This window comes from Bradyrhizobium sp. USDA3010 (assembly GCF_056429065.1).
Genome location: NZ_JBWJZD010000033.1, coordinates 1 through 57,671, shown reverse-complemented (window position 1 = coordinate 57,671; position 57,671 = coordinate 1). Strand labels below are relative to the sequence as shown.

The following is a 57,671-nucleotide window of genomic DNA, read 5'->3' as shown; positions in this document are numbered from 1 at the left end:
ACCCCAATGCGGACGAGTGGCAGTATTATATCAAGGGCAAGGCGCGCATGACCGTGTTTGACACCGGTCCGAACGCGCTGACGATGGACTTCAATGCCGGCGACATCGGTTATGTCCGGCGCAACCTCGGGCACTATGTCGAGAACGTCGGCGACACCGATCTACAATTCATCGGCGTGTTCCGATCCCCGCACTACGAGGAAGTCTCCCTCTCAAACTGGCTCGCGCATACGCCGCCGAAGCTCGTGGCGCAGCATCTCAATGTCGACGACGCCACGATCGCGAGCTGGCCCGACGATGCGCCGGGTGTGATGCCGAGGCGGTAAGGCAAAGCATTTCGCACGATCGGTTGGGTGAATTCCGAACGCCTGCAAGCCATGGATTCTCCCCTATTCGCGCCTCCGGGTCGAGGCTGGCCAATATCGACGGACTTTTGGCCAGTTTCGACGGACCTCCCGCATTGTGGCCAACCGGCGTGACCTTTAACTCTGCGTCCATGGATACAGAGATCCGCAGAGAGCTCGATCGATATCGACAGCTTCGATCCCTCGATTGTGCGAAACGGCGACGCTGACGGCGCCGTGGCTTCCCGAGCCGGGCCTTCCGACGCGCTGGCCCGTCAAGGCGGTTGCTGCCGCAGCGAGAGCGTCGATAACCCACCTCAAGGCATCGCACGGCGAGCGCGACGCGCAGCGCATGTCCGTAGCAGCCACCAAATGCGCTCTGCGCAAGGCCGGCTTGCCCGTGATGCCAACCGAAACGCACATCGTGCCGCTCATGGTAGGGGATCCCGAGCTGTGCAGGCGGGCGAGCGAGCTTTTGCTCCACCAATGCGCCATCTATATCCAGCCAATCAACTGTCCGACCGTCCCCAGGCGCACCGAACGACTGCGAATTACACCGACGCCGGCACATGATGCTCGGCTGGTCGAACAGTTGGTCGACTCCATGGTCTGCGTCTGGCGGGAACTCGGTCTCCCCCTGGCAAAGCGGCACCAGCCTTCGGAGCGCCCCGGATTGACATTAGCCGCGGCCGGCTACTGAGCGAAATCATCGCAAGTACGAAGCGCCGCTCAAGACCATAACGAGGTCGCAGGCAGAAAAGCTGCAGCAGTCTATTCGCGAGGGCCTGCTCGGAAACCACCTTGCGAAGTCGTCGTCGAGTGGGGGATGCGATACGGAAATCCGTCCCTGAAAGCCGCCATCGAGCGCCTGGAGGCGAAAGGATGCGATCGAATCCCCTTCGTCCCGCTCGATCCGCAGTATTCAGCCGCCTCGAGCGCAACCGCATGCGACAAGCTCTTCGAGGTCCTTGCAGCCATGCGACATCAACCGGCGTTGCACATAGCCGCGCCTCATTTCGAAGAAGCGGCTTATATCGATGCAATCGCGGATTCAATGACCGAGGGCCTGCTTAGCGCCGCCCTCGAGCCCGACGTTATCGTAGCGTCCTTTCATGGCATGCCGCTTCGACACCCGGCTGATGCAACCACGATGCGCAGAGCGCGACGATCACCGGGATAGCACAGCCAGGCTGGTGATAACTCCAAACATTACAATCCAGGTGATGATCAGGTCTATGGGCATGTTCAAGCGTTTTCGGTTCATTCGCTCCAACGAAGGCGGCTTCAGACCTCACCTTCCATGGGTCCGGGTCACGCGGTCTCAAATGCAGGTAGGCAGCCGCATGCTGCTCGACCGCGCACAATTGCGCGAGCGGATCGCTAGAGAAGAGTTCGCCCTGATCAATGATGTCCCTCCGCGCCCCCGACCTTGCCTCTGAACACCCGATATCCGATCGCGACATACAGCACCATCAAGGGGAAGACGAAGAGGCCCTCGCCCCAGAACATGAAGGCGAGACTGGCGTGAGGCGCTGCCGCTTCGTCGATCGTGATCGAAAACGGGATCATGTAGGGCCAGAAGGACAATGCCAGCGTTCCAAACGCCGCGACGAAGATGATGGCGACGGCGGCGAACGGCCAGCGATCGTCGCGATGCAGGATGCTGCTCGCTAGCATGACCGCGGCGGCGGCTCCGACCACCGGAAATACAAACAGATAGGGCCGGTCGAGCCAGCGATGCATGATAGGGAGGTTTTCGATCAGGGCATGCGCGAAGACGACGATCAGAAACGCCAGGACGGCGAGCGCGAGCCCGGGAATTTGGCGACGAGCCGTGTCACGGACGCTCGACCGGCACTTTTGCACCAGCCAGCTGGCGCCCAGAAGAGCATAGCCTGAACACAGCCCGACGCCGCACAACAGCGAGAATGGGCTGAGCCAGCCCAGAATGCCGCCGACATAGACCCCGTCGGTGAACTTCAGGCCCTGCACCAAGGCTCCGACCGTCACGCCTTGCATGAAGCTCGCAGCGAACGACCCGCCCACGAAGCTTACGTCCCAGATCCAGCGAAACTGCCGCGCCGCCCTGTGGCGAAACTCGAAGGCAACGCCGCGCAGGATCAACCCAAGCAGCATGATGATGACCGGCAGATAGAAGGCCGACAGCAGCGTGGCATAGACAAGTGGAAACGCGCCCCAAAGGATCACGCCGGCGACGACAAGCCAGGTCTCATTGCCATCCCAGACCGGCGCGACAGTGTCGAGCATCGTATCGCGATCCGCCTCGCTGCCGGCGAAACCAAACAACATGCCGACCCCGAGATCGAACCCGTCGAGCAGCAAATAGATCAACATGCTGATGGCCAGAAGAGCAACCCAGAACAAGACCATCTCTATTCTCCCGCGCTCTGGTAACCTGGTTGAATGAACTCCGGGTCGGCGAGCGACATCGGGCGGTTTGGAGAGGCGCCGTTCGGCGGCTCGACGACGAGGCGCGTCGGACCGGTGCGCAAGAGTCGATAGATGTAGAATGTGCCAAAGGAGAAGATGAAGAGATAAATCGCTCCGAATAGCACGAGCGAGGTCAGCGCCGCCGGCGCAGTCAGGAACGGCGTTACGGCGTCCGCAGTTCGCAGCAATCCGTAGATCGTCCAGGGCTGTCGTCCCACCTCGGCAACATACCAGCCGGTCAGAATGGCGATGAACGGAAGCGGGAAGCTGAGAAAGATTGCCCAAAGCATGATTCGGTTTCGGCGCAGACGCCGTTTGATGCTCAGATAGGACCCGAACCACGCGATCGCGAGCATGATCAGCCCGCAGCCGACCATAATGCGGAAGGTCACGAACGGTATCAGCACCGGCGGGCGATCCTGCGGCGCGAAATCGGCCAATCCCACCTCCTTCGAGGTCAGGTTCGAGCTGGCGATGATGCTGCCGAGGATCGGCACCTTGATCTCGTATTTGTTGCTTTCTGTCGCCGGATCGGGAAGCCCGATCAGCACTTCGCTCGCAGGCTGCTCGTCATGCCAACGCCCCTCGATGGCCGCGAATTTTGCCGGCTGGTAGTCGTGAACGTAGTCGCCGACCAGGTGACCGAACACGAGCTGGACCGGGATTAGAAGCGCTGCGAGGAACAGTCCCATCCGCAGCATCACCCTGGTCTCGGCGTAGTGGTCGCCGCGCAACACGTACCATGCGCCGGTTGCAGCTACGCAGAATGCGCCGGTGAGATACGCCGCCAGCAGCATATGCGGAAAGCGCGACCATACGACCGAATTGAAAATGATCTTCGTCCAATCGTCCGGTACGAAGTAACCGTTCTGCAGCACATAACCGACCGGTACCTGCATCCAGCTGTTGTTGGTCATGATCCAGAAGGCGGACAAGGTGGTCCCGAGCGACACCATCGCAGTGGAGAACAGATAGAACCTTGGCGGCACTCGCTTGCGTCCGAACACGAGGACTCCGAAGAAGCTGGCCTCCAGCATGAACGCCGTGAAGGTCTCGTAGGAGAGAAGTGGACCCTGGATAGGTCCCGACATCTTCGCCAGAACGCTCCAGTTCGTCCCGAACTGGAATCCCATGACGACTCCCGAGACAACGCCCATACCGAAGGCGACGCCGAAGATCTTGAGCCAGAATTCGAACAGCGCCTGATAGACGGGACGGCCCGTTCGCATGTGCATCGCCTCGAGGACGGTCAACCAGGCCGCAAGACCGATGGTGAAGGCCGGGAAGATGATGTGAAATGAAATGGTGAAGCCGAACTGTATTCGCGATAGCAGAAGCGCCGTTGCATCCATGTGAGCTATCCTTTCCCCTCACGGGCCTCGCATAGATCCCGTCCTGGTGCAGGTAGGGGGCGCTTCACCACGGCCTTTTCCGGCGCGAATGGATTTTTGCGCATTTGCACGCGGGATCCGGCCGAAGATCCCGTATGGCGAGCGGCCTTCACGCTGCGATCGGGCAGTCGGAAAAGATGAGGCGATCGGGATGGGTAAAGATCTCATATCCATCCGCACGGGCGACCGCGATCAGCGTGATGCCTGCCTGGTCGGCCGTTTCGACTGCGAGCGAGGTCGGTGCCGAGACCGCGACGAGGACAGGGGCCCCGATCCGCGCGGTCTTCTGCACCATCTCAACCGACACGCGGCTCGTCAGGAGGATCGCGCCGCCCGCCCGAACCATGTTCTCCCGCATCAGCGCACCGGCGAGCTTGTCGAGGGCGTTGTGACGGCCGACATCCTCCCGCACCAGACCTATGCCCTTGTGCGGTTGCCAGAAGGCCGCGGCATGCACGCTCCGCGTCCTCTGATTGAGTTCTTGCAGCGGCGCGAGAGCGCTCATGGCGTTCAACAGGTCGCGTGCACGAAAGGTCGCCGTGCTCGATACCTGCCGTGGCGTGGGACAGGCCTGCTCCAGGCTTTCGATTCCGCACAATCCGCAGCCGACCGGACCGATCATGGCCCGGCGACGCGCCGAGAGTTCGTCCGCCCGGTGTCGGTCCAGCCACATCCGAACCTCCATTCCGACGTTGCTCTCCACGATCTCGATGCTGGCAATCTCGCTCCTCTGCTCGATGACGCCCTCGGTCAGGGCAAAGCCAACCCCGAAATCCTCGAGATCGGCCGGCGTAGCCATCATCACCGCGTTGGCAGATCCGCCGAAGGTGAGCGCAATCGCTCTCTCCTCGGCTACATATCTCGATGACAGCGTGGGGTTTCCACCACGCCAGAGAAGTTTCGCGCGCTGCTGTAGCGAACTATCGGCGATCATGACCGCTCCTTCCAGGTACGTACCAGTTCAGATAGCCGCGCCTCCCGAAAGACGTTTTCGTACCGCGATCGCATTTTCTTGATCGCACGGCGGCGCCTTCGGGCAATCGATCCGCGCTGCTGCGTGCGAATTCGAAAGATCATTCGGCGGTCGACGACGATATCGGAGCCAAGCCCAATCAGGCGGACCGGGCCGCGCCGATCGCCATTCCGGGCTTAATGACAGCTAACTCAATGCATGGAGCATGCGAGCATGACCAAGCCGGAACGTACGGGTGCCGGTGCACCCAGACGACCCATTCACCAGATGCTGGTGCCATTCCCGGTCGCCTACTTCGCGGCGGCATTCGCGACCGACCTGGCCTATTGGAGGACCGCCGAGGTGATGTGGTACCGGTTTTCCGTCTGGCTGATCGCGGGTGGACTGGTCATGGCCGCCCTCGTCGCGCTGGCCGCGGTGGTCGATCTCTTTCGTAACCAAAGACCGGCTTGGATCCGCGCGCTGGCCTACGCGGCCGCGGTCGCGCTGTCCATTCTCAATGTCCTTGTCCATAGCCGGGACGGCTATACCGCCGTGGTTCCCACGGGGCTAACCCTCTCTGGTGCCGTCCTGGTCGTTATGGTTTTCGCGATGTCCTCCGGCTGGACGTTGACCCATCGCTATCGCATCGGAGCAAAGGCATGACCGAAGTCACGACGAGTTTGCCGCGGGTTGCTGCCATCATGGTCGCTGTGGCCGGGTTGGGTCTGGCCGGCTGCAACAATACCGGAGGTGACCCAAGGCTCCAGATCGGCGCAAATCCGGCGCTGCCGCCGCTGCAACAGTATCTGCTGCCACCGATCCGGATTGCGACACCGGTGGGATGGGGGTCCGAGACCCCCAAGGTCCCGCAGGGGCTGCAGGTCCACGCGCTTGCCGCAGGGCTGCAGCACCCGCGATCGGTTTACGTCCTGCCGAACGGCGACGTGCTGGTCGTCGAGAGCAACGGTCCAAAGGCGCCGGTTTTCCGTCCCAAGGATCTGATCACCGGCGTGGTGCAGTGGTTCGCCGGCGCCAAGGCGAAGGACGCCAATCGCATCACGCTGCTCCGCGACACCAATGGCGACGGCATTCCCGACATGCAGACGGTGTTTCTCGATCACCTCAATTCGCCGTTCGGTGTCGCGCTGGTCGGCAACGATCTCTATGTCGCGAACACGGACGCGATCATGCGCTATCCGTATCAGGACGGACAGACCAGCATCACCGCCAAGGGCACCAGGCTGACCGATCTGCCGGGTGGCCCTATCGATCATCATTGGACCAAGAGCCTCGTGGCCAGCCCGGACGGATCCAAGCTCTACGTCGGCGTCGGGTCGAACAGCAATGTCGGAGAGAACGGCCTGCAGGCGGAGTATGAGCGCGCCGCTATCTGGGAGGTTGACCGCACTACCGGTGCCCATCGCATATTCGCAAGCGGTGTGCGCAACCCGACAGGCCTGCAGTGGGAACCAACGACCGGCAAGCTTTGGGCGATTGCCAACGAACGCGACGAGATCGGACCCGACCTGGTGCCGGACTATCTCACCTCGGTGAAGGACGGAGGCTTTTACGGCTGGCCGTATAGCTACTATGGCCGGCATCTCGATCCGCGCGTTCAACCGCAACGGCCCGATCTCGTTGCCAAAGCGACCGTGCCGGACTATGCGCTCAGCTCCCACGTGGCTCCCTTGGGATTTGTCATGTCCTCCGGCCACAATCTGTCTGCTAACTATCAGGCCGGCGCCTTCGTCGGAGAACATGGCAGCTGGGATCGAACGCCGCTTAACGGCTATAAGGTCGTTTTCGTACCCTTCAAGGACGGCAAGCCTTCCGGCCCGGCGCAGGATGTCGTCACCGGCTTCCTTGATGCGAACAACCACACCCATGGCAGACCTGTCGGCCTCGCCATGGATCGCAGTGGTGCACTGCTGATTGCCGACGACGTCGGCAACGCGGTGTGGCGCGTCTCATCGGCTGACGAATCGGCTACGCCGAAACCGGCTTCGTAGCGATCAAACCAACGTGCGGTCCAGGCGGGCGTGGAAACCGGCCTGCCTCCTCTCGCGCACTCAGGCCCTTGATCGGTGCGTGAAATAGGTCTGCTCCTGTCATCGAATTTAGTCGGATCGGCGCAGCCATCGCCTATCTCGGAATCAGGATGGAGGTTGACATGTATCTGAAAATCAAACGACGCATCGCTGTTGCGGCGCTGCTTCTTGCGATCGGCGCGTCGACTCCAGCACTCGCCTCCACGGCGGCCGCATTCCCGCAGGACTCCGGCCCAAGCAACGTGCCGGTTCAGCTAGAGCGCGGCGAGCTCGTCAGGTTGCGGTCTGGAGGACCCTTGATGACCGTGTCCTCGATCAAGGGCGACCAGGTCCACTGCGTTTGGACCGAGGATCGCGGCCAACCCGCCGATGCGACCTTCCCGGCCGACGTGCTGCAGCGAGCGGCTTTGGAATTACCCTGGAGGTGAGGATGCTGATTACCCTGGTTGCAATTCTCTGCAACGGAACTCTTTGCCTGGAAAAGGTCGTTACCAATAGCGAGCAATCCGGCATCACCATGAAGCGGTGGAGATCAAGCCGACCCCCGGGTTGGTACAGCTAAACCTGTGTTTAATTGGAATGCAGGTTGGCCGCACCCAGTCTTATCTCAAGCAGCATGGCCGCGCTTACCTCCCTGGTGCGTACGCCTGTCTGCCAAGCGGACGGTTTCACGCCCTCCTCCCCGCCTCGGCGGGAAACCGTCCGCCCCTTCGCCAGTTGGCGGAGCTGCTATTGCGAGCGCCTTCGGATTCTCTTCCTGCATCCTGCTCACCCGTCGCGGCCGGGCAAATCACGCGCGACAACCGAACGATCACGGGGTTTCTCCGCGCGCCACATCGGGCTCTCTCCGGCGTTCGGCAGCACCATCGGCTCCGCAACGCCATACGCGAGCCTTCGGCAAGCCAACTCATCGGCGGGCGCAAAGAGCTGGAGATCTTAAACCTGCGTATAATTCCTCCGACCCTTTTTGAATATCGAGCGCTTACCCGCGCACGATTGAGGCCACAATCCTTCCCGCATAGCCTCGCCATCAATCGATCACCCGCACCGAACACCGACGGCGAACGAGCCAAGGCAACCGAGATCCACGCGACACGAAGAGGAGGCACAGATGCGCAATAACTCTCAACATCGCCGTGACATCGCCACCGTGCGCTGCCCGATCTGCGATGGCAGATTTGGCCTTATGCGGCACTATTGCTGAAAGACAGCGTTTTGTTCCGAACGGTGTGTTGGCCGCTTCAAGGCGCGCCAGAATGACGATCGCAAATGGCCATCCTGGCCTTCGGCCGGCTCAAGAGCTCCCATCATTGACTCCAACTCAGGGAGAGGCGCGTGAGGTTCATCCTGGTCAATGGTCGAGTGCCCTGCACTCAGCCCATCTGCGTGATGTGCGAGAATCCGATCTCCCCAGGCTACCTGCGAGAAATCGGGACACGCCTAACCTACTGCAATCATGAATGCTACTCAGAGCATTGCAGTACCGCCATTCGGCTGCTCGAGAGCCGGGCAGTGGTATCGTGAAATTTACTCGCCAACCGGCGGCGCAAGAGGACGTCGCATGAGAGCTTGCACCATGACCCGCGACGAGCCCGGCTACGAGGAATCGGCACTTGCTGCTGTCAAGCCAGGTATCCTGCAGTCGAAGTCGGGGCATTTTCCAACTTCACGCCGGCGGCATCGGAGCTTTGCCTCGAGCCGCCAGACCGCGCCAAAACGGCGGAATGAAGGCGCGGAGATTCCGACTGATTTCGACGGCCTGTCTGTGCCGGCACGCCTTCTCATCGCGGAGATAGCCGGAGAATTGCAATCCCGTGTTGTCTCCAATGAAGCAGGCATTCGTTCGCTCCTGTCGACTGCGGTGGTGAAGCTGATTGATGCGATAGGCGCATTGCCGCAGCAAACACTACGCCCCCTCGGAACAGGCGCTCGCAACTGCCGGATCGGCATCGACGGACTTTTCGGCTCGGCGTCCGCCGCCAAATGACACCGTGCTGCGAGTTGGATCGCTTGAGCTCGACCTCCTTGACCGCACTGCGAAACGCGGCGACCGCCGGATCGATCTGAGACCGCGGGAATTTCAGTTGCTCAAGTACATGATGCAACGCAGCGATACGGTGCTTACGCGGGCGACCCTCTTGACGGAGGTTTGGAGCTACAAGTTCGTGCCGGAGACCAATCTCGTCGACGTCTACATGAGCAAGTTGCGCCGCAAGGTTGACGGTACGAATGAGGCCGCTCTCATTCGGAACGTGCGCGGCGCCGGCTTTGTACTGAGTGCAACGCCCTTTCGAGAACACTCAACAGCGACGATTTTCGAGGTTGCGACGATCTCGTTGGACGAGGCTTCGCGAATGGAGCAACGGCGGCGCAATTGTGAACGTCTACGCCGGGTGCGCGGCACAGCGCACCCAGCCACCAAGCTTGCGAGTTCGAAGAGCCTCCAAATCGGCGACAGCATCGTGCCATCGCGAAAGGCTTCAGCTTCTTGAAAGCTCAATTCCAGTTCTTCAGCAATGGCAATCCGCGAGATGAGCAAATGATTCTCCTGCCTCTTATGACCGCCTGGGTGTGGTTCCAGATCTTGACAGCGTCGGCGCTGCCCGCACCAACTTCGAAATCATGCCATGCGCATGGCTCGCGGGAAGTTCGTTGGTAGACTCTGGTCAGCTGACTGGCCGTTTGTGTCATTCGCTGCCGTGCACCAAGCAGAACCGTCGTGTGCGACGCGTTCAGATGGATGCTGGAGCCAACCGCTTCTGGCAAGCATCACGATGGTAATAAACGACGGACTTCTCGCGCTTACCGGCGGGATTTCGTCGAACGGAGGCGCTCTGCACTTTTGGACAGAACTGCGCGAGCTTTCAATCCCTGAACGAGGTGGAGTGGATAAAATGGACATCGTGCGAAATCGAAAGATTATTCTGCGAGCGGCGACGACAACGTCAGGGGCCTAGCGCGCAGCTAGGTCCGGTCGGAGCGCCTTCCCATCCGTCGATGGCTCCAACTCGCTTTCAATTGGCCTGCCCGTTCGGAACGATCGCCATGGGACTCGGTCCGTTTTCTGCCATATCGAAGAGCTCGGTGGTGCTTGGCCTGCTGTCGGCCTGCATTGTCGTTCTGACAACTGCCTTTGTGCGCCTGCCCGGAGCGCATGCCGGCGCGGCAGGTGTCTCCTCCACGCAGCCCGCGACGTATCTGCCGAGCATCAGCGATCTGATGATTGGCACGATTCAACCCAGGCACGAGCGGATATGGCGAGCCGAACAGGCCGGCGACTGGGATTTCGCCGCCTACGAGTTAGGCAATCTCCGCGGTGCGTTCGGCCGGCTCGGACGCGCGCATCCAATGGAAGAGAACACCCCGTTTGCCGACATGATCGAGTCCGTTATCAAGAAACCGCTCGAGGATCTGAAGAACGCGATCGATCGGAGAGACGACGCCGATTCTGGCAAGGCCTATGACGGGCTCAGCGAAGCCTGCAACTCCTGTCACCAGGCGCCGAATCACGGTACGATCCAGATCGGCCGACCCGCCGGCGCGCCCCAATCAGACCTGATTTTCGGGAAAGCTGGACGGTAGCACCACATCTGTCCGGAGCACCGATCATTTTTGCGGCAAGTTCGATCCATTTGGCTTGTCAGGACAAACGATCTCGATCCGCCCTCCGGGACCGGGATTGATGACCAGCCGGAAGCCATGCAGTTTGATGATGGCCGCCACCAAGCTGAGCCCGAGCCCGACACCCGGCGTGTTGCGCATCTTGTCGGAGCGATAGAATCGCCGTAGCACGGCTTCACGCTCCTGTTCGCTGATACCCGGTCCCGTGTCGGTCACACGCACGATGGCTTCCTTCTCACCCCGCAAAAGCTGCAAGCCGACCCTCCCGCCGGCCGGTGTAAACTTGATCGCATTGTCGACGAGATTCGCCACAGCCTCGAAAAGGAGATCCCGGTCACCCCAAACGTGCAGCTTGCGGTCGATATCCACGCCAAGCTCGATGCTCTTGTCCTCGGCGATTGGCTCGTAGACGTCACATACCTCTCGCAAGATTTCATGAAACGCGACATTGCCGAAACCGGCCGAGCGCCGGCTGTTCTCAATCTCCGTCAGTCGCAGGAGAGCAGTGATGATCGCGAGTGACTGATCGATCCCTCCGATCGCCTTGTCCGTGACTGTCTGAAGCTGCTCCAGGGTGGTTGCATGTGTCCGCCCGCGCTCCAGAGACAATCGGGCGCGGGTCAAGGGAGTTCGCAGATCGTGCGCGATATCGTTGCCAACGCCAGCGAGCGCATTGATCATCGTTTCCATTTCATCGAGCATGCCGTTCACGATCACGGCCAGTCTCGAGAAGGGGTCGTTGACGTTATGATGCGGGAGGCGCTCGCGGAGATCACCGGCGACGATGCGCTGGACGCGCTGATTGACCTCCTCTACCCGCCGCTGCGCGCGCACGCTCAGCCAAGCTCCGGCCAGCAAGCAAAGGCAGAGCGCCGGCAAGAGCCCAAGCGCGAGGGCCTGCCCAACGACGCTGGATATCTCGCGGGTCTCGTCGACGTTCCGCCCCATAACGAGGACTTCACCGTTTTCGAGACGTCTGCCTACCGCCCGAATCAACGGATCACCACCCGGCGATTGGCCGAATGGCGCTACCCGCGCTGCCTGCGCAGTTCCATCGACCCTGAAGTCAGGCGGCAGCGCTTTGAGGTTGCCGGCAAGCCTATTGCCGGCAGCATCGAACATTCCCGCATACTGAACGCCTCGGGAATCCTGGCCAAGATGGTCCGCGATTGCATCGGCGCGGCGATCCCGCGGCAGGGCCGCCATGAAATTGAGCTGTTGAGCGATCATGCGATCGGATCGCGCAATCAGATAGTCGTCGATCTTCCAATAGATGAAACCGAACAGCACGATCATGAACACGGCGAACGCGGCAGCCACCGCCGAGGCCCACCGGAAGGTGTTCGAGCGCATGAGTTGGAGCTGGCGCATCGATCTCGCTGGTTGTTGTTCGGGCCTCATTTCGATCGTCATACCTGCACCGGCGGCGCCTATTATTGCGCCCGCAGGATAAACCCGGAGCCGCGGACATTGTGGATCATCTGTGCTTCCCCGGGACCATCGACCTTGTGCCGCAATCGGCCCATATGCACATCGACCAGATTAGTCGTCGCCGGAACGAACTTGTAATTCCAGACCTCTTCCAGCAACATCGCGCGAGTCAGCAACTGATCACTACGCCGCATCATATATTCGAGCAGGCGAAATTCGCGCGGCAAAAGATCGATCTCCCGTTCGCCGCGCCGGGCGGTACGCTCAATCAGATCGAGCTCGAGAGGGCCGACCCGCAAGGTTGTCCCTCGGCTGTCCGTGGGACGACGGAGAAGCGCTTCTATCCTTGCTATGAGCTCCACGACTGCAAAGGGCTTCGTAAGGTAGTCATCTCCACCGCTTCGCAAGCCCCGCACCCGATCGTCGACGGCGCCGAGCGCGCTCAGCACCAGGACCGGGGTGCCAACCTGCTCCCTGCGCAATGCCTCGATAATCGTAAGCCCGTCCATGCCGGGCAGCATGCGATCGACGATCAGGACGTCGGGATGGAGCGCTCGGGCCTTGTCGAGGCCGTCAATTCCATTTGACGCCCACTCGACCTCAAACCCAAGCTCGCTCAGCTCGGCCACGATCTCCTCGGCCGTTCCGCCGTCGTCCTCGATCAGAAGAACCTTCATCATCAGCTCGATCTTAGATGTGCCAAAGTACCCGGCCGGCTGGCGCGAAATCATATGCTCGCTCGTTGGCAAAGTCATAAGCCACCGTCCAAATTGCCGGATTAGAATAGGCCCGGCCGCGCTATCCAACGACCTGGCTTAGCGCCGCCCGCTTCCGTCTAGCATCCCGCCTTGGCAAAGCACGCCAGAACCTCGGAAAAAGACATAAACCCTCGGCCGAGGCCACGCCACTAAATAGCAATTTAACGAGCTGAGCGGATCGGGGACCACCGGCCAACGCGGCTCCGCCGCCGCGCTTCCGGCAACACTGAAATCGATTTTAGACGACATCCTCCGGCCGGCTGCCTACGTTCCCGGGTACACAATTAAGAGAACGAGCCACCATGCTGGACGACGTCGACGACGAACGAAACGCGAATGGACATCCGCGGGTGGACCCGCGGATGTCCTCCAAAATTGGATTTATCGGGCTCGGCCTGATGGGTACGGCCATGGCGGCCAATCTCGCGGACGACGGGCGCAACGTATGCGCCTATGTACGCCGGCCGGAGCGCATCGGCGACCTCCAGGCGCTCGGCATCGCGGCCACGACGCGTCGATCGGACTTGTTCGACAGCGACATCGTCATCACCATGTTGCCCGACGATGCTGCCGTGCGGAATGTCTTCTTCGGACCTTTTGGGATCTCGGAGTCGTTGCGGCCCGGCGTGATCCATCTGTCGATGAGCACCATCAGCACCGAGGCCTCGACCGCGCTCCTGCTCGAGCACGCGCGTCGCGGTCAGAGCTACGTTGCAGCCCCCGTGTTCGGTAACCCCGACGCAGCCAGAGCGCGCCAGCTGGCCGTCATCATGGCAGGCGACCCGGCGTCCTGTGATCGTTGCCGACCGGTGATGGCTTCGCTCGGACGGACGTTCATCATTGGGACTGATCCCGCGCAGGCCAATCTGATCAAGCTGCTTGGCAACATGATGACGGCAACTACTCTCGAGGTGCTCGGAGAAGTCGTGACCGTGCTGCGGAAGCGTGGACAAGACCCTCAGCAGTTCGTGGACATCATGACTGGGACGATGTTCAACAGCCGCGTCCACAAGAACTATGGCAGCCGGCTCATTGCCGGCAGTTACAAGCCCGGGTTGACAATGCCGTTGGCGCTCAAGGACGTGCGCCTGGCGCTCGCCGAGGCAGAACTGGCCGGAGCTCCGATGCCATCGGTCGGTGTCGTTCGCGATCGGCTGATCACGGGCATTGCTCGCGGCCATGGCGGACTTGACTGGACGGCGCTCGGAATGGTCGCCTCGGAAGAAGCGGGACTATAGGCTCGCCGGTCCGCACGGCGTGAAAGCATCGCCGTCGAACAACTGCCTCGCTCCAGCTTCGCGCCGCGGCCGCGCGGACCACGAACTCCATTATCCTGCATTTTTCCTCATTTGCGCCGACGCGCGATTCCTCGCGCGCGTCGCGTGTTGATTCCGCTTCGCCTATTCCTGAGTCACGCCCGATTGAACGCAAGTGACCGCTTCGTGTGTTTGGCTGATCCGTGATCCGCCCCACCTGCTCGGACAGGCCACTCCTTCACCGGCCTGCTGTTTTCAACGGAGAAGCTCAATGACGAATCTCAAGCTGCTGTCGACTGGACTGATTGCCGTGGCAATGCTGGCAACGCCTGCCATGGCGCGCGAAAGCGCCCACCTTGCCCGGCGGACCGCTGTGGAAGCCAATGTTGCCGCAGCGGACGCGCCGTTCTACTCGGCTGATCACGCCTGCGTTCCGGCGCCGCGCGTCGGCGCATTCGCGACGGCGCCGTGGACCGGCAACAACGTTCCCTGCGAACCGGGCACGGGCGCGTTCTAATCGCATACCGCGGTTTCGGCTTGTTCGACCGCCCCTCTTGCGCCTTCGCGCTTGTAGATTCTCGTCGATCGGCCCACCGACAAAAGCGGGCTGGACACCGTTCCAGCCCGCTTTTTTATTGATCACTCTCACATCAACCGACCGTTTGTTTGGGCTCGACATTTCTCAACTTGCCGCGAGTGGACGTCGCTCCGGTCCTTGTGAAGCCAATTTTAGTGGGTGCGGCTGCCGCGCGTCCCTACTCTTCAAGCATCGCGAAAGCCAGGCCTTGCAGCCGCGTACCAACGCTGCGCGACCGGCGAAAATCCAAACACAGGAGATCCCGATGAAACGAATGATATTGATTTTGGCGACTGCCGCGCTTGCCTCCGCACTGGCTGTCGGCGCGGCCGATGCACGCGGCGGCGGCGGCGGTGGTGGCGGTCACGGCGGAGGTTTCGGCGGCGGCATGGGCGGTGGCGGGCACATGGGCGGCTTCGGAGGAGGCGCGCACATCGGCGGCATCGGCGGTGCAATGGGCGGCGGCGCTCATCTCGGTGGCCTTGACGGCGGGGCGCATGTGGGCGGGTTCGGTGGAGGCGTTCATCCCGGCGGCATCGCAATGCGCGGCGACGTCGGCCGAAGCGGCGGCGATCATCTCGGCCTCGGCGATGGCGGCCATCCGGATGGCGCGGGCATCCACGACCACGGCATGCACCACTACGGCAGATACTCGCGGGGCTACGGCTACTATTATGGCGATCCCAACTGCTACGACTGGTACTCCCTGCATCCCGATCAGCCGCTGCCGCTGAGTTGCGGCTAGTGTGCAGCCCTTGTCTTCGGTCCGGCTGGCTCGCCGTCCGGATCGAGGCCTTCCGAAACTCAATTCAAAGCGACGCTTTGTAGTCCAATCTGCCGGTGTCGCGTCGCCAGCGGTCATGCCTCGGGATTGGCAGGTCAATCCATACCGCGCCGCCAATGTGTCGCTCCGCTCTCGATCTCCAGAGACCGGCACGCAACACAACGTGGCATCGGTATCCGTTCGCGCGGCGATCCCGAATGTCGCCTCGAACAATCAATTGGACGCAGAGCAAAGGAACAACCAATGAACACCGTCCCGAACAACAACATGGAATTCATCGATATTCCCGGCACATCCATCCGCGCATCTCGCGTTGCACTCGGGACGTGGGCGATCGGCGGCTGGATGTGGGGCGGGACCGACGAAAGCGATGCCGTCAAGACGATCCGGGAAGCGCTCGATCGCGGAATCAATCTCATCGACACCGCGCCCGTCTATGGATTCGGTCGCTCCGAGGAGATCGTCGGAGAGGCCCTTTCCGGCGGTCGCCGCAGGATGGCGGTAATCGCCACAAAGGCGGGACTTGACTGGAAGAACGGCAAGCCGTTCCGCAACGCGCGCAAGGCACGCATTGTCGAAGAGGTCGAGAATTCGCTGAAGCGGCTCCGGACGGATGTCATCGATCTCTACCAGGTGCACTGGCCGGACCCGCGGACGCCGATTGCAGAAACCGCCGAAGCTATCGGCGCGCTGCACCGCGAGGGGAAAATTCGGGCAGTCGGCGTCAGCAACTTCAGCCCAGCCCAGATGGAGGAATTCCGCAAGGTCGCGCCGCTTCATACGGCTCAGCCGCCCTACAATCTGTTCGAACGCGCCATCGAGCAGGACGTTCTTCCCTACTGCCAAGAGAAGAATATCGCTCTCCTTGCTTATGGCTCGCTGTGCCGCGGCCTCTTGTCCGGCAGCATGACCAATTCGAGCCAATTCACCGGCGACGACCTGCGAAAGGGCGATCCGAAGTTTCGATCACCACGCTTTCCGCAATATCTTGACGCCGTCAGGCGGCTCGATCAGCTCGCGCGGGAGCGCTTTGGCAAGCGAGTCATCCATCTGGCAGTGCGCTGGGTGCTCGATCGTGGTGAATTGAACATAGCATTGTGGGGTGCCCGGCGCGCCGATCAGCTTTCGCCGATCACCGACGTGCTCGGCTGGCGGATCGATGCGGAAGCGATGGCCGAAATCGATCGCATTCTCAAGGAGACAATCAAGGATCCCATCGGTCCCGAATTCATGGCGCCTCCGGATCGGGGGGCGGTATAATGGACACACGATCCACAATCCAAATCGTAAGCCACGACCGGTTCGACGCGACGACGGCCCAAACATCGGGCTCCCGGCGCTTTGCTGCGATCGGACCGTCGCTCGGCATCAGTTCGACGATCTGGGGCGGCCTCTTCGAGGTTGAACCGGGCGCACGAACCGGAATCCACCATCATGGCGAACAAGATACGATCGCATTCGTGCTGTCAGGCCAGTGCGAAGTTCGCTGGGGCGACAAGGGTGAGTTCTGCGCACGCGCGACGGCTGGCGACTTCATTCACATTCCTGCGTTTCTTCCGCACATGGAGATCAACCCCTCCCACCTTGTTCCGTTTCGGTGGGTGGTGGTTCGCAGCACAGCTGTGCCGATCGTCGTCAACCTGCCCGACGCAATCTGGCCATAGGCCGGGCGACCTTGCCCGACATCTTTGATCTACCCAAGAGAGACGGAACAGACATGGAAGATACAAGCGCCATTTTTCCGACCATGGAGATCACCCGGCGTACCGTCATCGAAACCGGCACCACCGCGCTTCTGCTGAGCAGCCTTCCGCGGGGCATGCTTGCCGCCGAGATCGATCAGGCTGACGCCTCCCCCATGACGATCGAGCTTCGGGTCAACGGCCACCTGCACAATCTCACGCTCGACCCCCGCACAACCTTGCTGGACGCCTTGCGCGAGCGCCTGGCGTTGACCGGCTCGAAGAAGGGATGCGATCACGGCCAGTGCGGCGCCTGCACCGTTCTGGTCGAGGGGCGCCGCATCAATTCGTGCCTTGCGCTTGCGGTCATGCACGACGGCCAATCGATAACCACTGTTGAAGGACTAGCTTACGGCGAGGACCTGCATCCCATCCAGGCCGCGTTCGTCGAACACGACGGATTTCAATGCGGCTACTGCACGTCGGGCCAGATCTGCTCGGCAGTGGGCATGCTGGCCGAAAGCCGCGACGGAGTGCCGAGCTATGTGACAGAGGATCTCACCCGGCCGGCAGCAAAGCTGAGCGATGAAGAAATTCGTGAGCGGATGAGCGGCAACATCTGCCGATGTGCGGCCTACCCGAACATCGTCGCGGCGATCAAGCAGGCAATGGGAGAACAGACGTGAAGGCATTCTCCTACGAGCGCGTGCAATCCGTCACAGATGCAGCTGCTGCGGCGAGCAAGCCCGGCGTCAAGATCATCGCCGGCGGCACCAACCTGCTCGATCTCATGAAGTTGCAGGTGGAGACACCAACGACCCTGGTCGACATCAACCGTCTGCCACTCGACAAGATCGAAGAGACCTCGGAAGGCGGCTTGCGAATCGGCGCGCTGGTCCGCAACAGCGATCTCGCAGCAGATCTGCGGGTGCGGCGGCAATATGGCGTGCTGAGCCGCGCCCTGCTCGCCGGTGCGAGCGCCCAATTGCGCAACAAAGCGACCACGGCAGGCAATCTGCTCCAGCGGACGCGCTGCTACTACTTCTACGACGTCACGAAGCCCTGCAATAAGCGTGTACCCGGCTCGGGTTGTTCGGCGCTCGCGGGCTTCAACCGCATCCATGCGATCATGGGCGGCAGCGAGTCGTGCATCGCGACCCATCCATCGGATATGGCCGTTGCCATGCGCGCACTCGATGCAAGGATCGAGACGATCGATCGCGAAGGCAGATCCCGCACGATCCCGATCGCCGATTTCCACCGGCTCCCAGGCCGCACGCCGGAAATCGAGTCGGCCCTAGGATCGGGCGAGATCGTCACGGCTGTGACGCTGCCTCCGCCGCCGCCCGGCGCCCAGGTCTACCGAAAGGTGCGCGACCGCGCCTCCTACGCCTTTGCGCTGGTTTCAGTGGCCGCCATCGTCGACAGCGTGCGCGGTCGAATCCGCTCGGCGCGGCTCGCCTTCGGCGGTCTCGCCCCCAAGCCGTGGCGCATCGCCGCCGCCGAACAAGGCCTCACGAATGCAGTTGTCGGAGCCAAATCGTTCGATGCAGCCGCGGACGCGGTTCTCGAGGGCGCGCATGGAGCCGGCTCCAACGATTTCAAGATTCCGCTGACCCGCCGCACCCTGCATGCGGTGCTCGGCGACGTCACCCGCATCTGAGGGAACATCGAAATGGACATGGATACACCAGTCGGGGCGAATGCGCTGGATGCCGAGAGGATTGTCGGCAAGCCACTCGATCGTGTCGACGGACGACTGAAGGTCACCGGCGGCGCACGCTACGCCTACGAGATGCAACAGGACGCACTCTACGGGTTTGTCGTTGAAGCTTCGATCGCAAAGGGGCGGATCGCCTCGATCGAAACGGTCTCGGCCGAGCGTGCACCTGGCGTCAAACTGGTGCTCACCTATCGCAACGCTCCCAGGCAGGGCACCGGCAATCATCGAGAGGCGCATCCTGTGCTCACAGGCCCTGTCGTGTCCCGCTACGGCGAACCGGTCGCGTTCGTCGTTGCCGAAACGTTCGAGCAGGCCAGGGCCGCCGCCTTTTTGGTCAACGCGACGTACGATCGGGAGGCGGGACAATACGCCCTGCCTCATTATCTCACGCTGGCCCGCGTCCCGCACCAGCCGGACGGCGCGCCGGCCGACAGCGAAATCGGGGACTTCTCGGACGCGTACGCCAACGCTCCCGTGCAGCTCGACCTGTCCTACAGCACACCGCTGCAGAGCCACGCGATGATGGAGCCGCATGCGACACTCGCGAGGTGGGATGGCGACAAGCTGATCCTGCATACCGCGAACCAGATGCTGAATCAGGGCCGGAAGGCCATCGCCCGAACGTTGAACATCCCGGTCGGAAACGTTCGGCTGGTCAGCCCCTTCATCGGCGGCGGCTTCGGCGGCAAACTATGGGTGAACGCCGATGCCATTCTTGCCGCAATCGCAGCACGATACCTCAAGCAACCCGTCAAGGTCGCGCTTACCAGACAGCAGATCTTCCATGTGACGACGCATCGCTCGGACACCATCCAGCGTATCCGCCTCAGTACCGACCGCGGGGGCCGGATCATCGCAATCGGCCACGACGTGTTCTCCGGCAACTTTCCGTCCGAACAGGTCTACGAGGCTGCCGCGCTTCAAACCCGTTCGCTCTATGCCGGCCCCAATCGGCTGACGCGGCATCGTCTGGTGCCGCTCGACATTCCTGTTGCATCTTCCATGCGCGCCCCCGGCGAGGCAGTCGGCCTGCTCGCGCTGGAGTGCGCCATGGACGAGCTTGCGGAAAAGCTGGAGCTCGATCCGATCGAGTTGCGAGTCCGGAACGAGCCTGCCGAGGACCCCGAAGAGCATATCCCCTACTCCAGTCGCAATTTGGTTGCCTGCATGCGGGAGGGTGCACGTCGGTTTGGCTGGGACGACCGCAATTCGATCCCCGGTCAGGTGAGGGACGGACGGTGGTTGGTCGGAATGGGCATGTCCGCCGCAACCCGAGGCAATCCCCTCCGGTTCTCGAGAGCCAAGGTACGGCTCGATTCCGATGGAGTGGCTACCGTGAAGATGGCAATGACCGATATCGGCACGGGGACCTACACGATCCTGGCACAGATCGCCGCCGAGATGCTGGGATTGCCGATTGAAAGAATACGGGTCGATCTCGGCGATACGAACTTTCCGGAAGCGGCCGGCTCAGGCGGCTCGTTCGGCGCGGCGAGCTCCGGATCGGCGCTGTTCGAGGCGTGCCAGGCCTTGCGCGAGAAACTGGCAGTACGGGCCGGCATGAACCCCGATACAGCGCGTTTTGGCGACGGCCACATCGCAACGGCCGGGCGCTCTGTCGACCTCACGGAGATTGTCGGCTCCGGAATTGAAGCCGATGGCGAAATCAGCCCAGGCCGCAACAATCAGGACTTCTCTCAGCAATCCTATGGCGCCCATTTTGCGGAGGTTGGCGTTGACCGGGATACCGGAGAAGTGCGCGTGCGGCGAATGCTCGGCGTATTCGCGGCCGGTCGCGTGCTGAACGCAAAGACGGCGCGCTCGCAGGCCATTGGCGGAATGGTATTCGGCGTAGGCGCGGCCCTGCATGAGGACCTCGTGCTCGATCCTCGCTTTGGCTACTTCGTCAACCACGACCTGGCCGAGTACCACGTGCCGGTGCATGCGGATATACCGCCGGGCATAGACGCCATCTTCCTTCCGGAGCTGGACCAACGGTCCAATCCGCTGAAGAGCAAGGGAATCGGCGAGCTCGGAATTTGTGGTGCCGGGGCTGCGATCGCCAACGCGATCTACAACGCCTGCGGCGCGAGGATCAGGAACTATCCGATCACACTCGACAAGATCCTCACCAATTTGCCGAAGCAAGCCTGAGCATTTGCTGCGCGGCCATTGAGCTGCGCCGCGGTTGAGGACGAGCGGGCCCGCCTCGGCGGGTCCTTCCGCTTGTTCCCTTTGGGATTGTCGCTGTCGGAGCTCCTGCGATTTTCGTGCAAAGCCGCAAGGGCATCGGTCTGGCGATCGTCAGGTTCAGTGGACCGCTTCCCTGCAATGGAGCACACCCGTGAGATATCGCTTGATCGCCGCCTGCCTTGCCTTCCTCGCGGATGGCGGAGCGCTCGCACAGGTGACAGGAATGGCGCTTCCGACTCCCGTGGTGGGAGCAACTTCTCCGCTCGGCAGCAGTACAGCGTCCCCGATTTCACCCCTTGGGATCGGCCTTGGTGCGACTGAAGTTGCCTCGCCCGGCGTCAGCCCGGCCCCTATGGTCACCGGCAGCATCGCCGCTCCGTCCACCGGCACCGCATGCTCAACCCTCGGTCTCTCGCCGAACGGGATGTACGGCTCGACGTCGACCTATGACGGCGGCGGCATGGCGATGGCTGGATCGACATTAGGCACCGGCGGCGCAGCTGGGAACACGGCAGCATCCATAGACATGTCGTCGGGGATAGCGGCCACCTCGATGTCGACGTTCGGAATGACGCAAAGTTCCGGGATGTCGACCACATCGGGCACGCTCGATACCGCCGGCATGTCGGGCATGTGCGGGTCCGGCTCGAGCAGCATCGCCGCATCTTCGAGCCCGAGTTCGACGGCGCCGACAACGCCCGGCGGCAGTGCCAGGACCGGCATTCCTCTCGGCTCGACGGAGATTAGCAATCTCGGTGTCAGCTCCGCGGCCCTGCTTCCGACGCCGGCAGCACCGCTCGTGACAGGCAGCATCACGCCAATCGTACCGACAGCGCCGACTGTAACCGCGCCCTCCATGGCGCCCGCTTCGATCGCCTCCTCTGGATGCTCGTCCCTGGGCATGTCCGCATCCACAGGTTTACCAGGCAGCTGCTGAGCCGCTGTCTTCCGGAGCAACGTCCATGAAAATGAAGATCGCCATCTCTGCCGCCGTATTGGCCGCACTCGCCGCGGGCGCCGGCCTGCTGCACTTTACCCATCTCTACCCCATCCAGAAGGCAGCCGCTGCGCCTGTTCCGGCGCCACCCGTTCCGATCGTTGCCGGCACTGTAACCCGGCATGATGTTCCGATCTATCTGACGGGCGTCGGCACAGTGATTGCTTACAACACGGACATTGTCCGGGCCCAGATTCAAGGGCAGATCATCAGCATCAACTTTACCGAGGGTCAGCAGGTCCATGCGGGCGATCTGCTTGCACAGATCGATCCGCGGCCCTATCAGGCCTTGATCGATCAATATGCCGCCAATCTGGAACGCGATCAGGCGCAGCTCGCAAATGCGCGGGCCAATCAAGTCCGTTACAACCAGCTCGGCGACAAAGGCTGGGCGACGCCTCAGTTGATTGAAACGCAAAATGCGCAAGTCAGCCAGCTGCAGGCGGCGATCAAGGCTGACCAGGCCCTGATCGACGCTGCAAAGGTGCAGCTTAGCTTCACGCGGCTTACGTCTCCAATCAACGGGGTCGTTGGCATTCGCCAGATCGACGTGGGCAACATTATCAGTCCGTCAAGCACGAACGGCCTCTGTGTCGTGACCCAGTTAGACCCGATCTCGTTGATCTTTACCCTGCCAGAGACCGTTCTTCCGCAGATCCAGCAGCAGCAGCGGAAAGCGAACACGCCTCTTTCCGTCCTGGCCTACAACCAGGACAACACGATTCGGCTTGGCGAGGGGCAGCTCGGACTCGTCAATAACGAGATCCTGCAGACCACCGGCTCGATCCAGCTCAAGGCGAACTTTCCCAACAAGGAGCGCGGCCTCTGGCCCGGCGAACTCGTCAATGCAAGACTGCTGCTCGATACGCGGCACAACGGCCTGACGGTCCCAGCCGCCGTCGTCCAGCAAGGACCGAACGGGCCATATGCCTACGTCGTCAATCCGAACGACACGGTCTCCATCCGTCAAATCAAGGTAGCGCAGGTCAGTGACGGACAGGCGCTGATTGATTCCGGTCTCGAAGCTAACGAGCAAGTCGTGGTTGACGGACAGTACAAGCTGCATCCGGGAACGCACGTGGTCCTGCTCCATGGCAAGGCCGCCCAGGAAGCCGCTGCTCAGGACGCATTGCAGGCACCCATCCCATGAACATCTCCGCGCCCTTCATCCGGCGACCGATCGCGACCGCGTTGCTGATGATCGGATTGTTGGCTGCCGGACTTGTCGCCTATCCGTTGTTGCCGGTGGCTGCACTGCCGAACGTCAACTATCCGACGCTAACCGTCACCGCACAGATGCCCGGCGCCGACCCGCAAACGATGGCCTCTTCGGTCGCCTCGCCGCTCGAGCTCCAATTCGGGGAAATACCCGGTCTCACGCAGATGACGTCGGCGAGCGCGCTCGGCTACACCCAGGTCACGCTGCAGTTCGACTTGAACCGCCAGATCGACGGCGCCGTAAGCGATACGCTTTCGGCCATCAACGCGGCAAGCCCGTATCTGCCCACCGGCATGCCCTATCCGCCGACGATCCGGAAGGTCAATCCGGCCGACACACCGATCCTCGTGTTGGGTCTCACCTCGGACAGCCTGCCGCTTACCACAGTCGACGCGTATGCCGAGAACATCCTGCTGCAGAAGATTTCACAGATCCAGGGCGTGGGCCTTGTCGGCATCGGCGGCCAGCAGAAGGCCGCGGTGCGTGTCCAGGTCGATCCGCAGGCGCTGGCCGCACGCGGCATCAACCTGGAGGACGTTCGTACTGTCCTTGGCCAGGCCAATGTCGATTTGGCCAAGGGAACGCTCAACAGCCCACGCCAGACATATACGCTCAATACCAACGATCAGTTGTTCCATCCGGATCAATATGCCGATCTGGTCATTGCCTATCGCAACGGATCGCCGGTTCGCATTCGCGATATCGGACGCGCCGTTAGCGCCGGTGAAAACGATCTGATCGCGGGCTGGTACAACAACAAGCGCGCCATCATTCTCGCCGTGCAGCGTCAACCCGGGGCCAACGTCATCGAGACGGTCCAGCGGATCAAGGCAATGATGCCGACCCTCCAGGCGTCGATCCCAGCCGCCATCAAGATAAACGTCGTTTCAGACCGCACTCAGACGATCCGCGCTTCGGTTGCGGACGTGCAGTTCACGCTACTCCTGACAATCGCACTCGTCGTCATGGTGATCTTCATATTTCTTCGCAGCTTCTGGGCAACCATTATTCCAGCCGTCACGGTACCGCTCTCGCTGATCGGCACTTTCGCGATCCTCTACGAAATGGGCTATAGCCTCGACAATCTGTCGCTGATGGCGCTGTCCATCGCCGTCGGGTTCGTGGTCGATGACGCCGTCGTCGAGATCGAGAATATCACGCGGCACATCGAGGAGGGTTTGTCCCCGTACGATGCCGCGATGAAGGGATCCGGCGAGATCGGCTTCACGGTCATGGCGATCACGTTCTCGCTTATCGCCGTTTTCATTCCGCTCTTCCTGATGAGCGGCTATGTCGGCCTCCTGTTCCGCGAATTCGCAATTACCGTGAGCGTCGCACTGGTGCTCTCCCTGGTGATCTCCAGGACCCTGACGCCGATGATGTGCGCTTACCTGCTCAAACCCGAGAGCCATGAGCACGGCCGCCTCTACCGCTGGTCCGAGCGCGGGTTCGATCTGCTGCTCAATGCTTACGAAGCAGGTCTGAAAGTCGTGCTGCGGCATCGCTTCATCACCTTGATGGTGATGATCGCTACCATCGTGGTGACCGGATATCTCTATGTCATCATTCCCAAGGGCTTCTTCCCTCAGCAAGATACCGGCCTGATCCTGGGTCAGTCCGAAGCAGCTCAGGACATCTCGTTCCAGGCGATGGCAGAGCGCCAGCAAGCCATGCTCGATGCGGTCATGCGAGACCCTGCCGTTGCATCGGTGGGCTCGGCGGTCGGCGCCGGCGGCGGCACCTACACCGTTAACGACGGCCGCGTATTTATCCAGCTCAAGCCGGCCGATCAGCGCGACCCGATCGCCAAGGTAATCGCACGACTCCAGACCAATCTTGCCAATATCCAGGGCATCACTCTCTACATGCAGCCAGCGCAGGACATCACCGTCGGCGCGCGGCTGAACAAGACCCAGTTCCAGTACACCATGAACGATGCCGATCAGGGCGAGCTCAGCCATTGGGCGGGCCTGTTTCTCGACAAGATCAAGACGCTGCCCACGGTTGCGGACGTCACGACCGACCAGCTCAATGCCGGACCGCTGCTCGACATCACGATCAAGCGCGAGGTGGCCTCGTCCTACGGCATCCTGCCGTACACGATCGACAACACGCTCGACGACGCATTCGGTCAGCGGATCGTCTCGACGATGTACACGGCCCTGCAACAGTATCACGTCGTTCTGGAGGTCAACCCGAAGTTCCAGTATGGGCCCGAAGCGCTCAACGGCATATACGTCAAGTCGTCGAGCGGGCAGCAGGTGCCGCTTTCAACGCTGGTCGACTCGGTGGTGAAGGTCTCGCCGCTCGTCGTGAACCACCAGGGACAATTTCCCTCCGTGACGATCTCGTTCAATCTGGCGCCCGGAGCCGCAATTGGTGAGGCGGTGAGCGGCATACAATCCATCGCAAAGGAGTTGCATCCGCCGCTGTCGTTGCAGACAAGCTTCCAGGGCAACGCCCAGGCGTTCGGCGCCTCGCTGAAGAGCACGCCGATCCTGATTGCCGCGTCGCTGTTCGTGATCTATCTCATCCTCGGCGTGCTCTATGAAAGCACGATCCATCCTATCACGATTATCTCCACGCTACCCTCGGCGGGCGTCGGCGCACTTTTACTCCTGATGGCCGCTCATTTCGACCTGAGTGTGATCGCAGTGGTCGGGATCATTCTGCTCATCGGCATCGTCAAGAAAAACGGCATCATGCTTGTCGATTTCGCGATCCAGGCCGAGCAAGCCGACGGCCTTACACCGGAGCAATCGATCTACCAGGCCTGCATCAAGCGCTTTCGTCCCATCCTCATGACGACGATGGCAGCGCTTCTTGGTGCCGTGCCGATGATGATTGGTACCGGCGTCGGATCGGAGATCCGTCAACCTCTGGGCTACGCGATCGTTGGCGGTCTCGCATTGTCGCAGGTGCTCACGCTCTACACCACGCCAGTCGTCTACCTTTACCTCGATCGGCTACAGAATTGGCTGTTCGGTGCACGACGGCATCAAACAGCATCGCGCGACGTCCATCCGGAGCCTGCGGAATGAGCGAGAGCCACGCCAATCGCATTGTATTCATCAGATCTCGTGATCGGATCGATCTGAAAAATGCGTTGGTGTGCCATCGTGGCGCTCCTACCTCATAGGCAGCAAGGCGGGCCTTTCGAGCAATGCTCGATCGGTTCACCAGCAAGCAATTTGAGGAGATACTGAATGTCGCTCGATAGCTCACGCCGCTCCGCCCTTGTCAGCTTGGGCGCATTTGCAGCCGGGACCGCTGCGCTTGCAGCCCGTCCCTCGCGTGCCGCCACGACCGCGCAGATCATCCCGCCCGGCGCGCAGGAGCTCGCCGATTTGATGGGCCGGCTGCGCCGCGCGCCGCGCCGACGCGATTTCAAGATGGTGCCGATGATTCTCCGGCAATCCGCGTTCTGGGATAGCGACGCGCTCAAGGAGATCATCGCCTATCGCGGTGCCCGCAAGCAGGTGTGGGACAACACCAATCTCGCGGGTCCCTGGCTCAACTTGATGCGCAACTCGATCAATGCGCAGATCTTTTCCTTCGCACACAAGGACTTTCTGGCGGTCTCCGCCACGCATGGTACGGCGCACCTCGCGTTGTTCGACCAAGCGATGTGGGAGAAGTATGAACTCGCGACGCTGACCGGCAACGGCTTCAAGACCAACACGCTGGCAATGCCGAAGCCGGCCCCGAGTGCTTTCGCGCAGAGCGAGAATCCCGATAGCGTATTCGGACCGATCGGCGACACCATCCCGGCGCTGCAGGAGCGCGGCGCTGTCTTCCTGGCTTGCCACAACGCGATCTGGGAAGTGACGGCAAAGCTGATCAGCTCCGGCAAGAACCCGGATCATGCCTCGCACGAGGCGGTGGCTGCCGAGCTGACCAATCATCTGATCGATGACGTCGTGCTGACCCCCGGAATAGTTGCGACGATTCCGGAGCTGCAGCAGGCCGGCTTTCACTACGCCACGTGATCAAATCAAATGCGCAAAGCAGCCATCGTCACCGCACTTGCCGCCGCCCTGCTCCTTCCGTTCGTCGCACGGGCCGCGGAGCGGGTCCAAAACGATTCCATCTTTCCTCCCTGGCAACACGGCGAAAACAACGATGCCGCACAACGCGGGCTCTCGTTTACGGTTCCGGACGTAGACGATCTCGCCGATTTCCATGGCGACGTATCCAACCCGAAGCTCGTGTTGTACGTCGGCGGCAATTACTTTTTCGCTATGGCGCCACTGATCGCGGCGTTTGAGAAGCAACATCCGGAGTTCAGCGGCAGGATCTATTGGGAGACGCTTCCGCCCGGCGTCCTCGAAAAGCAGATCGAGACCGGCGGGACCGTTACCTCCGGCAACATGACCTGGACGGCGAAGCCGGATGCCTATCTTGCGGGGCTCAAGAAGGTCCAGAATCTCATCGATCGGGGCCTGTTGACAGGCCCGGCCGTTCCCTACGTGACCAATTCCCTCACGATCATGGTGCCGTCCGGCAATCCCGGCGGCGTCAAGACTCTCTCCGATCTGGCGCGGCCCGACCTCCATGTCGTGATGCCCAATCCGGAATTCGAAGGTATCGCCCGCCAGGTCGAGGCCTCATTGAGGAAGGCGGGCGGCGAGGCGCTGGCGACGACCGTGTACAAAACCAAGGTCGCCGACGGCAGTACGGTTCTGACACAGATCCATCACCGGCAGTCGCCGCTCTTCCTGATGCGGGGGCGCGCGCAGGCGGGCGTGACCTGGCAATCGGAAGCAGCCTTTCAGGAGCAGGCCGGCAATCCCATCGCCCAGGTCGACATCCCACCAGCGCAGAACACAACGGCGATCTATGCCGGCGCCGAAGTGCGGAGCGCGCCGCATCCGGAGGCGGCACAACTCTGGCTTTCCTTCGTCCGCTCGCCCGCGGCGCTCTCGATCTTCGAGCGGTACGGATTCCAGCCGTTCGCGGGCACTACATCGGCGGGCTGATCGATCAAGGAGATGCACTCATGGCCACTCTGTCCCTCACACCCGCTTCCCATATCGTGCGTTCGGTTGACAACGCCGCGGGCCTGACGGAAGCGCAGGACTTATGGCGAACGGCCTCGCTCGCCATGATGTCGGTCCGCATCATCCAGGGATTCATCTATTGGGGCGGCGGATCTCGGCGCTTCATCTATGCGCCCTCGAAGCTCAACCCGGACGCGCCCACCTGGATGGCGAACAAGTTTCAGACCGCAATGCCTGGCGCGCTGTTCGGAACCGATCACCTGATCAGTTTCATGCTGCACCACTTCTGGCTGCTCTATGCCGGCGTGATCCTGTTCAGCGCCGCTGAACTGATCGTCGGAGCGATGCTGATGGCAGGCGCCCTGACCCGAGCGGCCGCTTTGGTGTCGATGGGATTTTCCGTGCTGTTGATGGCGATGTTCGGCTGGCAGGGCGCGACCTGCATCGACGAATGGACCATGGCCGCCTGCAATCTCGCGATGGGGGCAACACTGCTGCTGGGCGGCAGCGGCGCCTATTCGATCGAAAACGTCCTGATCCGGCGCAACCCCGCGCTCACCGGGAAGCGATGGTTTCACTGGATGGCCGGAAGCGTGCCGTTACCCCTGAAGGACATCGCGTTCCGCAACCTCGCGCTCGCCGTCCTTGGCTTTGTCCTGGTGTTCGACATCGGCACCTACAGCTACTATCGCGGCTCAGTGGTGACGCCATTCCATGGCGGACCGGTCAGCCCGACGAAGCATCATCTCACCGTTAGCCATGCCAGATCGCTGGCTGATGGCTCCATTCGCTTTCACGTTTATCTCGATGCCGGCACGCCGGAAGCGCCGGAGCATGTCGTCGCAGCCGATCTGATCGACACGGGTAACGAGCCCGTCGCGCGCTACGACGCCGCCGTCCTCTCGACCTTGCCAAAGACTGCCTTCGTCAACGATTACGCCTACAACAAGTTTGCGCCTGGCCCCTTCGGGATCCGGGCATCGTTGGGAGCTGCCGCGTCGGTGACACTGCCCCCGCCGGCCTCTGCCGCCGCTCTCCAGGCAAGATCGCTCCGGCTCACGGACGTCGACGGACGCAGTTTTTCGGCGCCGCTCGGTCCGGCGGTCACGGATCAACTCCAGTGATTCAGCAGTCCACACTGGACGCCCCGTCAACTTTGAGGATGAGGCGCCGTCAAAGTACCTAGGCAGGTCCCAGAGCCGGTGATCGAGCCGAAGCAGTGAGGTCAGCTGTGCGAGACGGCAAGGCCGGCACACCCATCAACAACAGGCCTCAAGCTTGCGTTGAATTGCCTGTCCGATGCCGCCCGAAAGTGGCGACGATCGTGATCTTGCGAACCGAGGGCGAGTTTCGATCTGGCCCGGCCGAACGCAGTACTCGAAGGCAGAGTGACAGGCGCGGAAGAGGCGGGATGTGCAGCGGACCTGATCGATGGCACCCCTCTGCACGCCCGTAACCAGGCCTAGTCGCTCCGTTCGCCGGACCGGGTCAGACAGATTGCGGGAGGCGGTTACCGGCCGCCCGGCAGGTGCTCCCGCTAATCCGTAAGGGCTCCGCTAAGCCCCTGACACGCCAAGTTTCAAGGGCGCATTGGCGCTGTCGAGGAACTCAACTGTGGTGAACCACAAGTCGGTATCGCCGACGTTTTCGAGATCGTGGATCTTGTATTCACCTTTGCCATAGACGAAGTGACGCGTCTCACCGGCCGAGTAGACGGCTTCGACGATCGTCCCGTCCTCCGCATGTGACTGCGCCCGGCCCGGCGTTACCGCGGTCCAGAAGTAGTCCAGCACGTGGCGATGGAATCCGATGCGTTCACCCGGCGCAAGCCGGATTTCCCAGACGCGCACGCGCTCGGTTTCGGACAGGAGTCGCGTCCCGACCCGCCCGTTGAGCTGGTTGGTATCGAACTCCTTGCGGATGGCGTCAGGCCAGGCCACCCTTCCCGTTTCGATCGCGTCGGTGCTCATTGTTGTGCCTCCTTGGGATAAGTGATCCACGTTGCGTTACTCGACGCCGACCCCGGTCTGGGCACGGACGTGCTGCGCGCCGAACGAGGCGCGGACGGAAGCGGCCGCCGCACTGCGGTCTAGCACCGACACCGCCCATGATACGGCGAAGGCGAGAGGAACCGAGACCAGGGCCGGATTGTCGTAAGGGAATGGTGCAGGCCCGAGCTTCAACGTCGCGGTCCATACGCCCGGGCTGAGGGCGACCAGTCCCACCGATGCAAGCAGGCCGGCGAGCGACCCGCTCACGGCGCCGCGCGTCGTCAGGTCAGGCCAGACGATCGACAGAAGGATCACCGGGAAATTCGCACTCGCCGCGATCGCAAAGACCAATCCGACCATGAATGCGATGTTCTGGTTCTCGAACAAGACACCCAGACCCATCGCAATCAGGCTGATCGCAACCGCGGCAGCCTTCGAGACGAGCACTTCCTCATGCTCGCTCGCACGGCCCCTGCGGATCACGCGGGCATAGAGGTCGTGGCTCGCCGCCGAGGCTCCCGCGAGCGTCAGGCCCGATACGACAGCGAGGATCGTCGCGAACGCCACCGCCGAGATGAACCCGAGCAGCAGCGATCCGCCGACGGCATCGGCCAGGTGCAGAGCCACCATGTTGACGCCGCCAACGAGCCCGCCCGACGCATCCCGAAACTGCGGGTTGGCCGAAACAATCGCGATGGCGCCGAAGCCGAGCACGAACAACAGGCTGTAGAAGATGGAGATGAACCCGGTCGCGACCAGCACCGATGTACGCGCCTGGCGGGCATCGCTCACGGTGAAGAAGCGCATCAAGATGTGCGGCAACCCGGCCGTGCCGAAAATCAGGGCGAGCCCGAGGGAGATCGCCGATACCGGATCCTTGACAAGTCCGCCCGGCGCCATGATGGCGTCGGCCTTCGGATGCAATGTCACGGCTTCACGGAACAGCGCCTCCAGACTGAAGCCGAAGTGCCCGAGGATCAGGATCGACATCAGGACCGAGCCCGACATCAGCAGGATGGCCTTGATGATCTGCACCCAGGTCGTCGCGAGCATGCCTCCGACCGTCACATAGATCATCATCAGCACGCCGACGATGCCGACCGCGTAGATGTAGGGAAGCCCGAACAACAGCTGGATCAGCTTGCCGGCCCCCACCAATTGGGCGATCAGATAAAAGACCACGATCACGAGCGTGTTGACGCCCGCGACTGCCCTCACCGGAACTTCGGCCAACCGGTATGCCGCGACGTCGGCAAAGGTGTAGCGGCCGAGGTTGCGCAACGGCTCGGCAATCAGGAACAGGATCATCGGAAAGCCGACGAGGAAGCCGATCGCATAGATCATGCCGTCGTAGCCCGAGGTATAGACGAGTGCGGTAACGCCCAGGAATGTCGCAGCCGATGTGTAATCGCCGGCGATCGCGAGCCCGTTCTGAACACCCTTGAGACCGCCGCCGGCGGCATAGAAATCCTTGGCCGTGCTCGTACCACGCCGTGCAGCCCACCATGTGATGCCGAGACTGATCGCGACGAAGCCGAGGAACATGGCGATCGCCGTCGCGTTCAACGGTTGCCGCGTGCCTGTCGCCGATGTCAGCGCGTCAGCCGCTGCTGGCCCGGAAAGCAGGACGAAAGCAGTTACAAACAAGGCTGCGCAAGCCGGGCGTGATGTCATCGGAGATCCTCCAGAAGCAGCTGACTGAGGCTGTCGAAACGGGAATTGGCGCGCCGCACGTAGACCGCCGTTAACAGGAAGCCGAGCGCGATCAGGCCGACGCCGACCAACACGCCCCAGGTGATCACGGTGCCGCTCCACAACGGATACCCGAGCAGCCGGGGCCAGAACGCGATAGTCAGGATGTAGGTGAAGTAGGCAGCGGCCATGACGATCGACATCGCAACGCCAAGGCGTGTGCGCTCGCTCGCAAGCTGTCTGAACGTCGGATGCTGCTGGATGGTTTGCAAGTCCATGGGTGATCGTCCTCCCTCCGTTGAATTCGCCTAGGCGGCAATGCCGGTTGCCACCGCAGTCTCCGCCATCACCGCCTCGGGGCTGCGATGCCGCTCTGCCATCGCCCGTTCTTCGGCCGTGGCGATTTGCGCCTGCATGTACGCGCCGAGATGGCGGGCGCGCCGCACGACTGCGGCCCCAAACGGAAGCCGGCTCGATTCGAATTTCGCGAGCGCCGCCGGCAGATCGGCCGGAAGGGCGCGCAACGCATCGACCAGAGCCGCCGCATCCGCCGCGGCTTTCGTCACGCCCATGCCGACATGGGGCCTCGCCACGAACGCAGCATCGCCAAGGATGACGGTGCGGGATCCGAGCGCCATGCGCGGTGTCTCGAGATCCAGGATGGCCTGGATGAAGGGCTGAGACGTGAGGTGAACGACCTCGGCGAATTGCGGCGCCAGCAGCCGCTCCGCGTCCCGGCGCATCGCGGCAATCACATCGGATCGAATCCTGGTCGGCGGAATCGACAATGGCTGCCTGACACCGTCGATATCCGTCAGCAGATCCGCCAGTCCCCGGTCGGCGTCGGCCGGGCGATACCAGACGAAATTGAAGCGGCGCTCGCCGACATCCATCTCTTCGTTGGCCCCGGCAACGGGATAGCCGAGCATCTGCTCCCCGGGAGGCAGGCTGAAGGCGAACCAGTCGCACAGTTCCGCCCGCGTCCGGGCCGACAGGTCCCGCTCGTTGACGAGGCCCCGCCAGGCGACGTAACCGGCGTATTTGGGCTGGACGTTGGCCGCGAGCTGCGTCCTGACGCTCGAGAATATCCCGTCGGCGCCGACCAGCAGGTCTCCCGACGCTTCGGTGCCGTCGGAAAAGCGCGCCACCACCCGGTCGCCGAGCTCCGCAACACCCTCGAGGCTCTTGCCGTGATGGTAGTGTTGCGGCGGCAACGCTGCCTTCAACAGCCCGTAGAGGTGTCCCCAGGACGTCAGCACTTGCCGCAACCCGAGCTCGCCTGCGATACGGCCACTCCGGTCCAGCACGCGCCGCCCCGGAACGACGACCCCGACCGCCGCGGCCGCGGTATCGATGCCGGCCCGGCCCAAGACGTCGAACAATTCCGAATGCGTGACGATGCCCGCGCCTCGGCCCGCGAGCTCCGCACCGATGCGCTCATAGACGTCGACGTTCCAGCCTTCCCGCCGCAACAGCAACCCGGCGAACAGGCCGGCCATCGATCCGCCGATCACAAGTGCCTTCGGCGGCACTGCACGCTTCCAGCGATCGTCGCTCATGAGCATCCTCCTTTCGCTGATCGGTTCGCGCGAACTGACGTTTATTTATCACTTGATCAATTCATGACATGGCACTGATCCAAGTCAATAGCTATTTATCAAATGATAAACAAAAAGTGATGGCGCCGCTTCCGGTCGGCCCTGGCGGCAAATCGGTGTATGAAGGCACGAAAGTGCCCTCTAACCGACGAATCAGACGTGAAGCAGGCCAGAAGAGCGCGTCTTCCGACGCCGATCCGAGAACAGCAGAGGCTGGACCCGTCCGAGCGGGAAGCCATCATCGCGCGAGAAGCCGTGTCGTTTTTCGCCGAGCACGGGTTCGAGGGACAGACCCGCGAACTCGCAAAGCGACTTCGCATCACCCAGCCCCTGCTCTATCGCTATTTTCCAAGCAAGGAAGCTCTGATCGAGCGGGTCTATCAGGAAGTTTTTGTCGGACGCTGGAAACCGTCCTGGGAGAAGATCATCACCGATCGCTCGGTTCCCCTCAAGGCCAGGCTGATCCAGTTCTATCGCGAATACGCCGAGGTCATCCTCACCTACGAATGGATCCGCCTGTTCATGTTCGCGGGCCTCAGGGACCTCGGACTGAACGCCCGTTATCTCAAGATGCTGCGCGAACGTGCGTTCGAAAGGGTGATCGAGGAGATCAGGTTCGAATACGGACGTCCCTCGACCGATGAGCTGCCGACCACCGATCTCGAAGTCGAGATGGTATGGGGCCTGCACGCCGCGATCTTCTATCTCGGGGTTCGCAAGTTCATCTACTCGATGCCCCTGGAAACCGACGTCAATTCGATCATCGATGCAAAGGTGACGACGTTCCTGGGCGGCGTTCGCTTCGTCCTCCCGGCGAAGGCGATCGCCTAGATCCTGCTCCCTCGAGTTACGCGCCGATCGCCTTCCTGATGCGGGCGGGATTGAACGGGAGATCATGCATCCGAACGCCGGTTGCATCTCTGATCGCGTTCGCGATCGCGGCTCCCGTCGGCCCTTGCGCGGCCTCGGCGACACCATAAAAGCCATCGCCGGGCCGATCTATCAGGTGAACGTCAACCGCGCCCGGAACGCTGTCGAACCGCATGATGGGATAGGCGGACCAATCCACCGACGTGACACGGGTGCGATCGAACGTGACCTGCTCGAACAACGTCCAGCTCATCGATTGCAGGATGCCGCCCTCGATCTGGTTGCGGACGCCGTCCGGGTTGACGACCTGCCCCGTATCCACCGCCGCCACGACGCGACGGACGCGAACGGCGCCGCTGAGGCGTACGACCTCGATCTCGACGGCCACCGCGCACCAAGCTTCGAGGTTCTTGTAGCGTGCAAAACCAAAGCCGAATCCGGTGCTGTCCGAGCGCTTGACCCGCGCCGCCCAGCCGAATCGGGATGCCGCAGTTTCGATGACGTCGCGCGCGCGGGGATCGACCGTATGGCGAAGCCGAAACGCGACGGAATCCTGCCCCGAGTGCGCCGCCAGCTCGTCTAACATGCTCTCGATCGAAAGCACGTTGAGGTACCCGCCCAGCGAGCGCATGGAGGAGCCACGCAAGGGCATGTCGGGCAGGAAGTGACTGATCACCTTGCAGTTCGGGATTGCATAGAGCGGAATTGCATTGCGATCGCCGCCGCCCTCGGGCTGCGCCAGTGCAACCGGCGGCGCGAGGGGAGAAGCGTCGGACTTCAGTCGGGCGGCCGTCAGCGTTCCCGGAGGTCCGGGCCGCATCATATGCGACTGGCTCCAGACCTCGTGGTGCCAATCCGCGATCACCCCATCCGGTCCGACCGCGGCGCGGAGCTTGACCACCATGCCGGGGCCGAATGGATCCCAGGCGTGCTCTTGCTCGCGCATCAGCTGCACCCTGATCGGCCGGCCGGGCATCGCGACGGCAAGCATCGCTGCATCGGCCGCGGCGTCGTCGGCGCCATTGTGGCCGTAGCAACCGGCCCCTTCTGCATGAATGCAGCGCACGTTTTCGGTAGGCATGCGCAGCATGCCGGCAATCGCATCGCGAAGGAAGAAAACGCCCTGCGTGTGCGTCCAAACCGTGAGCATCCCGTCCTGGAATTGCGCTATCGCACAGGACGGCCCGATCGATCCGTGGGTGAGATAAGGCCGGCTGAAGCTCGCTTCGACCGCGATTCCCGGCTTGCCCGGACGTCCCTCGTCGTGAATCGTCGTGTCGCGCGAAGGCAGGTTGATCAGGGCGCCCGGCAGGTCCGCGCTATCAGGCAAAGCTTGCTGTTCGATCCAGGTCGTGGTCGCAGCGAGCGTTCGCATTCCCTGAACGGCGGTCCACTCACGGTCAGCGATCACGCCGAGGAAATTGCCGTCGCGCACGACCTTGGCGATCCCGTTCATCCGCTCGACAGGCGCGATATCGAGATCGCGCAGGATCGCTCCGTAGCTCGGGGGACGGATGACACGGCCGTGCAGCATCCCCTCGGGGCGCAGATCCTGAACATAGGCGCTACCGCCCGTCACCTTGGCCGGAATATCAATCCGCGAAACCGGCTGGTTCATCACCGTGAAGTCTGCCGGCGCGGTGAGATGCGACGTTGTGCTCGCTTCCACAGATAACAGTTGATCGCGAACCAGCTCGCCGTATGCAAGGCGAGCGCCGTGCGGGCCGAACACGGCGCCGTTGCGGACCTGGAGCGAGGCCGCCGGCACGCCAAACCTGCGGGCGGCCTCGTCACGGAGGATCTCGCGCGCCTGAGCCGCGGCGTGCCGGATTGCGGTGCCGGAGTCCTGCATCGAATGGCTTGCGGCCGTATAGCCTTCATTCGGCGTCCGTGCGGTATCTGCCGTGACGAGCGAGAGCCGATCGAACGGCACCTTGAGCTCCTCGGCCGCGATCTGGAGCAGTGCCGTCTTGAGACCCTGGCCGAGCTCGGCCTTTCCCGTGAGGATCGTAACCGCGCCCGACGCATCGACGCGAATCCAGGCGTCGATGTTTGGCGTGTCGTCGAGACTTCCGGGAAGACCGTGCTTCGATGGACCTCCGCCGGTGCCGGTTTCGGTCTGCGCACGCGCTCCGGAGAATCGCAAGGCGACAATGAGCGCGCCGGCACCCGCCAATACGCTCCGTCGAGAGACAGCATGCGTCATCGCCCCGCCCTCACCTCGGCAGATCTCTTCTTCAGCTCGTCGGCGGCACGGCGGACCGCACGCAAGATCCGCATGTGAGTTCCGCACCGGCACAGATGCGGCTGCAGTTCGGCCCTGATCGATTCGTCGGTCACGTTCGGATCACGATTGAGCAGCGCCTGGGCGCGCATCATCATGCCGGGGATGCAATAGCCACACTGCGCCGCCTGCTCGGCAATGAAAGCCTGCTGCAACGGGCCTGGCTCCGCCTGGCTCCCAAGCCCTTCCAGCGTGGTGACGGAGCGCCCCTCCAGCACCATCACCGGCGTGATGCATGAGAAGATGGCCTTGCCATCGACGATCACGGTGCACGCGCCGCACTGGCCGAGGCCGCAACCGTACTTTGCGGCGTTCAGCCCGAGTTCGTCCCGGAGAACATAGAGCAGCGGCGTGTCCGGGCTCGCCTTGATGGATCGGCTCTCGCCGTTAACGGTCAGCGTTGTCATGGCGTGTCAGCGGCCCTTCTGCTCATTGTTCCCTTGTCCGGCTCACCAGTTGGCTCTTGCGTCTGCGATCGCCTCGGCGACCCCGTCCCACCGGGTCTTGCCGGCGAACTGGGTACGCAGGTAGTTGGCGAGATCGGAGATCTGCCGGTCGTCGAGAGCATCGCCAAAGCCGGGCATGATCGGACGCGCCGAACCATCGGAGGACGCGGGGATTCCCCGCAGCACGAGATTGATCAGGTTGGCTGGCGTCTCGTCGGCAAGGGCCGTGGAGAGGCCAAGGCTGACGCCTCCCAGCGGCAAAGGTCTGCCGCCCTCATGGCACGATGCGCAAGCGACACCGTAGATCGCTCCACCCGGATCGGACTGGAGGGGCGGCGTCGCAGCTTGCGCACCAGCCACCTGGGGCAATCGTCCGGACCCCGAAGGAGCAGCGATCTTTGCGTCGGTCCGCGCTTCGCTCTTGCCGAGCGAGGCCAGATAGTAGGCCATCGCACTGACGTCGGCGGGATCGACCAGGGACAGATTGTCGGTCACGTTCGACATGGGCCCTTGAGCTGTCCCATGCTGGGGATGCGAGCCACGTGCGAGATAATCCGTCAGGGCCGCCTCATCCCACGGGACCGGCGACGGCGAGCTGCGACCGAGCGCATAGGCACGCCAGCCTTCGGCCACGCCGCCCTGGAAACTCGCCGAGACCTCTTCTGCTCCCATCAGGTTTCGCGGAGAGTGGCAGGCGCCGCAGTGCCCGAGCCCGTCGACCAGATACTTCCCCTTGTTCCACTTCGCATCCTTCGACGGATCGGCGACGAAGCGCTCCTGATGCAGAAACAGCAGCTTCCAGCCGGCGAGCGTCAGGCGGATATTGAGGGGAAACGGCAGTCCGTTTGGCGGCGCCGACGACCGGACCGGATCGAGCGACATCAGAAAGGCATACAATGCGTTCGCATCATCGTCGGACACGCGCGTGAAGTGGTCGTACGGGAACGCCGGATAAAGGTGACGGCCTTCACGATCCACGCCGGACCGCAAGGCGCGAACGAATGCCTGCTCCGACCATCGACCGATGCCGGTCTCCGGATCGGGCGTGATGTTGGTGGAGTGGATCGTACCGAACGGCGTCGGCATCGCAAGTCCGCCGGCGTATGGTACTCCGCCGGTCGCCGTGTGGCACGTGGCGCAGTCGCCAAGCAGCGCGAGGCTTGCTCCACGACGCACCATCACAGTATCGGTGGCCCTGGCTGATCGCGGATCGATCGGAGCGATTGGCGATTCCCAGGCGTAGAGAAGCGCCCCCGTCCCACCGATCGCCCCGACGGCAAGCAGCGCGAGCAGAACTGACCTGAGCTTCATTGCCGTTCCTTCCTCAATGGAAACGCCATATCAGTCCGCTGCAGGCATCGTCTTTTCAGTTTGATGCGGCCCTTGAACAATCTCCCGATGAGGTCGCGACGCTGCGGGACGCCGGCGGCGTGTCGCCGGTTCTGCCAACGACGCTCGACCGGGAGGTCGCACCGCCGCAATGCGTCCGCCGATCCAAAAGCCAGTTCAAAGCATGCGCATTCAGTCCAATACGTTCGCAGGCCAGCCGCGTAACACGTCTTGCGAGAGCTCTTTCATCCGGAAGACCGCGCACTGTGCAGCCCGCTGCACATGACAGCCATTCATTTTGCACGGACTTGTTATTTATCGTTTGATAATTAGCTGCCGATCGTGTTTGAAGTCAAGTGTCCGGCGCGGCGAACAGAAGCTGCGCGCGGACCAGCGAGGAATGCGGCCATGTCGACGTCTGCTCTCAGCACGGATCAACGGGTCCAAGAACTCACCCGCGCACGCACGTTTGCCATGGCGGTTTGTGCGGGCATCGCGGTCGCGAACATCTATTACAATCAGCCGCTGCTGGGCCTCATCGAAGCGAATTATCCGAACTCCTCTGCGATCGGCTTGATACCCACGGCCACGCAGTTTGGCTACGCGGTCGGTCTCCTCCTGCTCGTCCCGTTGGGCGATCTCGTCGAGCGACGTCGTCTTATCGCCGCACAATTCGCCGTTCTGGCGGCAGCACTGGCCTTCGCTGCTGTTGCACCGACCACGCTCGCGTTGATCGCAGCCTCGCTTGTGCAGGGTGTAGCGGCCACGGTGGCGCAGCAGATCGTTCCGTTCGCCGCGACGCTCGCCGACGACAAGACGCGGGGCGCCGCGGTCGGAACGGTCGTCAGCGGAATCCTCGGCGGAATCCTTCTCAGCCGCACGATAAGCCGGCTTCGTCGGATCGCATTTCGGATGGCGCGAGATGTTTTGGCTTGGCGTGCCTTTGGCGCTCGGCGCCGCCGTGCTGGTCCGCACGACCCTGCCCCGCCATCATCCGACGCAGAGCCTGGGATACGCCGCTGCGCTGCATTCGTTGCTGCATTTACTGATCGAAGAGCCGGCGCTTCGCCTGGCCGCTGCGACGCAAGCGATGCTGTTCGCCTCCTTCATCGCGTTCTGGACCGTCTTGTCCCTGCATCTGCAAGAGCCGGCGTTTGGCTTCGGCCCCGAGATCGCCGGCCTGTTTGGCGTGATCGGCGCGTCGGGGATCCTCGCTGCGCCGCTCGCCGGCCGAACGGCCGACAAGCGCGGCCCGCATCTCGTGATCGCGATCGCCGCCGCCATCTCGCTGTCCTCCTGGGTCGTGTTCGGGGGCTGGAACACCGTCGCCGGATTGACCGTCGGAGTGGTGCTGCTGGATGCCGGCGTGAACGCGGCGCTGGTGGCCAACCAGCACCTGATTTTTGCGCTCCGTCCCGAGGCGCGAAGCAGGCTGAACACGGTTTTCATGACGGCCATGTTCATCGGCGGATCGCTTGGATCCCTCGGCGCGAGCTGGGCCTATGCGCACGCCTCGTGGCTCGGCGTTTGCGGCTACGGCGCGGCACTTGCGGCCGCTGGTCTGCTCTTGCAATTGCCGACACTGTTCGGCCGGAAGGCAGCGCGTCACTGACCTCGCCAGGTCGAACGGACGCATTTGGAGATCGCAAGACGTGCAAATCGCGGTCGTCGGAGGCTCCCTCGCGGGATTGTTCACCGCAACGCTGCTGGCCCATGATGGACACGACGTCACCGTCTACGAGCGATCAGTCCATGGGCTCGAAGGGCGTGGAGCCGGTCTGCTGGGCAAGCGTGAGACATTTGCCATTCTGCGCGCGGCCGGCTGCGAACATGTCGCACGCGTCGGGGTGGTTGCGCGGGAACGCATCGTGTTCGGCGACACGGGCCCGACCATCGATCAAGAGATGCCGCCCCAGATGCAGCTGTCGTGGGACTCGATCTATCGCGTGTTTCGAAAGCAGATCGCGGATGGCTCATACGTGCTTGATCGAAAGGTCGAACATCTTCACGAGGAGGCCGATCGGGTCGTCGTTCGCTTCAGCGACGGAAGCGAGACGGCTGCCGATCTCGTCATTGGCGCTGACGGCATAGCGTCCGTCGCGCGCGCCGCGGTCGACGGCCAGGCCGCGGCAAATGTCTACGCCGGCTATGTCGGGTGGCGCGGCCTCTTGCCGGAACGCGACCTGCCGGGCTTCGCGGCCAGCGACCTCCTCGAGCGCTTCGCATACTTCCGCATGCCGCATTCCCACGTGATCGGCTTCCTGGTCCCCGGACCGAGCGGCGAAACCGAGCCCGGAGATCGCAGGTACAACTGGGTCTGGTATCGGCCGGCGATCGGACCGGCGGCGCGCGACGATGTGCTCACCGATCGCGAAGGCCGCATCCACCCATACTCGCTGCCTCCGGGCGCGATCTCCGCACAAGCCCGCGACGGACTCGTCGAGGACGCCAAACGATTGCTGCCGCGCTCGTTCGCTGCGGCGATCGAAGCGACATCCCAGCCGTTCGTGCAAGGGATCTTCGACTACGAAACGGAGCGAATGACCTCGCGACGCATTGCGCTGGTGGGAGACGCGGCATTCGTCGTGCGGCCGCATACGGGGATGGGCATCGCAAAGGCGGCGGCTGACGCCATGGCGCTGCGAAAGCACCTTGCATCGGCGCCGCTCGGAGAGGCGCTCCAGCGATACGATCGGGAACGCAGACAGGCAGGCGCCGCTATCGCCGCGTCCGGCCGCGAGCTGGGTGCGCACCTCGTGTGAGCCCGCCAGTTGGCGAAACAGCAAGTCAGGGAGAAGCAGATGAGCTGGCATCACGATCATGATTTCAGGGTGACGATCAGCGGCGGATCGGTCGCCGGGCTTTGCAATGCAATCACCCTTCGCAAATTGGGCGCGACCGTCACCGTGCACGAGCGCGTGCCGGGTCCAATGCTGGCCCGAGGAGCCGGGATCGTCGTTCAGCGAGAACTGATCCAGTTGCTCGAGGAAAGCGGTGCAGGTCCGCTCCCGTTCACGACCTGCCGCGGCCGGCGATATCTCGACCCAGACGGTGGCGATGGTGTTCTCCAGGACATGCCGCAGGAATTCACCTCCTGGGAAGCCATCCACACGGCGCTGCGGGCAGCCGTTGCCGATGAATGCTATCGGGCTGACTCCGAAGTGATGGCGGTGTCTCAGGCGGGCTCGAAGGTCTCGGCGACGCTTGGCAACGGCTCCGTCGTGGAGAGCGATCTGTTCGTGGCCGCCGACGGTTCGGGCTCGACGGTCCGGCGTCAAATGCTTCCTGATGTCGAGGCCAGATACGCCGGTTATGTTGCCTGGAGAGGCACGCTCGACGAGCGCAACGTGCCTTCCGATCTCCTCCCATTCTTCGACGATCGTTTCACCTTCTCGGAAGCCCGCAATGGCGGCCATATGCTGGCGTATTTCATCCCGGGACCCGACGGAGCCGTGACGGTCGGATCACGTCGGCTCAACTGGGTCTGGTACGTGCACGTCGGTGCCGCCGAGCTCGCGACTGTGCTGACCGACAAGGATGGCACGCGGCATCGATCCTCGCTTCCGCGCGGCACGACGCCGCAAAGAACCGTTGCCGATCTGAGGGCGCGTGCCTTGCGCGAGATCCATCCAAAGATGGCCGCGCTGGTCTCGGAGACGCTGGATCCGTTCCTTCAGAGCATCCTTGACGTGACGGTGCCGAAAACCCTGTTCGGCCGCGTCCTGCTGACCGGCGACGCAGCTTTCGTGGTGCGGCCGCACACGGCCGGAGGGACCGCCAAGGCGGCCTACGAGGCCTCGGTTCTCGCACGCGCATTGAAATCAGCACGCGCGAATGTCGACGTCGCGCTTCAATCCACCGAACGGTTGCAGCTGCAATATGGCAACGCGCTCTACCAATACGGCCTTGCGCTCGGCAATCGCTGGTCACGCGATAGAAGCACCGACTAGCGAGCCTCAGCCGGCGCCCGATCCGAACCGATCGACGAGAAAATCGATGAACAGCCGGACCTTGACGGCAAGATGTCGCGTCGGCGTTGTTGACGCACAGCGACCACGCCGGCTGGATCCAATGGACGCCGTCGTCGCCTGTCAGCTTCCATTGATTGCCCGTCAGCAGGAAGCCGTAGGTCAGGGAGACGTGATCGCACAGATCCTGCGGATGGAGCGGCGTACGATGACGCTTCAGATAGTCGGGCGATGCGCAGACCAGCCGCGCGACGGACGATCTTGGCAGGCGCAGCCGTCTGATCGCTCATTGAGGCCGATACCGGTCGAAATGTCTTGGATTTTCGCCCGATCACGTGGCGGGCCAGACGGACTGGGAGCCACAACCGGCAGCATCCTCACGTTCAACCTGGACGCAATCGTACAACCGCGCGCCAGGATGTGCAATCAGCGGGATTTGTTTTGGATCAACATCGGAACAAGATCGAGCCCGCTCAGCGAGCTCATGTGCACGCGCGCCGGCCGGAATGCACCTCAAATTGAGCGCTGTCGCCTCGGCATCGCTCGCCGCCCACACCGGTCAGGGATCCGATCGCAATGGACGACGCAGGACACGATACGATCAGGGCCAACGGCATCCGCCAGCACTATCGCCACGCGGGTCCGGTCCGCCGGTCATCCTGCTCCATGGCTTTCCCGAGACGAGCTACGCCTGGCGCTTCCAGATTCCCGAGCTTGCGCGGCGATATCGCGTGATAGCGCCCGACCTGCGTGGCTATGGCGACACCGACAAGCCTTCGACCGGCTACGACAAGAGGACGATGGCCAATGACATCGTCAAGCTGGCAGAGGCTCTTGGCATCGACCGGTTCGCACTGGTTGGGCATGATCGCGGCGCGCGGGTTGCCACGCGCCTGGTGAAGGACCATCCCGCGCTGGTCGACAGGCTCGTCGTGATGGACAACGTGCCGACCCGGATCGTCGCGCGCGAGATGAATGCGCAGATCGCGCGGCAGTACTGGTTCTTCCTGTTTCACCAGGTGCCCGACCTGCCCGAGGCTCTGCTGGCGGGCCGTGAAGAGATCTGGCTGCGTCACTTCTTCTCCGATTGGTGTCACGATCCGCGGAGCATCTCCGATGAAGCAATCGCCGCCTATGTGAAGGCCTTTGCCGCCGAGGGCGGCGTCCGCGGCGCCCTGTCCGACTACCGGGCCGGCCCGGAGGACATCGCGCAGGACCTTGCAGATGCCGACAGCAAGATCGCCTGTCCCGTGCTCTCGATCTGGGGAGAGGACTTCGGTGCCGTCGGAAGGCTGTTCGACATGCAAGCGGTCTGGAGCGAGATGGCCGAGAACCTGCAGGTGGCGCCGATCCAGCGCTGCGGCCATCTTCCGCATGAGGAGCAGCCCGAAACGGTGACCAAATTGCTGCTCGATTTTCTCGATGGTTGGACAACCGCCGGCTGATCGCGCACGACAATGGAGAGGATCATGACCCCGGCCCGCACGTTCATCGCGAGCGCAATCGCTTGCCTCCTGCTTGGACCGAACTGCGAAGCGGCCGCTCCGCTGCAACATGCGCAGGCGCCCGGCTTCTACCGGATCATGCTCGGTGACCTCGAGATCACGGCGCTCCTCGATGGCACCCACCCCTTTCCCGTTCATGAGGTGATGACCCGGAACGAGGCGGCGGCCGATGGGAGCCGCAAGGCCATCAGGCTTTCGGATGCCCGTCCCGGCGAAGCCGAATCTCGTCTCGCTGCGGAGCGGCTTGCAGCCCCCGTGGAAGGTTCGATCAACGCTTTCCTGATCAACACCGGGAGCAAGCTCGTGCTGATCGATAGCGGCGCGGGCAGCCTGTACGGAGACTGTTGCGGCCATCTCGTCGAGAACCTGATCGCTGCCGGCTACCGGCCCGAGCAGATCGACGAGGTCTTTCTCAATCACCTCCATGCCGATCACGTCGGAGGTATAGCTCCGCATGGCAAGGTAGCGTTCCCAAACGCAATCGTCTGGGTCAGCCAGAACGACCTCGACTACTGGCTCGATCCGAAGAGCGAGGACGAGGCACCAACCTTCCTCAAGCCGATGTTTGAAGGCGATCGCGCTTCGTTGAAGCCCTATCTGGACTCCGGCCGCTTGCGGCCGTTCCAACAAGGCGCAGAGCTGTCATCCGGGATTCGCGCGATCCCGACGTTCGGCCATACGCCGGGCCACACCTCCTACGAGGTTACGAGCGGACCGCATAGGCTGCTGGTGTGGGGAGACCTTGTCCACGTCGCCCAGATCCAGTTTCCCGATCCCGCCGTGACCGTGACCTATGACAGCGATCCGCTCGCGGCCGAGGCCAAACGCGTGGCAGCGTTCTCGGATGCTGCGCGAACTGACACGTGGATCGCCGCCGCCCACATTGCCTTCCCGGGCCTGGGACACGTCCGCGCTACGGGCGGCCGATTTGAATGGATCCCTGCGAATTACACGACGGTCCTGCGGCGCTAGCTGCCGGCGTCGATCTCGCGAACAGCCGCATCAACCGAAGGTGAACAACATGGCAGGTCTCTTTCGTCCCGCAGCGCTGGGCGACCTCAGTCTCCCGAACAGGATCGTCATGGCGCCGATGACGCGTTCGCGCGCCGACGAACATGGTGTCATCAATGGTTCCGCTGGCGAATATTACGCGGCCCGCGCCGGCGCCGGCCTGATTGTCAGCGAGGGCATCAATGTAGGACCGATGTCCAACGCCTTTGATCGAACGCCGGGCCTGTGGACCGACGCGCAGACCGAGGGCTGGAAAGCGGTCGTCGAGCGGGTCCACAAGCAAGGAGGCCGGATTATCGCGCAGCTTTGGCACGCCGGCCGCGCGAGCGCGCGCGGTCTGCTATCAAACAGGCAACCACTGTCACCGTCAGGCGTGAATGACGATCTGGAACGGCTGCAGGTGTGGGCGCTGCTTGCCAACGGCGCCTATGTGCGCGTCGCGGCCACGTCGTCGCGTGCGATGACCACCGCAGAGATTGAGACCGTCGTGGACGAATTTCGACGGGCGGCCGCCAACGCCGTTCGCGCCGGGTTTGACGGAGTGGAGATTCACGGCGCCAACGGCTATCTGGTTCACCAGTTTCTCTCGCCGACCATCAATCTGCGAACCGATCAGTACGGCGGAAGCATCGAAGCACGCTCCAGATTGCTTCTCGAAATTGTTGCGGCGATTTCCGACGTCGTGCCGCGATCGCGGATAGGGTTGCGGCTGTCGCCCTTTGCCGATTACAACAGCACGCGGGACCCGAAGCCGGAAGACACCTATGGTCAGCTCGCGCCGTGGCTACAGACCGCGGGGCTCGCCTATCTGCACCTTGCAGACACCAACGCGTGGACCGGAGCGCCGGACTACGAGCGAATGCTGGCGATATTCCGCGAGCACTATCGCGGGCCTCTCATCGTCAATGCCGGCATCACCCCCGAGCGTGCCACCGATATCGTCAATTCCGGCGAGGCTGACGCAGTCGCGTTCGGCCGCCTCTTTCTCGCCAACCCGGACCTCCCGGCGCGGATACGAGCTGGCGGTCCCTACAATTCGCCGCAACCGGTTGGGATCTATGGCGGATCGGATGCGGGGTATCTCGACTATCCGAGCCTTGAGTCCGTGGAGAAGGAGTAAGGGGCCTTGGCCCGGCCGAAGATACTCATCACCGGCGCTACCGATGGCATCGGCCAGCTTGCCGCTTTGGAATTAGCCCGCCATGGGGCGCATCTCATCCTGACGGCACGCAGCGAGACCAAGGCCGACAGGACGCGTGCCATGGTCGAGGCCGCTGCTCCGGGCACGCCTGTCGACGTGCACCTCGTTGATTTCTCCGACCTGGCGGCCGTTGCCGCGACCGGCAAGGCCATTTCGGAACGGCATCCCCACATCGATGTTCTGGTCAACAATGCCGGTCTGCATGCCTTCCAACAACGCATCACAAAGGACGGCTATGCGGAAATGGTCGCGGTCAACTATCTGGCCCCATGGCTGCTGACCGACGCCCTGCGGGAGACTCTGGTGCATTCTGCCCCCGCGCGCATCGTCACAGTCGGCTCGGAGGCCTCCCGCCAGAGCGGATATCTTGAGATTGACACGGACTTGTTCGACACCGCGCCCTTTACCGCGCGCGGATCGTCAAGGATCTATGGCCGCACCAAGCTGCTCGACATCATGTTCTCCCTTGAACTGGCCCGACAGCTCGAAGCGACCGGGGTTGCGGTGAACTGTCTATGTCCGGGCTTCAACGTCACTGGACTCGGCCGTGAACTGAGCTTTGCCCGCCCGCTTGCCACGGCCCTGAACTGGCTGGGCGTCGGCAACCCTGCGCGTGGGGCGCAGATCATCGTGCGCCTCGCCACCGACCCGGCCTTCGGCGCGCGGACCGGTGCCTATGTCTCCGTGAAGAACGCCCGTCCGCTCACCCCCATTGCCCCGGCCAACAGCGAGCAAGCACGACGGCGGTTGTGGGACACCACGGCCGCAGCGCTTGCCTGCTTCAGATGAGTTCGTGACTCAATCGAGGGAGTCGAAAACAGTTGGCGATCGCATCGATGGGAAGGGGCCGCATCCCGATTTCAAACCCCTCGAAAGGTATGGGACCTGAGCTTCCTCCGGACGACGTCCTGAACGATGACGCGGCACGGACCTTCATCAACCAGCGCGGCATGAGCAAAAAGGCCGCAACCAGCCGCGATTAGGGTTGGAACGTACCTGCAATATCCTTAGGTCTCACGCTGCGCGTGTCGACGCGATAGGTCTCATTGCTGGGTGTGGCGCGCAGATAATCCCAAGGGCCCCGGTATTGTGGATGGCTCTTGACGACGACTCTGGCCATCTTGCAGCGATTGCCCAACCTTGCGCCAATTCTGGGCGGCATCGCGCCAATGTCTCGATGCTGGTCTTGTGGCAATTCGCGCGCGGCGTCCTTCCGCGGCTTCGTCCGAAAATCGCGGGCGAACCACGCGAAACTCAACCGATCGTGACGGTGGACTCTCAACTCGCCGTGAGCGAGGCCGACTCCACATCTTGCTCATAGTCGCGACCGCCTAACTAAGAATGTCTGGGGTTAAACGTGTATCGAAGCGAGTGGAGATCGAATAATGGCCAGTTCCGCCGAATCGACCTTGAATCAACCCGCCGACGTTCCGCCTCTCCCACGTCCGATCGCCGAGCACCCGCCCTCATGGCCGCAACTGCATTTTGAATCTCGTCCGTTCGTCAATATTTCGCCGCCTGAGATCGCCAAGCGCCGCGCCACGACCTGGTCGGGCTTTCGCGGAGAGACCGTCCAGATTATGCGGCACACGCAATTTGAATACGGATTCCAGGCTCCATGGCACCTGCTCATTGCGGCAGAAGTTGCCGAGCGCTACGATGGGGAGTCCTTTGTTGAAGGCCTTCCTCGCTCGACCTTGCGCGATTTTACTCACAAGCTGACTTTCGTTCCCGCCGGGCATGCCTTTCGCGGATGGCAGAGACCGCGCGCATTGACGCACACAACCTACTTGTACATCGATCCGCGTGGGCCTCTCGCCGATCCCGCGCTGCGATTTGAGGAGATCGAATTCAAGCCGCGCCTGTTCTTTTATGATAGCGATCTTTGGCAAACCGCTCTCAAGCTCAAATCGGTGATCGAGAAGGCGGACACGTCGCATCGACAATACGCCGAAGCGCTCGGCATCGTGTTGACACATGAGCTTGTTCGCATCAACGGTGACACCGAACTCCACAAGTCGGTCAGTCGTGGCGGCCTTGCGTCCTGGCAGCAGAAGCGGGTGGCCGCCTACGTCGAAGAGCATGTCGCCGACGATATTCCGCTCGCGACACTGGCCGAGTTGGCGCGGCTCAGTCCGTATCATTTCTCCCGCTCGTTCAAACGTTCTTTCGGCGTGCCACCGCACCGATATCACGCGACCCGCCGAATCGAACGGGCCAAGCAGTTATTGGCGAATCGTGAACGGTCGGTGACGGCGATAGCACTTGAGGTCGGCTTCAGCGATACCAGCACATTTACCTGCGCGTTTCACAGGCTGACCGGCGAAACACCGAGCTATTACCGTCGCCATCTCGATTGAAGCGGGCGAGTTGCCGACGCCGCTTGGCATACCGACCGAACCGCCCTTTGTGGCGCGGCACGCAGCGCGAACGGTGTGTCGAAGGACGTAGCGCCCTGCTGCCGATCGGCAGCAGGGCGCTGTGCTCTGATCTTCGAAGCAAGCGTCTCGAAACGAGACTCATTCGGCGGCCGTCCGGGCGGCACCTGACGGCATTCGCTCCTGGACGAGCCGGGCGAGGCCCGTGTGCAGAATGGCAGCAACGATGGCACCGACGATCGGGGCTGTCAGGTACAGCCAGGCATCATTGAAATTGCCGGTCGCGACCATCGGGCCAAGCGCCCGCGCCGGGTTGAAGGCGGCGCCCGTGAGTGCGCCACCCATGATGATGTTGAGGGTCAGGGTCATACCGATCGCCAACGGCGCCAGGATGCCGGCGCGGCCCGCCACCGCGGTGCTGAGCACGACAGTGACCAGGAAGAAGGCGAGGATAGCCTCGATCGCGAAACCGGCCCACGCTGTGACCGTGAGGGTCGTGGCGCCCAAAACGACATTATGCGCGAGCACGGGCATACCAAGGCCGGTTTCCGCACCGCCCAGCACGGCCCGCAACAAGAGTGCGCCGATGATACCGCCAAAGAGCTGACTGACGATATAACCAGCAGCCTCGCCGACACGCATGGCGCCGGCGGCAAGAACACCCACGGTAACGGACGGGTTAAAATGGCCGCCCGACACGGAGCCGTAGGCGAAGGCGAAGACCATGACGGTCAAACCGTGAGCGAAGGCAATCGCGGCGAGACCAGGCAGGCCGACACCATCGCCGACTACGGCCCCCGCGCCGGCGCCGATGAATATTAACGCGAAGGTGCCGATGAACTCCGCCAGGAGTTTTGGTGCAATCCGGTTGGACATTGTTGACTCCAGAGTGAGGTTGACCGCCGCGCGCGTGCAGGTTTGCGCCGGCAACGATCCGTTGGATTTAGGGATGGCCGACGGCACGGGAGCGCCGCCGGCAGGCAAAGCGAGCGACCTACTCCGCAGCGATGGTCTGCGGTTTGAAATCGATACCCATCGCCTTCGCGACGCCAGCGCCATATTCGGGATCGGCCTTGTAGCAGTGGGCGATCTGCCGCTTGACGATTTCGACCGGAACGCCTTGCATCGCCGTCTTGTAATTTTGAAAGAGCTGCTCCTTCTGGGCGACGGTCATGAGCCGGAACAGGTCGCCGGGCTGACGATAGTCGTCGTTGCCGTCGCGGTGATTGTAGCGGTCGGCATCGCCGGAAATTTTCAGCGGCGGCTCGCGGAAACGCTCGTCCTGCGCCGGGCCGTTGAACGAGTTTGGCTCGTAATAGGCATCAGGATTCGGATTGCCTGCGAGCCGCATGGTGCCGTCGACGTTGTAGGTGTGGACGGGACAGCGCGGCCTGTTGACGGGAAGCTGATCCGCGTTGACGCCGACGCGATAGCGGTGTGCGTCGGCATAGGAAAAAATGCGCGCCTGCAGCATCTTGTCCGGCGAGTGGCCGATGCCGGGCACGATATTGGCGGGCGAAAGCGCGGCCTGTTCGACTTCGGCGAAATAATTCTGCGGATTGCGGTTCAGCTCGAGAATGCCGACTTCGATCAGCGGGTAATCCTTGTGCGGCCAGACTTTGGTAAGGTCGAACGGGTTGTACCAGTGCTTTTCGACATCGTTCTCCGGCATGATCTGGACGGAGAACTTCCACTTCGGGAAATCGCCCCTTTCGATCGATTCGAACAGGTCACGCTGATGGGTCTCGCGATCATAAGCGACCTTCTCGGCGGCTTCGCCGTTCGTCCAGTTCCTGATGCCCTGCATGGTCTTGAAGTGGAATTTAACCCAATGGCGTTCGTTCCTGGCATTGATGAATGAGTAGGTATGCGAGCCGAAGCCGTCGATGTTGCGATAACTCTGCGGCAGGCCGCGATCCGACATGAGGATGGTCACTTGGTGCAGGCTCTCCGGCGACAGGGACCAGAAATCCCACATCGCGGTCGGCGAGCGCATGTTGGTCCTCGGGTGCCGCTTCTGCGTGTGGATGAAGTCTGGGAACTTCAGTGCGTCGCGCACGAAGAATATCGGTGTATTGTTGCCGACCATGTCCCAATTGCCTTCCTCCGTATAGAAGCGCAGCGCAAAGCCGCGCACATCACGCTCTGCGTCGGCGGCACCGCGCTCGCCCGCTACCGTCGAGAAGCGCAGGAACGCTTCGGTTTTTGTACCCTTCTGCAACACCTTGGCCTTGGTGTATTTCGAAATGTCGTGAGTGACGGTCAGCGTGCCATAGGCAGCCGAGCCCTTGGCGTGCTGGCCGCGTTCGGGAATACGCTCACGGTTCTGGTGGGCGAGCTTCTCGAATAGAACGAAGTCCTGCATCAGCAACGGGCCGCGTGGCCCCGCCGTGATGCTGTTCTGGTTGTCGGAAACCGGCATGCCGCTGTCGGTGGTGAGTGTAGGGCGCTTGGCCATGGATTGCTCCTGTATTGCGAGACATTTAGATCCCCGGCAGCGCTGCCGCTCTTCGCGGCAACGGCTCTTGCGTTCGCAACGTCGGTTGTTGACCGTGCGTTTGCGAGCAGCCGGGTGCGACGGAGATGTATGGGCCTGCTTGGCGGACACTTAGGGTCTATTGCTGCAATTGTAGCGATCTTGCGCCAACCTTCGGAAGCGGGAGGCGGTTATCTCTGATGGAGAATGACGGAGAGCCAACGGCCGTTGGTAGGCCAAACTGGCGCTGTCCGATGCTCTCGCATTCAACTGAATAACGTAACCGTGACGCTGGCTGGTTCCCGAAGTCTGAGCGCAGGCGATCCGTTCAGGTAGACGTCAGGTAGTCCTGCCAACTCTGCGGCATCCGAACATGTCGTTAGAGTATCCCTATGTTCACACGTGCAAGAGAGTGCAGCTTCACAGCATCGAGGGTTACCTCCTGGAGGCCATCCAGCCATGCGTCAAGTCATCCACGTTGTCAGCCGCGGCAATGGCCCCGATCGAAGCAAGTTGCTTCGAAAATGAGAACGGCAACGTCCTTGCTTGCTGCCGCTATCGCGTTGGGATGGTCATTCGGAACAACAGCCGCTCCAGTCGCTCCTCGCGATCCTCCCTGGAGCGCCGAGCGGATTGATCGTCTCCCCCTCGAGGTTCGCAGGGTTGTTGTCGCCAGGTGTGGAGCAGATGCGGAGGCCGGCCACTACTTCGCGACGTACGAGCACGATTCGAATGTTATCCATCTCGACTATTCCTTGCTCTATTGTCCCGCCGCACGGAACAGTGAAGAGACCCACTCTCTCCGCCAGACATTCGTCAAACGCCAAGGGGGATATGCGTTGTCGGGGGTGAAGTTCGATCGCGCCGATGACGCCGGCGATCTCTCACGGATTTCGCGCTGGAGCGCGAGACGTTCCGGTGCTCGAGACGGCAGATCGGCCTTTGCCGAGCGCTGACACAATTGGTGGAGAATACGCGATGTCAGCGGTAGCATAGCACGTGAGTCAGTGATCGCTGACGCGAACGCATGGGTAATTTGCGTGACCAACAGGTGCGCCGAAGTCACCAGCCAAACGCTGCTTCGACGAGATAGCGTGGCCCTCACTAACGAGAGTGCGAGCCCGCCGATTTCTACGCTGGGCTACGCCACTGCCCTCTCGTGAGCAAACAGCGGTTTTCCTTCGCCGGGCGTTGGTTCAAAGAACGCTGCGACCGGGTCGCGGTCATTGCCGCGTGCGCCCAGACCGAGAGTACCATGACCTAGTTTGACGAAACTGAGCCTCATTGCACGCTTGGCCTTCGCGTCATTGATTTGAATCCGGGCGTTGGGAAGCGCTTCTTCTCCACCCGCCCCGGATTGCTGGCGGATGTGAACCGCGATCGGCAGGACGGCCCAAGCTGACTTCCGCTGCGGCCTTGCGGCCGGCTTTGCTGCTCAAGACCTTGTCTCTTCGCAACTGATGTAGATGCGAGGCGTTTCCTTTCCTCAAGGTATGTGCGCACGTACTCGGAAATGACTTTCGGCGCAATTCGGCCTTCAGGCCACTGAGAACTGCACTCTCGACCGTGTCCAAATAAAAGGTCTTGGCGTCGATCCAGAGCGGCCAGGTGGTGAAACCGTGGAGATCGCAGGTCGGCTCAACGCCCTCCTGGGCGAGAAGGCTTATCCGAACCGCGTCAAGGGAGTGTGGGGCAATATGCTAGCGGGAGGGCGGTACCGCCAATCCCCCAGTGACGAGACGTCGGGGGGAAAGATGGTAGCGGGAGAGCGTTACGTACGGCCCCCCACCCAATTCGAGCCGCTATTTTCAAAGACTTACAGAGCGGCTTGACCTTCCGCCTGCCCGGGCTCGCTCTCTTGAGCCAGCTTTAGATTTTTGATCCTCGGACCGAAGGCCTTCTTAAACCTGTCGACCATGTCCACCAGCCAGCTAATGTATTCGGGCCACTTCTCTCGGTTATAGAGGTCTGCTTCACGCAACAGCGCAATTGTTTTATCATCATTCTCGGGATTGGGATTCCACTGCAAATGATGCCCGATTTCAGCCTCGATGGCTGCTCGATCGGCCATGAGTTGAGGAAGAGCCGCGTCGGCGACCTTATTGCCTAGATACACCCGTACTCCAACGCGACCATCGGCGGTATTCGCGACGTTCGACAGGTATATGTTCGCCCGGCCAAGAGCGACATCAAACCAGTACTGCGGCCGGGGTGTTTGGGCCGACGGCACAACCCTCCGCTCAAGCAGTTTCTTTTGAAACTCAGTCCAAAACTCTAATTGCAGCTGCTTAGCGTCACTGAGCGGTGCAACTGATTTAGCAGCGTTTGCTTGTCTTGCGATCTCAGTGGGTTTGCTCAGCACGTTGAATCGTACGGCTGGCTTTGAGCCATCGATCTGCCACAGCTCTATTTCGACGGCGTACATGCTGAGATCAACACTGGTATGTTCGTTCAGCCACTCAATTGCCTTCTTGTGCTCGTCAGTGAAGCGCTCAGCTATCCACACGATGGCGGTTGCCCCAAGTGTCGCCGCGTACGTTATGATCTTGCCGAGATGATCGTGATCCGTCTTGCCGAACTGGTTCTCAATTACGACGTATCCGCCCCGACTTTGCTTAGCGAGAATATCGGCCCAATACGGACCCACGGGCACTTCGATCCGCTCCACCTGTAACTCTAGTCCGATCTCGTTACTCAGCTTCGCGATGTTCTCTTCCTGCGCAAGCCAGGGCGTAAAATCGAGTTCTTCATGAGACCAAACATTCCTAATACCCACCTTTTTGATTTCACCGAGATCGATTGACAATGGAAGTCTCCCCAATCAGTAAGTATTACGATTTCAGATGCTAGCTAGCGGATTCACCATTCTGTGCTCGCCATATGTTTTTTACTTTGGAAATAATCGCGTTGTCGTCCGCAAGCGCTGCGGTGCTGGTTAACAGTAACAACCACGGCCAAAGTGACTATTAGGCGCATTCTGCTCGCTCCCCTGAGGTCTAATCTTTTGATCTGTCCGTCATTGGCGTTCCGGGCGGATGGAGAGCAATAGTTCCGCCACTGGCCTGAATCGCCCAATGCTCTTCACTCGAAAATCCAGGAGCCGAAACTAGGACAGTTATGTCGAAGAAGGGTCGGCCGACCAATGCAGACGAACGCAGATAAAAATGGAGGTCGTTAGGGGCAATCGCCATAGTATGCTCTTTGAAAATGGGAAGCATAGGAGGGGAGCTTAGTATTCTACGATACCAGTTCATCGTGAAACCGGAGTTATCAGCAAATTCTCCCAGAGACTCATAATTGCCCGCCGAAGCCAAAATCAAATCTCCGTCGAACCCAATATCAATTACTGCATGGTGGGCGGGTGCGGCCGACCGGTTGGAGATGCGAGCAATAACCTTAAATGCATCAGACTGATCTTGATTGGGACCGAAAACCAGCCGCTGTCTATTTCCGACAGGAAACCTTAGCGTGACGAAGGGCTGTGGCGTGGTAGCTCGCCTTAAGATATCGCGAACCTCGTAGTCTTCCATCGCGCGAGCTTGTAGCTCGAAGCGCTTATAGTATCGATTGTCGGGCGCCTGATGTGGCCCTGTCTGTGTCTGGGGAACAGAAATCACGAATCCGCGCCTTCCAGCGCCCAAATCAATTTCATCAATTCGAACGCCGTTCATGCGGGGATGCACTCTGGAAATGAGTATCTGCTCTATCCATTCTCGCGTAACCTTTGGGTCCGCGACACCATCATCTACTCGGATAGGGCCGTTCGTCTTTTTGGCCTCATCAATGCAGTAGAAAATCTGGCCCCCCGCTGAATTTGCCATTGCGGAAACGGTGATACACAGCTCACTGGGCTTATTCCCGTCACGAGCTAACGCATCCGACGCCTTGAATTCTACCTGAAGGGATTCGACTAAACCGTCCGCCAAAAGCTTCTCAAGATCGGCACGGCTCCTAAAGGTAGCAAATGACTCCAGCATGAATCTCAACTCCTAAAAACCAGGTCGGTTCATCTTATTCGATTATTCAGATCACGGATGCGACTGTGCATCGTCCGAACAGCCGCCCGGCTTGCCGCCCTGATTGATGCATGCGCGGTATAACCACGGCACAACGTAACTGCCCGCCCACACTCCCCGCGCGGCGTGGTCGGCTTCGCGCTCCGCGCTATCGTATTTGCCCCTGGAGTAGCGAGGCCAATCGAACGCGAGCCCGCCCCGCACAAGCCAGTCTCCCAGGTCGACGCCGCCAACTGAACACGTTGCGACTGTACGCCCATAGACATCACGTCCAACCGACTCGCACCTAACCGCCCTCCCCGCTATGAAGGCGTCCAGCTCATTCGCCGCCTTCGCTCCGCAGCGATATGGCAAGCTGTCGTCTCCACGGCAGAGCTGCGAGCTTTCGGGTGCATCGATGCCCCACAGCCGGATGCGAGTGCCGTGAATTTCGAGCGTGTCCCCGTCAATGACGCTAGCGCGGCCAATCAACTCACCCGCGCAAGCTACCCCGCTCGCCGCGATAAAGATCGATAGGGCTAGGTATCTCAATTGCACTTGAGCCTGCCCCCACTGACAGCCCTGCAAGCTTCGACGACCGAAGCCACCCCGCTTTCATCTACGAAGCCCTGACTCTGAGCAACGCTTTCCGCGATGCTTTCTACCGCCTTCTTAAACTCGCGATCCTTCTCTAATTCTTTGGCTCTATAGAGGGGTTGCGGCGGCGGAGACGCCATTTGGCGAACGATCATTGCGGTGTTCGCCAAGGTTGTCAGCACAGCCACAGAAATAATGCCCACCATCCACTTTGAAATTTCCATGGTTGCGATCCAAACCCACCCAAATCAACCTTGACTTGTTTAGAACGTAATGAGAACACTAAGATTGGTCAACGTGGACAATCCTACCTTCAAGCCCTTCGCACGAGTGCTGTCCGATGCGGCTGTCGATCAAGCAATCGCGGCTTGCGGCGATGACGCACGCGAAGCCGTGAAGGCGCTGTTGATTGCGAATGAGTTTCTCGAAAGCAAAAAGGCTGGCCTGACATGGATAGCATGCAGCTCTTGAAGAAGGTTTCCTTCGGTGCCCGGGTTGCGGAAGAGGAAACGAATGAGCTTGGCAGCTATTTCGTTGAAACGGATCAATGGGAACGGATTTTCAACGGCGAGATCGACGTAGTCAAAGGCGACAAGGGGGCGGGCAAAAGCGCTATCTATTCCCTGCTGAGCGCAAAGTCGGACGACTTATTCGACAAGCGCATTCTCATCATAACGGCAGAAGAACCTAGAGGGACACCCGTATTCAAAGAACTCGTTGCAGACCCTCCCGCTGCCGAGGCTGAATTTATCGGCCTGTGGAAACTATATCTGGTATCGCTAATCGCAAAGAAGCTTCAAGAATTCGACATCAAAAATAAACCGGCCAAAGACCTGATCAGTCATCTGTCAGACCAAGGGCTAGTTCCGCATGTCTTCGAACTGCGGAAACTTCTAAAGACCGTGCGCCAGTACGCTCAACGGTATTTTTCACCGACCATCGAAGCAACGGTCAGAGTTGAGCCAACAGGCGGGCACGTTTTCACGGGAAAAATTACCCCCGGTGAACCGAGAACCGACCAAAGCAAGGCGGGGTACGTTTCAGTTGATAACCTAGCAGCGCTAGCGGAGCAGGCCCTAAAAGAAGCCGACTTTCAAATCTGGATACTGCTTGATCGCCTAGACGTAGCTTTCGCCGAAACGCATGACCTTGAAAAGAATGCGTTGAGGGCGCTGTTTCGCGTCTACCGGGATTTCAGTGCGCACGATCATGTCAAGCTAAAGATATTTCTCCGCACCGACATTTGGACCCGGATCGTTGAGTCTGGGTTTAGAGAGGCGAGTCACATAACGCGTGACATCACGTTGACTTGGTCAAAAAACGCTTTGCTCAACTTGATGATCAAACGTGTTCTGAAGAACGCCGCGTTGGTGGAGGCGAAGCAGATTGATCGCGAAGCAGTGCTAAAGAGCTTTCCCGGTCAAACGGAGCTCTTCTATAAACTGTTTCCCGATCAAGTTGATCAGGGAGCGAAGAAACCGTCTACGCTTGACTGGATTATTAGCCGTTGCGCCGACGCTACTGATAGGACAGCGCCTCGCGAAGTAATTCATCTGCTGAATTCCATTCGGGAGCAAGAGATCGCTCGGCTCGAAAGAGGGGAAGCCGCGGCGCCGGAACCACAGCTATTTGATAGGTCCGTCTTTAAATTAGCTTTACCCGCTGTATCCGAAGGTAAGCTCATATCGAACCTTTTCGCCGAATACCCAGAACTCAAGCCCACCATGCAGAAGCTTAAGGGTGAGAAAACGGAGCAGACCCTGGAAACACTAGCTAACCCGTCCTATTCGTGAGAGTGCGGCTTTTGGGCCCGATTGATGCGGCCGTACATCTGCTCTGACGAGGCGCACAGGATTGCCTTCGGCTTTTCACCGCCTGACGACCGGTACTTTGCAACGCG

52 protein-coding genes and 3 pseudogenes (1 of these 55 running past the window's edge) are annotated in these 57,671 nt (G+C 61.5%); 34 read left to right on the top strand and 21 right to left on the bottom strand.

What is annotated here, in order from left to right; all coding sequences use genetic code 11:
* The 3 genes and pseudogenes from AC066Y_RS34595 to AC066Y_RS34585 all read left to right on the top strand — a co-directional run.
* Positions 1–326 carry the 3' end of a cupin domain-containing protein gene (locus AC066Y_RS34595; protein WP_478277777.1) on the top strand. The gene continues 922 nt to the left of window position 1, outside the view, so the window shows 326 of its 1,248 coding nt (coding positions 923–1,248); its start codon lies beyond the left edge, outside the window; it ends in the stop codon at positions 324–326.
* 226 nt (positions 327–552) lie between these two features.
* On the top strand, positions 553–1,044 hold the full coding sequence (locus tag AC066Y_RS34590; protein WP_478277776.1) for an aminotransferase class I/II-fold pyridoxal phosphate-dependent enzyme: 492 nt from the start codon (positions 553–555) through the stop codon (positions 1,042–1,044).
* 72 nt (positions 1,045–1,116) lie between these two features.
* Positions 1,117–1,524 (top strand): annotated as a pseudogene (locus AC066Y_RS34585) (ferrochelatase); the annotation flags it as partial.
* Between the two features lie 221 nt (positions 1,525–1,745).
* Here the strand turns inward: AC066Y_RS34585 and cydB are convergent.
* The 3 genes from cydB to fdhD all read right to left on the bottom strand — a co-directional run bounded on the left by cydB (position 1,746) and on the right by fdhD (position 5,120).
* Positions 1,746–2,735: a cytochrome d ubiquinol oxidase subunit II gene (cydB, locus tag AC066Y_RS34580; RefSeq protein WP_478277775.1), complete on the bottom strand. Its 990-nt coding sequence runs from the start codon at positions 2,733–2,735 to the stop codon at positions 1,746–1,748.
* A 2-nt stretch (positions 2,736–2,737) separates the two neighbouring features.
* Positions 2,738–4,147 (bottom strand): cytochrome ubiquinol oxidase subunit I, encoded by a 1,410-nt coding sequence (locus tag AC066Y_RS34575; RefSeq protein ID WP_478277774.1) that lies wholly within the window; start codon positions 4,145–4,147, stop codon positions 2,738–2,740.
* A 148-nt stretch (positions 4,148–4,295) separates the two neighbouring features.
* Positions 4,296–5,120 carry a formate dehydrogenase accessory sulfurtransferase FdhD gene (gene fdhD, locus AC066Y_RS34570; RefSeq protein WP_478277773.1) on the bottom strand — a complete coding sequence of 275 codons (825 nt, stop codon included), beginning with the start codon at positions 5,118–5,120 and terminating at the stop codon, positions 4,296–4,298.
* A 252-nt stretch (positions 5,121–5,372) separates the two neighbouring features.
* Here fdhD and AC066Y_RS34565 point away from each other — a divergent pair, with 252 nt between their 5' ends.
* The 6 genes from AC066Y_RS34565 (at position 5,373) to AC066Y_RS34540 (ending at position 10,771) form a co-directional block, all read left to right on the top strand.
* Positions 5,373–5,804 carry a DUF2231 domain-containing protein gene (locus AC066Y_RS34565; RefSeq protein WP_478277772.1) on the top strand — a complete coding sequence of 144 codons (432 nt, stop codon included), beginning with the start codon at positions 5,373–5,375 and terminating at the stop codon, positions 5,802–5,804.
* Positions 5,801–7,150, top strand: a complete 1,350-nt coding sequence (locus AC066Y_RS34560; RefSeq protein ID WP_478277771.1) for a PQQ-dependent sugar dehydrogenase — start codon at positions 5,801–5,803, stop codon at positions 7,148–7,150. Before AC066Y_RS34565 ends, AC066Y_RS34560 begins: the two co-directional genes overlap by 4 nt.
* Positions 7,151–7,311: 161 nt before the next feature.
* Entirely contained in the window at positions 7,312–7,617 is a 306-nt protein-coding gene (locus tag AC066Y_RS34555) for a DUF2158 domain-containing protein (protein ID WP_478277770.1), read from the top strand.
* A 1,148-nt stretch (positions 7,618–8,765) separates the two neighbouring features.
* A complete protein-coding gene (locus tag AC066Y_RS34550) occupies positions 8,766–9,176 on the top strand; it encodes a hypothetical protein (protein ID WP_478277769.1) in 411 nt (136 codons plus the stop codon).
* Positions 9,177–9,180: 4 nt separating this feature from the next.
* On the top strand, positions 9,181–9,681 hold the full coding sequence (locus AC066Y_RS34545; RefSeq protein WP_478277768.1) for a winged helix-turn-helix domain-containing protein: 501 nt from the start codon (positions 9,181–9,183) through the stop codon (positions 9,679–9,681).
* A 553-nt stretch (positions 9,682–10,234) separates the two neighbouring features.
* Positions 10,235–10,771 carry a cytochrome family protein gene (locus tag AC066Y_RS34540; protein ID WP_478277767.1) on the top strand — a complete coding sequence of 179 codons (537 nt, stop codon included), beginning with the start codon at positions 10,235–10,237 and terminating at the stop codon, positions 10,769–10,771.
* Between the two features lie 24 nt (positions 10,772–10,795).
* Here the strand turns inward: AC066Y_RS34540 and AC066Y_RS34535 are convergent, their stop codons facing one another.
* Entirely contained in the window at positions 10,796–12,181 is a 1,386-nt protein-coding gene (locus tag AC066Y_RS34535) for a sensor histidine kinase (protein WP_478277812.1), read from the bottom strand.
* 62 nt (positions 12,182–12,243) lie between these two features.
* Positions 12,244–12,921: a response regulator transcription factor gene (locus tag AC066Y_RS34530; RefSeq protein WP_478277811.1), complete on the bottom strand. Its 678-nt coding sequence runs from the start codon at positions 12,919–12,921 to the stop codon at positions 12,244–12,246.
* A gap of 380 nt (positions 12,922–13,301) precedes the next feature.
* Here AC066Y_RS34530 and AC066Y_RS34525 point away from each other — a divergent pair, with 380 nt between their 5' ends.
* Positions 13,302–14,237: an NAD(P)-dependent oxidoreductase gene (locus tag AC066Y_RS34525; protein ID WP_478277766.1), complete on the top strand. Its 936-nt coding sequence runs from the start codon at positions 13,302–13,304 to the stop codon at positions 14,235–14,237.
* A 289-nt stretch (positions 14,238–14,526) separates the two neighbouring features.
* The gene (locus AC066Y_RS34520; RefSeq protein ID WP_478277765.1) at positions 14,527–14,772 is read left to right on the top strand and encodes a hypothetical protein; all 246 of its coding nucleotides are present in this window, start codon (positions 14,527–14,529) and stop codon (positions 14,770–14,772) included.
* A 238-nt stretch (positions 14,773–15,010) separates the two neighbouring features.
* Here the strand turns inward: AC066Y_RS34520 and AC066Y_RS34515 are convergent, their stop codons facing one another.
* Positions 15,011–15,460 (bottom strand): hypothetical protein, encoded by a 450-nt coding sequence (locus AC066Y_RS34515; RefSeq protein ID WP_478277764.1) that lies wholly within the window; start codon positions 15,458–15,460, stop codon positions 15,011–15,013.
* Positions 15,461–15,859: 399 nt separating this feature from the next.
* Here AC066Y_RS34515 and AC066Y_RS34510 point away from each other — a divergent pair, with 399 nt between their 5' ends.
* Genes AC066Y_RS34510 through AC066Y_RS34490 form a run of 5 tightly spaced genes read left to right on the top strand, consistent with a single transcriptional unit; the run spans position 15,860 to position 21,175 of the window.
* The gene (locus AC066Y_RS34510) at positions 15,860–16,876 is read left to right on the top strand and encodes an aldo/keto reductase (RefSeq protein WP_478277763.1); all 1,017 of its coding nucleotides are present in this window, start codon (positions 15,860–15,862) and stop codon (positions 16,874–16,876) included.
* The gene (locus AC066Y_RS34505) at positions 16,876–17,280 is read left to right on the top strand and encodes a cupin domain-containing protein (RefSeq protein ID WP_478277762.1); all 405 of its coding nucleotides are present in this window, start codon (positions 16,876–16,878) and stop codon (positions 17,278–17,280) included. Before AC066Y_RS34510 ends, AC066Y_RS34505 begins: the two co-directional genes overlap by 1 nt.
* Before the next feature lie 53 nt (positions 17,281–17,333).
* Positions 17,334–17,984 carry a 2Fe-2S iron-sulfur cluster-binding protein gene (locus AC066Y_RS34500; protein WP_478277761.1) on the top strand — a complete coding sequence of 217 codons (651 nt, stop codon included), beginning with the start codon at positions 17,334–17,336 and terminating at the stop codon, positions 17,982–17,984.
* Positions 17,981–18,961, top strand: a complete 981-nt coding sequence (locus AC066Y_RS34495; protein ID WP_478277760.1) for an FAD binding domain-containing protein — start codon at positions 17,981–17,983, stop codon at positions 18,959–18,961. The genes AC066Y_RS34500 and AC066Y_RS34495 overlap by 4 nt, the downstream gene beginning before the upstream one ends.
* A gap of 12 nt (positions 18,962–18,973) precedes the next feature.
* Entirely contained in the window at positions 18,974–21,175 is a 2,202-nt protein-coding gene (locus AC066Y_RS34490; protein WP_478277759.1) for a molybdopterin cofactor-binding domain-containing protein, read from the top strand.
* A 483-nt stretch (positions 21,176–21,658) separates the two neighbouring features.
* Here AC066Y_RS34490 and AC066Y_RS34485 read toward each other — a convergent pair whose 3' ends face one another.
* Positions 21,659–22,117, bottom strand: coding sequence for a hypothetical protein (locus AC066Y_RS34485; RefSeq protein WP_478277758.1), 459 nt, complete (start codon positions 22,115–22,117; stop codon positions 21,659–21,661).
* Between the two features lie 59 nt (positions 22,118–22,176).
* On the opposite strand from AC066Y_RS34485, the gene AC066Y_RS34480 reads away from it, so the two are divergent.
* The 5 genes from AC066Y_RS34480 (at position 22,177) to AC066Y_RS34460 (ending at position 29,554) form a co-directional block, all read left to right on the top strand.
* A complete protein-coding gene (locus AC066Y_RS34480; protein ID WP_478277757.1) occupies positions 22,177–23,361 on the top strand; it encodes an efflux RND transporter periplasmic adaptor subunit in 1,185 nt (394 codons plus the stop codon).
* Positions 23,358–26,471 (top strand): efflux RND transporter permease subunit, encoded by a 3,114-nt coding sequence (locus AC066Y_RS34475; protein ID WP_478277756.1) that lies wholly within the window; start codon positions 23,358–23,360, stop codon positions 26,469–26,471. Before AC066Y_RS34480 ends, AC066Y_RS34475 begins: the two co-directional genes overlap by 4 nt.
* Before the next feature lie 165 nt (positions 26,472–26,636).
* Positions 26,637–27,419, top strand: a complete 783-nt coding sequence (gene tetH / locus AC066Y_RS34470; protein WP_478277755.1) for a thiosulfate dehydrogenase — start codon at positions 26,637–26,639, stop codon at positions 27,417–27,419.
* Between the two features lie 9 nt (positions 27,420–27,428).
* Positions 27,429–28,409 carry a substrate-binding domain-containing protein gene (locus AC066Y_RS34465; protein WP_478277754.1) on the top strand — a complete coding sequence of 327 codons (981 nt, stop codon included), beginning with the start codon at positions 27,429–27,431 and terminating at the stop codon, positions 28,407–28,409.
* A gap of 20 nt (positions 28,410–28,429) precedes the next feature.
* Positions 28,430–29,554, top strand: a complete 1,125-nt coding sequence (locus AC066Y_RS34460) for a TQO small subunit DoxD (protein ID WP_478277753.1) — start codon at positions 28,430–28,432, stop codon at positions 29,552–29,554.
* 432 nt (positions 29,555–29,986) lie between these two features.
* Here the strand turns inward: AC066Y_RS34460 and AC066Y_RS34455 are convergent, their stop codons facing one another.
* The 4 genes from AC066Y_RS34455 to AC066Y_RS34440 are packed head-to-tail and all read right to left on the bottom strand — an operon-like array spanning position 29,987 to position 33,672.
* Positions 29,987–30,400, bottom strand: a complete 414-nt coding sequence (locus AC066Y_RS34455; protein WP_478277752.1) for a cupin domain-containing protein — start codon at positions 30,398–30,400, stop codon at positions 29,987–29,989.
* A gap of 36 nt (positions 30,401–30,436) precedes the next feature.
* Complete coding sequence (actP, locus tag AC066Y_RS34450) at positions 30,437–32,095, bottom strand: cation/acetate symporter ActP (RefSeq protein WP_478277751.1); 1,659 nt, start codon at positions 32,093–32,095, stop codon at positions 30,437–30,439.
* Positions 32,092–32,391: a DUF485 domain-containing protein gene (locus AC066Y_RS34445; protein WP_478277750.1), complete on the bottom strand. Its 300-nt coding sequence runs from the start codon at positions 32,389–32,391 to the stop codon at positions 32,092–32,094. The genes actP and AC066Y_RS34445 overlap by 4 nt, the downstream gene beginning before the upstream one ends.
* Before the next feature lie 30 nt (positions 32,392–32,421).
* Entirely contained in the window at positions 32,422–33,672 is a 1,251-nt protein-coding gene (locus AC066Y_RS34440; protein WP_478277749.1) for an FAD binding domain-containing protein, read from the bottom strand.
* 198 nt (positions 33,673–33,870) lie between these two features.
* Between AC066Y_RS34440 and AC066Y_RS34435 the strand changes: the two genes are divergently transcribed.
* On the top strand, positions 33,871–34,542 hold the full coding sequence (locus AC066Y_RS34435) for a TetR/AcrR family transcriptional regulator (RefSeq protein ID WP_456757180.1): 672 nt from the start codon (positions 33,871–33,873) through the stop codon (positions 34,540–34,542).
* A 16-nt stretch (positions 34,543–34,558) separates the two neighbouring features.
* Here the strand turns inward: AC066Y_RS34435 and AC066Y_RS34430 are convergent, their stop codons facing one another.
* The 3 genes from AC066Y_RS34430 to AC066Y_RS34420 are packed head-to-tail and all read right to left on the bottom strand — an operon-like array spanning position 34,559 to position 38,622.
* Positions 34,559–36,787: a xanthine dehydrogenase family protein molybdopterin-binding subunit gene (locus tag AC066Y_RS34430; protein WP_478277748.1), complete on the bottom strand. Its 2,229-nt coding sequence runs from the start codon at positions 36,785–36,787 to the stop codon at positions 34,559–34,561.
* Positions 36,784–37,272, bottom strand: a complete 489-nt coding sequence (locus AC066Y_RS34425; RefSeq protein WP_478277747.1) for a (2Fe-2S)-binding protein — start codon at positions 37,270–37,272, stop codon at positions 36,784–36,786. Before AC066Y_RS34425 ends, AC066Y_RS34430 begins: the two co-directional genes overlap by 4 nt.
* Positions 37,273–37,314: 42 nt before the next feature.
* The gene (locus tag AC066Y_RS34420; protein WP_478277746.1) at positions 37,315–38,622 is read right to left on the bottom strand and encodes a c-type cytochrome; all 1,308 of its coding nucleotides are present in this window, start codon (positions 38,620–38,622) and stop codon (positions 37,315–37,317) included.
* A gap of 426 nt (positions 38,623–39,048) precedes the next feature.
* Here AC066Y_RS34420 and AC066Y_RS34415 point away from each other — a divergent pair.
* From AC066Y_RS34415 to AC066Y_RS34400, 4 genes and pseudogenes are all read left to right on the top strand, one after another.
* Positions 39,049–39,465, top strand: a pseudogene (locus tag AC066Y_RS34415) (MFS transporter); the annotation flags it as partial.
* A 118-nt stretch (positions 39,466–39,583) separates the two neighbouring features.
* Positions 39,584–40,252, top strand: a complete 669-nt coding sequence (locus AC066Y_RS34410; RefSeq protein WP_478277745.1) for an MFS transporter — start codon at positions 39,584–39,586, stop codon at positions 40,250–40,252.
* Positions 40,253–40,292: 40 nt separating this feature from the next.
* Positions 40,293–41,402, top strand: coding sequence for an FAD binding domain-containing protein (locus AC066Y_RS34405; RefSeq protein ID WP_478277744.1), 1,110 nt, complete (start codon positions 40,293–40,295; stop codon positions 41,400–41,402).
* A gap of 39 nt (positions 41,403–41,441) precedes the next feature.
* Positions 41,442–42,590 (top strand): FAD binding domain-containing protein, encoded by a 1,149-nt coding sequence (locus AC066Y_RS34400; protein WP_478277743.1) that lies wholly within the window; start codon positions 41,442–41,444, stop codon positions 42,588–42,590.
* A 6-nt stretch (positions 42,591–42,596) separates the two neighbouring features.
* Here the strand turns inward: AC066Y_RS34400 and AC066Y_RS34395 are convergent.
* Positions 42,597–42,861: pseudogene (locus AC066Y_RS34395) on the bottom strand (type 2 periplasmic-binding domain-containing protein); the annotation flags it as partial.
* A gap of 265 nt (positions 42,862–43,126) precedes the next feature.
* Between AC066Y_RS34395 and AC066Y_RS34390 the strand changes: the two are divergent.
* The 6 genes from AC066Y_RS34390 (at position 43,127) to AC066Y_RS34365 (ending at position 48,685) form a co-directional block, all read left to right on the top strand.
* The gene (locus AC066Y_RS34390) at positions 43,127–44,053 is read left to right on the top strand and encodes an alpha/beta fold hydrolase (RefSeq protein ID WP_478277742.1); all 927 of its coding nucleotides are present in this window, start codon (positions 43,127–43,129) and stop codon (positions 44,051–44,053) included.
* Positions 44,054–44,077: 24 nt separating this feature from the next.
* Positions 44,078–45,085, top strand: a complete 1,008-nt coding sequence (locus tag AC066Y_RS34385; protein WP_478277741.1) for an MBL fold metallo-hydrolase — start codon at positions 44,078–44,080, stop codon at positions 45,083–45,085.
* Positions 44,997–46,244 carry an alkene reductase gene (locus AC066Y_RS34380; protein WP_478277810.1) on the top strand — a complete coding sequence of 416 codons (1,248 nt, stop codon included), beginning with the start codon at positions 44,997–44,999 and terminating at the stop codon, positions 46,242–46,244. The genes AC066Y_RS34385 and AC066Y_RS34380 overlap by 89 nt, the downstream gene beginning before the upstream one ends.
* Positions 46,245–46,250: 6 nt before the next feature.
* Positions 46,251–47,114: an SDR family NAD(P)-dependent oxidoreductase gene (locus tag AC066Y_RS34375; protein WP_478277740.1), complete on the top strand. Its 864-nt coding sequence runs from the start codon at positions 46,251–46,253 to the stop codon at positions 47,112–47,114.
* 32 nt (positions 47,115–47,146) lie between these two features.
* On the top strand, positions 47,147–47,308 hold the full coding sequence (locus tag AC066Y_RS34370; protein ID WP_478277739.1) for a hypothetical protein: 162 nt from the start codon (positions 47,147–47,149) through the stop codon (positions 47,306–47,308).
* A 402-nt stretch (positions 47,309–47,710) separates the two neighbouring features.
* Positions 47,711–48,685, top strand: coding sequence for a helix-turn-helix domain-containing protein (locus tag AC066Y_RS34365; RefSeq protein ID WP_478277738.1), 975 nt, complete (start codon positions 47,711–47,713; stop codon positions 48,683–48,685).
* A gap of 159 nt (positions 48,686–48,844) precedes the next feature.
* Here AC066Y_RS34365 and AC066Y_RS34360 read toward each other — a convergent pair whose 3' ends face one another.
* From AC066Y_RS34360 to AC066Y_RS34335, 6 genes are all read right to left on the bottom strand, one after another.
* Positions 48,845–49,579 (bottom strand): MIP/aquaporin family protein, encoded by a 735-nt coding sequence (locus tag AC066Y_RS34360; protein WP_478277737.1) that lies wholly within the window; start codon positions 49,577–49,579, stop codon positions 48,845–48,847.
* A 118-nt stretch (positions 49,580–49,697) separates the two neighbouring features.
* Positions 49,698–51,161 carry a catalase gene (locus AC066Y_RS34355; protein ID WP_478277736.1) on the bottom strand — a complete coding sequence of 488 codons (1,464 nt, stop codon included), beginning with the start codon at positions 51,159–51,161 and terminating at the stop codon, positions 49,698–49,700.
* Between the two features lie 1,834 nt (positions 51,162–52,995).
* Positions 52,996–53,985, bottom strand: a complete 990-nt coding sequence (locus AC066Y_RS34350) for a DUF4268 domain-containing protein (RefSeq protein ID WP_478277735.1) — start codon at positions 53,983–53,985, stop codon at positions 52,996–52,998.
* A 190-nt stretch (positions 53,986–54,175) separates the two neighbouring features.
* A complete protein-coding gene (locus tag AC066Y_RS34345; protein ID WP_478277734.1) occupies positions 54,176–55,156 on the bottom strand; it encodes an AlbA family DNA-binding domain-containing protein in 981 nt (326 codons plus the stop codon).
* 51 nt (positions 55,157–55,207) lie between these two features.
* Positions 55,208–55,705 (bottom strand): thermonuclease family protein, encoded by a 498-nt coding sequence (locus AC066Y_RS34340; protein WP_478277809.1) that lies wholly within the window; start codon positions 55,703–55,705, stop codon positions 55,208–55,210.
* A 17-nt stretch (positions 55,706–55,722) separates the two neighbouring features.
* On the bottom strand, positions 55,723–55,995 hold the full coding sequence (locus AC066Y_RS34335) for a hypothetical protein (protein ID WP_478277733.1): 273 nt from the start codon (positions 55,993–55,995) through the stop codon (positions 55,723–55,725).
* A 64-nt stretch (positions 55,996–56,059) separates the two neighbouring features.
* On the opposite strand from AC066Y_RS34335, the gene AC066Y_RS34330 reads away from it, so the two are divergent.
* Both AC066Y_RS34330 and AC066Y_RS34325 read left to right on the top strand, forming a co-directional pair.
* Positions 56,060–56,242: a hypothetical protein gene (locus AC066Y_RS34330; RefSeq protein WP_478277813.1), complete on the top strand. Its 183-nt coding sequence runs from the start codon at positions 56,060–56,062 to the stop codon at positions 56,240–56,242.
* The gene (locus AC066Y_RS34325; RefSeq protein WP_478277732.1) at positions 56,221–57,564 is read left to right on the top strand and encodes a P-loop ATPase, Sll1717 family; all 1,344 of its coding nucleotides are present in this window, start codon (positions 56,221–56,223) and stop codon (positions 57,562–57,564) included. The genes AC066Y_RS34330 and AC066Y_RS34325 overlap by 22 nt, the downstream gene beginning before the upstream one ends.
* The last annotated feature ends 107 nt before the right edge of the window (positions 57,565–57,671 follow it).

Bases quoted from the DNA above. Each gene is read 5' to 3' on its own strand.
- AC066Y_RS34365 (WP_478277738.1), top strand. From the start codon at position 47,711: ATGGCCAGTTCCGCCGAATCGACCTTGAATCAACCCGCCGACGTTCCG.
- AC066Y_RS34335 (WP_478277733.1), bottom strand. From the start codon at position 55,995: ATGGAAATTTCAAAGTGGATGGTGGGCATTATTTCTGTGGCTGTGCTG.
- AC066Y_RS34420 (WP_478277746.1), bottom strand. From the start codon at position 38,622: ATGAAGCTCAGGTCAGTTCTGCTCGCGCTGCTTGCCGTCGGGGCGATC.
- AC066Y_RS34535 (WP_478277812.1), bottom strand. From the start codon at position 12,181: ATGCGCCAGCTCCAACTCATGCGCTCGAACACCTTCCGGTGGGCCTCG.
- AC066Y_RS34455 (WP_478277752.1), bottom strand. From the start codon at position 30,400: ATGAGCACCGACGCGATCGAAACGGGAAGGGTGGCCTGGCCTGACGCC.
- AC066Y_RS34500 (WP_478277761.1), top strand. From the start codon at position 17,334: ATGGAAGATACAAGCGCCATTTTTCCGACCATGGAGATCACCCGGCGT.
- actP (WP_478277751.1), bottom strand. From the start codon at position 32,095: ATGACATCACGCCCGGCTTGCGCAGCCTTGTTTGTAACTGCTTTCGTC.
- fdhD (WP_478277773.1), bottom strand. From the start codon at position 5,120: ATGATCGCCGATAGTTCGCTACAGCAGCGCGCGAAACTTCTCTGGCGT.
- AC066Y_RS34485 (WP_478277758.1), bottom strand. From the start codon at position 22,117: ATGCCCAGGGACGAGCATCCAGAGGAGGCGATCGAAGCGGGCGCCATG.
- AC066Y_RS34525 (WP_478277766.1), top strand. From the start codon at position 13,302: ATGCTGGACGACGTCGACGACGAACGAAACGCGAATGGACATCCGCGG.
- AC066Y_RS34480 (WP_478277757.1), top strand. From the start codon at position 22,177: ATGAAAATGAAGATCGCCATCTCTGCCGCCGTATTGGCCGCACTCGCC.
- AC066Y_RS34445 (WP_478277750.1), bottom strand. From the start codon at position 32,391: ATGGACTTGCAAACCATCCAGCAGCATCCGACGTTCAGACAGCTTGCG.
- AC066Y_RS34325 (WP_478277732.1), top strand. From the start codon at position 56,221: ATGGATAGCATGCAGCTCTTGAAGAAGGTTTCCTTCGGTGCCCGGGTT.
- AC066Y_RS34355 (WP_478277736.1), bottom strand. From the start codon at position 51,161: ATGGCCAAGCGCCCTACACTCACCACCGACAGCGGCATGCCGGTTTCC.
- AC066Y_RS34385 (WP_478277741.1), top strand. From the start codon at position 44,078: ATGACCCCGGCCCGCACGTTCATCGCGAGCGCAATCGCTTGCCTCCTG.
- AC066Y_RS34460 (WP_478277753.1), top strand. From the start codon at position 28,430: ATGGCCACTCTGTCCCTCACACCCGCTTCCCATATCGTGCGTTCGGTT.
- AC066Y_RS34475 (WP_478277756.1), top strand. From the start codon at position 23,358: ATGAACATCTCCGCGCCCTTCATCCGGCGACCGATCGCGACCGCGTTG.
- AC066Y_RS34490 (WP_478277759.1), top strand. From the start codon at position 18,974: ATGGACATGGATACACCAGTCGGGGCGAATGCGCTGGATGCCGAGAGG.
- AC066Y_RS34575 (WP_478277774.1), bottom strand. From the start codon at position 4,147: ATGGATGCAACGGCGCTTCTGCTATCGCGAATACAGTTCGGCTTCACC.
- cydB (WP_478277775.1), bottom strand. From the start codon at position 2,735: ATGGTCTTGTTCTGGGTTGCTCTTCTGGCCATCAGCATGTTGATCTAT.
- AC066Y_RS34550 (WP_478277769.1), top strand. From the start codon at position 8,766: ATGACCCGCGACGAGCCCGGCTACGAGGAATCGGCACTTGCTGCTGTC.
- AC066Y_RS34530 (WP_478277811.1), bottom strand. From the start codon at position 12,921: ATGATGAAGGTTCTTCTGATCGAGGACGACGGCGGAACGGCCGAGGAG.
- AC066Y_RS34540 (WP_478277767.1), top strand. From the start codon at position 10,235: ATGGGACTCGGTCCGTTTTCTGCCATATCGAAGAGCTCGGTGGTGCTT.
- AC066Y_RS34560 (WP_478277771.1), top strand. From the start codon at position 5,801: ATGACCGAAGTCACGACGAGTTTGCCGCGGGTTGCTGCCATCATGGTC.
- AC066Y_RS34400 (WP_478277743.1), top strand. From the start codon at position 41,442: ATGAGCTGGCATCACGATCATGATTTCAGGGTGACGATCAGCGGCGGA.
- AC066Y_RS34565 (WP_478277772.1), top strand. From the start codon at position 5,373: ATGACCAAGCCGGAACGTACGGGTGCCGGTGCACCCAGACGACCCATT.
- AC066Y_RS34520 (WP_478277765.1), top strand. From the start codon at position 14,527: ATGACGAATCTCAAGCTGCTGTCGACTGGACTGATTGCCGTGGCAATG.
- AC066Y_RS34440 (WP_478277749.1), bottom strand. From the start codon at position 33,672: ATGAGCGACGATCGCTGGAAGCGTGCAGTGCCGCCGAAGGCACTTGTG.
- AC066Y_RS34510 (WP_478277763.1), top strand. From the start codon at position 15,860: ATGAACACCGTCCCGAACAACAACATGGAATTCATCGATATTCCCGGC.
- tetH (WP_478277755.1), top strand. From the start codon at position 26,637: ATGTCGCTCGATAGCTCACGCCGCTCCGCCCTTGTCAGCTTGGGCGCA.
- AC066Y_RS34425 (WP_478277747.1), bottom strand. From the start codon at position 37,272: ATGACAACGCTGACCGTTAACGGCGAGAGCCGATCCATCAAGGCGAGC.
- AC066Y_RS34505 (WP_478277762.1), top strand. From the start codon at position 16,876: ATGGACACACGATCCACAATCCAAATCGTAAGCCACGACCGGTTCGAC.
- AC066Y_RS34430 (WP_478277748.1), bottom strand. From the start codon at position 36,787: ATGACGCATGCTGTCTCTCGACGGAGCGTATTGGCGGGTGCCGGCGCG.
- AC066Y_RS34555 (WP_478277770.1), top strand. From the start codon at position 7,312: ATGTATCTGAAAATCAAACGACGCATCGCTGTTGCGGCGCTGCTTCTT.
- AC066Y_RS34360 (WP_478277737.1), bottom strand. From the start codon at position 49,579: ATGTCCAACCGGATTGCACCAAAACTCCTGGCGGAGTTCATCGGCACC.
- AC066Y_RS34345 (WP_478277734.1), bottom strand. From the start codon at position 55,156: ATGCTGGAGTCATTTGCTACCTTTAGGAGCCGTGCCGATCTTGAGAAG.
- AC066Y_RS34465 (WP_478277754.1), top strand. From the start codon at position 27,429: ATGCGCAAAGCAGCCATCGTCACCGCACTTGCCGCCGCCCTGCTCCTT.